Source organism: Psychroserpens sp. AS72 (genome assembly GCF_038900375.1).
GTDB lineage: Bacteria > Bacteroidota > Bacteroidia > Flavobacteriales > Flavobacteriaceae > Psychroserpens.
Genome location: NZ_JBBMRC010000003.1, coordinates 519,043 through 576,713, shown reverse-complemented (window position 1 = coordinate 576,713; position 57,671 = coordinate 519,043). Strand labels below are relative to the sequence as shown.

49 protein-coding genes (2 of these 49 only partly in view) are annotated in these 57,671 nt (G+C 32.4%); 12 read left to right on the top strand and 37 right to left on the bottom strand.

Annotated elements, in window-relative coordinates:
* Positions 1-29, bottom strand: the beginning of a protein-coding gene (gene tpx, locus WNY78_RS08735; RefSeq protein WP_342872815.1) for a thiol peroxidase. 472 nt of this gene lie to the left of the window's left edge; the window shows 29 of its 501 coding nt (coding positions 1-29); it begins with the start codon at positions 27-29; its stop codon lies off the left edge, out of view.
* A 260-nt stretch (positions 30-289) separates the two neighbouring features.
* Between tpx and WNY78_RS08730 the strand changes: the two genes are divergently transcribed.
* Entirely contained in the window at positions 290-2,014 is a 1,725-nt protein-coding gene (locus WNY78_RS08730) for a hypothetical protein (RefSeq protein WP_342872814.1), read from the top strand.
* A 49-nt stretch (positions 2,015-2,063) separates the two neighbouring features.
* On the opposite strand, the gene pheT is transcribed toward WNY78_RS08730, so the two are convergent.
* Complete coding sequence (pheT, locus tag WNY78_RS08725) at positions 2,064-4,493, bottom strand: phenylalanine--tRNA ligase subunit beta (RefSeq protein WP_342872813.1); 2,430 nt, start codon at positions 4,491-4,493, stop codon at positions 2,064-2,066.
* 214 nt (positions 4,494-4,707) lie between these two features.
* Here pheT and WNY78_RS08720 point away from each other — a divergent pair, with 214 nt between their 5' ends.
* On the top strand, positions 4,708-5,922 hold the full coding sequence (locus tag WNY78_RS08720; protein WP_342872812.1) for a TlpA disulfide reductase family protein: 1,215 nt from the start codon (positions 4,708-4,710) through the stop codon (positions 5,920-5,922).
* Between the two features lie 8 nt (positions 5,923-5,930).
* Here WNY78_RS08720 and WNY78_RS08715 read toward each other — a convergent pair whose 3' ends face one another.
* From WNY78_RS08715 to recG, 5 genes are all read right to left on the bottom strand, one after another.
* Complete coding sequence (locus tag WNY78_RS08715; protein WP_342872811.1) at positions 5,931-6,539, bottom strand: MarC family protein; 609 nt, start codon at positions 6,537-6,539, stop codon at positions 5,931-5,933.
* Between the two features lie 74 nt (positions 6,540-6,613).
* Complete coding sequence (locus WNY78_RS08710; RefSeq protein ID WP_342872810.1) at positions 6,614-7,090, bottom strand: hypothetical protein; 477 nt, start codon at positions 7,088-7,090, stop codon at positions 6,614-6,616.
* 100 nt (positions 7,091-7,190) lie between these two features.
* Positions 7,191-7,559 carry a hypothetical protein gene (locus WNY78_RS08705; protein WP_342872809.1) on the bottom strand — a complete coding sequence of 123 codons (369 nt, stop codon included), beginning with the start codon at positions 7,557-7,559 and terminating at the stop codon, positions 7,191-7,193.
* A 102-nt stretch (positions 7,560-7,661) separates the two neighbouring features.
* Positions 7,662-8,243, bottom strand: coding sequence for a tRNA-(ms[2]io[6]A)-hydroxylase (locus WNY78_RS08700; protein ID WP_342872838.1), 582 nt, complete (start codon positions 8,241-8,243; stop codon positions 7,662-7,664).
* A gap of 54 nt (positions 8,244-8,297) precedes the next feature.
* Entirely contained in the window at positions 8,298-10,436 is a 2,139-nt protein-coding gene (gene recG, locus WNY78_RS08695) for an ATP-dependent DNA helicase RecG (RefSeq protein WP_342872808.1), read from the bottom strand.
* Between the two features lie 187 nt (positions 10,437-10,623).
* On the opposite strand from recG, the gene WNY78_RS08690 reads away from it, so the two are divergent.
* Genes WNY78_RS08690 through WNY78_RS08680 form a run of 3 tightly spaced genes read left to right on the top strand, consistent with a single transcriptional unit; the run spans position 10,624 to position 14,469 of the window.
* On the top strand, positions 10,624-12,621 hold the full coding sequence (locus tag WNY78_RS08690) for a M1 family metallopeptidase (RefSeq protein WP_342872807.1): 1,998 nt from the start codon (positions 10,624-10,626) through the stop codon (positions 12,619-12,621).
* On the top strand, positions 12,618-13,529 hold the full coding sequence (locus WNY78_RS08685; RefSeq protein ID WP_342872806.1) for a patatin-like phospholipase family protein: 912 nt from the start codon (positions 12,618-12,620) through the stop codon (positions 13,527-13,529). Before WNY78_RS08690 ends, WNY78_RS08685 begins: the two co-directional genes overlap by 4 nt.
* A 43-nt stretch (positions 13,530-13,572) precedes the next feature.
* Positions 13,573-14,469: a patatin-like phospholipase family protein gene (locus tag WNY78_RS08680; protein WP_342872805.1), complete on the top strand. Its 897-nt coding sequence runs from the start codon at positions 13,573-13,575 to the stop codon at positions 14,467-14,469.
* A gap of 7 nt (positions 14,470-14,476) precedes the next feature.
* On the opposite strand, the gene WNY78_RS08675 is transcribed toward WNY78_RS08680, so the two are convergent.
* Together WNY78_RS08675 and WNY78_RS08670 are read right to left on the bottom strand one after the other, a co-directional pair.
* Positions 14,477-14,995, bottom strand: coding sequence for a hypothetical protein (locus WNY78_RS08675; protein WP_342872804.1), 519 nt, complete (start codon positions 14,993-14,995; stop codon positions 14,477-14,479).
* A 28-nt stretch (positions 14,996-15,023) separates the two neighbouring features.
* Complete coding sequence (locus tag WNY78_RS08670; RefSeq protein ID WP_342872803.1) at positions 15,024-16,577, bottom strand: FMN-binding glutamate synthase family protein; 1,554 nt, start codon at positions 16,575-16,577, stop codon at positions 15,024-15,026.
* A 72-nt stretch (positions 16,578-16,649) separates the two neighbouring features.
* Between WNY78_RS08670 and WNY78_RS08665 the strand changes: the two genes are divergently transcribed.
* Positions 16,650-18,218: a hypothetical protein gene (locus WNY78_RS08665; RefSeq protein WP_342872802.1), complete on the top strand. Its 1,569-nt coding sequence runs from the start codon at positions 16,650-16,652 to the stop codon at positions 18,216-18,218.
* Here WNY78_RS08665 and WNY78_RS08660 read toward each other — a convergent pair whose 3' ends face one another.
* Positions 18,219-19,496 (bottom strand): M20 family metallopeptidase, encoded by a 1,278-nt coding sequence (locus tag WNY78_RS08660; protein ID WP_342872801.1) that lies wholly within the window; start codon positions 19,494-19,496, stop codon positions 18,219-18,221.
* Positions 19,497-19,640: 144 nt separating this feature from the next.
* On the opposite strand from WNY78_RS08660, the gene WNY78_RS08655 reads away from it, so the two are divergent.
* A complete protein-coding gene (locus tag WNY78_RS08655; protein ID WP_342872800.1) occupies positions 19,641-21,962 on the top strand; it encodes a UvrD-helicase domain-containing protein in 2,322 nt (773 codons plus the stop codon).
* A gap of 107 nt (positions 21,963-22,069) precedes the next feature.
* Here the strand turns inward: WNY78_RS08655 and WNY78_RS08650 are convergent, their stop codons facing one another.
* From WNY78_RS08650 to WNY78_RS08640, 3 genes are read right to left on the bottom strand one after another with little or no spacing between them, the layout of a single operon-like run.
* A complete protein-coding gene (locus tag WNY78_RS08650) occupies positions 22,070-23,038 on the bottom strand; it encodes a hypothetical protein (RefSeq protein WP_342872799.1) in 969 nt (322 codons plus the stop codon).
* Complete coding sequence (locus WNY78_RS08645; RefSeq protein ID WP_342872798.1) at positions 23,035-23,997, bottom strand: hypothetical protein; 963 nt, start codon at positions 23,995-23,997, stop codon at positions 23,035-23,037. Before WNY78_RS08645 ends, WNY78_RS08650 begins: the two co-directional genes overlap by 4 nt.
* A 39-nt stretch (positions 23,998-24,036) precedes the next feature.
* Positions 24,037-24,903 carry an alpha/beta hydrolase gene (locus WNY78_RS08640; RefSeq protein ID WP_342872797.1) on the bottom strand — a complete coding sequence of 289 codons (867 nt, stop codon included), beginning with the start codon at positions 24,901-24,903 and terminating at the stop codon, positions 24,037-24,039.
* A gap of 173 nt (positions 24,904-25,076) precedes the next feature.
* Between WNY78_RS08640 and WNY78_RS08635 the strand changes: the two genes are divergently transcribed.
* Complete coding sequence (locus WNY78_RS08635; RefSeq protein ID WP_342872796.1) at positions 25,077-25,697, top strand: L-threonylcarbamoyladenylate synthase; 621 nt, start codon at positions 25,077-25,079, stop codon at positions 25,695-25,697.
* A gap of 129 nt (positions 25,698-25,826) precedes the next feature.
* Here WNY78_RS08635 and WNY78_RS08630 read toward each other — a convergent pair whose 3' ends face one another.
* The 3 genes from WNY78_RS08630 to WNY78_RS08620 all read right to left on the bottom strand — a co-directional run bounded on the left by WNY78_RS08630 (position 25,827) and on the right by WNY78_RS08620 (position 28,335).
* Positions 25,827-26,684 carry an OmpA family protein gene (locus tag WNY78_RS08630; RefSeq protein WP_342872795.1) on the bottom strand — a complete coding sequence of 286 codons (858 nt, stop codon included), beginning with the start codon at positions 26,682-26,684 and terminating at the stop codon, positions 25,827-25,829.
* Positions 26,685-26,807: 123 nt separating this feature from the next.
* The gene (locus tag WNY78_RS08625; protein ID WP_342872837.1) at positions 26,808-27,788 is read right to left on the bottom strand and encodes a glycosyltransferase family 2 protein; all 981 of its coding nucleotides are present in this window, start codon (positions 27,786-27,788) and stop codon (positions 26,808-26,810) included.
* A gap of 103 nt (positions 27,789-27,891) precedes the next feature.
* Positions 27,892-28,335 (bottom strand): type I restriction enzyme HsdR N-terminal domain-containing protein, encoded by a 444-nt coding sequence (locus WNY78_RS08620; RefSeq protein WP_342872836.1) that lies wholly within the window; start codon positions 28,333-28,335, stop codon positions 27,892-27,894.
* A gap of 104 nt (positions 28,336-28,439) precedes the next feature.
* Between WNY78_RS08620 and holA the strand changes: the two genes are divergently transcribed.
* Positions 28,440-29,447 carry a DNA polymerase III subunit delta gene (holA, locus tag WNY78_RS08615; protein WP_342872794.1) on the top strand — a complete coding sequence of 336 codons (1,008 nt, stop codon included), beginning with the start codon at positions 28,440-28,442 and terminating at the stop codon, positions 29,445-29,447.
* 119 nt (positions 29,448-29,566) lie between these two features.
* Positions 29,567-30,127 carry a type 1 glutamine amidotransferase domain-containing protein gene (locus WNY78_RS08610; RefSeq protein WP_342872793.1) on the top strand — a complete coding sequence of 187 codons (561 nt, stop codon included), beginning with the start codon at positions 29,567-29,569 and terminating at the stop codon, positions 30,125-30,127.
* Between the two features lie 102 nt (positions 30,128-30,229).
* On the opposite strand, the gene WNY78_RS08605 is transcribed toward WNY78_RS08610, so the two are convergent.
* The 3 genes from WNY78_RS08605 to WNY78_RS08595 form a co-directional block, all read right to left on the bottom strand.
* Complete coding sequence (locus WNY78_RS08605) at positions 30,230-31,069, bottom strand: alpha/beta hydrolase-fold protein (protein ID WP_342872792.1); 840 nt, start codon at positions 31,067-31,069, stop codon at positions 30,230-30,232.
* A gap of 234 nt (positions 31,070-31,303) precedes the next feature.
* On the bottom strand, positions 31,304-31,549 hold the full coding sequence (locus WNY78_RS08600; protein WP_342872791.1) for a hypothetical protein: 246 nt from the start codon (positions 31,547-31,549) through the stop codon (positions 31,304-31,306).
* 106 nt (positions 31,550-31,655) lie between these two features.
* Positions 31,656-31,880, bottom strand: coding sequence for a hypothetical protein (locus WNY78_RS08595; protein WP_342872790.1), 225 nt, complete (start codon positions 31,878-31,880; stop codon positions 31,656-31,658).
* A gap of 258 nt (positions 31,881-32,138) precedes the next feature.
* Between WNY78_RS08595 and WNY78_RS08590 the strand changes: the two genes are divergently transcribed.
* On the top strand, positions 32,139-32,498 hold the full coding sequence (locus WNY78_RS08590; protein WP_342872789.1) for a diacylglycerol kinase family protein: 360 nt from the start codon (positions 32,139-32,141) through the stop codon (positions 32,496-32,498).
* Positions 32,499-32,521: 23 nt separating this feature from the next.
* On the opposite strand, the gene WNY78_RS08585 is transcribed toward WNY78_RS08590, so the two are convergent.
* The 14 genes from WNY78_RS08585 to WNY78_RS08520 all read right to left on the bottom strand — a co-directional run bounded on the left by WNY78_RS08585 (position 32,522) and on the right by WNY78_RS08520 (position 51,426).
* Positions 32,522-32,992, bottom strand: a complete 471-nt coding sequence (locus tag WNY78_RS08585) for a hypothetical protein (RefSeq protein WP_342872788.1) — start codon at positions 32,990-32,992, stop codon at positions 32,522-32,524.
* Between the two features lie 240 nt (positions 32,993-33,232).
* Positions 33,233-34,681: a hypothetical protein gene (locus WNY78_RS08580; protein WP_342872787.1), complete on the bottom strand. Its 1,449-nt coding sequence runs from the start codon at positions 34,679-34,681 to the stop codon at positions 33,233-33,235.
* Between the two features lie 5 nt (positions 34,682-34,686).
* A complete protein-coding gene (locus WNY78_RS08575; protein ID WP_342872786.1) occupies positions 34,687-35,877 on the bottom strand; it encodes a hypothetical protein in 1,191 nt (396 codons plus the stop codon).
* A 382-nt stretch (positions 35,878-36,259) separates the two neighbouring features.
* Positions 36,260-36,631 carry a DoxX family protein gene (locus WNY78_RS08570; protein WP_342872785.1) on the bottom strand — a complete coding sequence of 124 codons (372 nt, stop codon included), beginning with the start codon at positions 36,629-36,631 and terminating at the stop codon, positions 36,260-36,262.
* A 17-nt stretch (positions 36,632-36,648) separates the two neighbouring features.
* Complete coding sequence (locus WNY78_RS08565) at positions 36,649-38,253, bottom strand: class I SAM-dependent methyltransferase (RefSeq protein ID WP_342872784.1); 1,605 nt, start codon at positions 38,251-38,253, stop codon at positions 36,649-36,651.
* 142 nt (positions 38,254-38,395) lie between these two features.
* Positions 38,396-39,208, bottom strand: coding sequence for a polyphosphate kinase 2 (gene ppk2, locus WNY78_RS08560; RefSeq protein WP_342872783.1), 813 nt, complete (start codon positions 39,206-39,208; stop codon positions 38,396-38,398).
* A gap of 12 nt (positions 39,209-39,220) precedes the next feature.
* Positions 39,221-40,075, bottom strand: a complete 855-nt coding sequence (gene ppk2, locus WNY78_RS08555; RefSeq protein ID WP_342872782.1) for a polyphosphate kinase 2 — start codon at positions 40,073-40,075, stop codon at positions 39,221-39,223.
* Between the two features lie 132 nt (positions 40,076-40,207).
* A complete protein-coding gene (locus WNY78_RS08550; RefSeq protein ID WP_342872781.1) occupies positions 40,208-42,619 on the bottom strand; it encodes a thiamine pyrophosphate-dependent enzyme in 2,412 nt (803 codons plus the stop codon).
* A 183-nt stretch (positions 42,620-42,802) separates the two neighbouring features.
* Positions 42,803-45,640, bottom strand: a complete 2,838-nt coding sequence (locus tag WNY78_RS08545; RefSeq protein WP_342872780.1) for a metalloprotease — start codon at positions 45,638-45,640, stop codon at positions 42,803-42,805.
* Positions 45,637-46,899: a hypothetical protein gene (locus tag WNY78_RS08540; protein ID WP_342872779.1), complete on the bottom strand. Its 1,263-nt coding sequence runs from the start codon at positions 46,897-46,899 to the stop codon at positions 45,637-45,639. The genes WNY78_RS08545 and WNY78_RS08540 overlap by 4 nt, the downstream gene beginning before the upstream one ends.
* A gap of 35 nt (positions 46,900-46,934) precedes the next feature.
* Positions 46,935-47,621 (bottom strand): TIGR00730 family Rossman fold protein, encoded by a 687-nt coding sequence (locus WNY78_RS08535; RefSeq protein ID WP_342872778.1) that lies wholly within the window; start codon positions 47,619-47,621, stop codon positions 46,935-46,937.
* A gap of 156 nt (positions 47,622-47,777) precedes the next feature.
* Positions 47,778-47,945, bottom strand: a complete 168-nt coding sequence (locus WNY78_RS08530) for a lmo0937 family membrane protein (RefSeq protein WP_152611504.1) — start codon at positions 47,943-47,945, stop codon at positions 47,778-47,780.
* Between the two features lie 126 nt (positions 47,946-48,071).
* Positions 48,072-50,903 (bottom strand): excinuclease ABC subunit UvrA, encoded by a 2,832-nt coding sequence (uvrA, locus tag WNY78_RS08525; protein WP_342872777.1) that lies wholly within the window; start codon positions 50,901-50,903, stop codon positions 48,072-48,074.
* Between the two features lie 172 nt (positions 50,904-51,075).
* Complete coding sequence (locus tag WNY78_RS08520; protein WP_342872776.1) at positions 51,076-51,426, bottom strand: hypothetical protein; 351 nt, start codon at positions 51,424-51,426, stop codon at positions 51,076-51,078.
* Positions 51,427-51,618: 192 nt separating this feature from the next.
* Between WNY78_RS08520 and WNY78_RS08515 the strand changes: the two genes are divergently transcribed.
* A complete protein-coding gene (locus WNY78_RS08515) occupies positions 51,619-52,146 on the top strand; it encodes a hypothetical protein (protein WP_342872775.1) in 528 nt (175 codons plus the stop codon).
* 632 nt (positions 52,147-52,778) lie between these two features.
* Here WNY78_RS08515 and WNY78_RS08510 read toward each other — a convergent pair.
* The 4 genes from WNY78_RS08510 to WNY78_RS08495 all read right to left on the bottom strand — a co-directional run.
* Complete coding sequence (locus WNY78_RS08510) at positions 52,779-53,153, bottom strand: hypothetical protein (RefSeq protein WP_342872774.1); 375 nt, start codon at positions 53,151-53,153, stop codon at positions 52,779-52,781.
* Positions 53,154-53,205: 52 nt separating this feature from the next.
* Complete coding sequence (locus WNY78_RS08505) at positions 53,206-53,988, bottom strand: hypothetical protein (protein ID WP_342872773.1); 783 nt, start codon at positions 53,986-53,988, stop codon at positions 53,206-53,208.
* Between the two features lie 113 nt (positions 53,989-54,101).
* A complete protein-coding gene (locus tag WNY78_RS08500; RefSeq protein WP_342872772.1) occupies positions 54,102-57,359 on the bottom strand; it encodes a PDZ domain-containing protein in 3,258 nt (1,085 codons plus the stop codon).
* A gap of 82 nt (positions 57,360-57,441) precedes the next feature.
* Positions 57,442-57,671 carry the 3' portion of a T9SS type A sorting domain-containing protein gene (locus WNY78_RS08495; protein ID WP_342872771.1) on the bottom strand. Its footprint extends 1,033 nt past the window's final position, so the window shows 230 of its 1,263 coding nt (coding positions 1,034-1,263); its start codon lies off the right edge, out of view; the stop codon is at positions 57,442-57,444.

Below are 57,671 nucleotides of genomic sequence, written 5' to 3'. Positions count from 1 at the left end.
GGGTTTCCACCTAATGTTACTTTTGCCATAGTTTGTAGTTTTAATGAATGTTAAAATTAAGGATTATTTGAATGTTAAAAGCAAGGTCTGTATAATATTTTGCAATAGTTTAACAGATATACATTTCTAAGCTTTAACTATGTGTCAAGCTACTTTTTAAAATTAGCTTCTAGTTCATTTTTAGATTTTTACAAACTAATTTTTGAGAATTTACCCATTACTAGGTATTTTATGATAAAATAATTTATTAGTATTTTGTAATTGCTATTAATTATCAAATCAACCAATTATGAAAAATTTTATTCGCTTTTATTTCCTATTTATTTTAATAACTGTTTTGTTTTCTTGTTCAGATGATAATGATAATCAAGATATCATTCAAGACAATGGATTAACAATAATGAGACATGTTGAATCTGCCACTTCAAATTCAATTGCTCCTAAAACCACTTATGTTGATAACGCTACTAACAATCAGTTAACCAGTTATTTTAAGCACGACAGCTCAGGGAATATTGAAAAATTGACTCATATAGTAAGTGATGATGGGTCTGGAATTTCTACAATTATTGAATTTGACGGAGCAGGAACGATTCATTCTTTGTATCAACAAAATGGCCTAACAGGTCAAATTTTTAATAAGGTTTTTATAGAAACTGAAGAAGGTGTTACATATTATGGAGGAGAAGATGGTGTAAGTCAACTAATAGGGAGCAACCAAATGAATAACGTTGGGAATTTTCTCAACAGTCAAGATGATTTGTTGTTTTCTCAAGCTATTAATCAGAATATCGAAACTCTAGAGCATTTTGCTTATGTTTTTAATAATGATAATAACAATAGATCAAGTTTGAATTTGTTGGTTTTTGTAATAGTTATGGCTGGTATTGCGATACTTTATACTGCAGAATCCATAGAGCAAGGTGGGCAATTTATACCTAAAGATACTGATGGTATGGTGCAGTGTGATATGTTTGGAGATTGCTCTGATGATAATCGATCATCAAATGATGGAGATATTTCTTGCTCAATTCCTTATTCAGATTTTGTTTGTTCCGAAGTTGTAGAACTCGACGAGAATCAATGTGATATTTCTCAATTAGAAGTCATTATTGGTGTTGATCCAGAAAATCTTTTAGTTGCAATTGTTAATGGAGATTCTGCCGATTATGATTTTTATTGGTCTACAGGTGAAATGAGTACAGAATTAATAAGTCATTCAATTACAGTACCAGAAGATGGCAATTATTACGTAATGGTGATTGATGATTATGGATGCGTTGCATTTGGGTCAGCTACTGTTGGTTTAGAATATGAAAATCTCATTGTTGGTTCTTGGCGAGCAAATTCTGTTCTTTTCAATGGAGGAGAAATTTTTAATCCGGATTGTGTTGAAAAAGTAGTTTTTACATCAACTAATTTTTCATCTCAAGATTTAGGTAATTGTGATGAAGCTCAGTCTGCAGGAGGTAATTATAATATTACTGTAAATACTATAAATTTAAACTTTACAGAAGGGGATTTTAGTGGTAATGTTTCTCAACAAATTTTAGAGCTCACAGAAATGAGTATGGTTGTCGCTGAAGGAAACAATTATGTTTATTCATATGAAAGAATGCCTATTGATATTTTTGGTTCTTGGAATTTAGAAGAGATGTCTAATTGTGTAAGTACTGGAGATGGAGGATCTTCTTCAGATAATTACACAGGATCTATAATATTGAATGAGGACTATACAGTAACTGCCGAAGATGATTCTGGTGGAAACTATGTTACAAATAATTTTACTTTTGAAAACAATATTTTAATTATTAGTACTGTGTATCACGATTATTTTTCACCACCATGTGGAGGAGTGGACTTTAAAATTGCAAATTATACCGCTCAATATACTTATGACCCATTAACAGATTCTTTTGATGGATATTTTGTAAGTAGTCAAGAAGAGGTAGCAGGTGCTGATTGTATTGAAAACGGAAATAACTGCTCAGGAACTGGGAATTTAACTCGTTAAATAAAGTAATAACAAAAAGCCTTTTCAAAATGAAAAGGCTTTTTGTTATTTATCTCAACTCTGCGCCAAGCTGCTTTTCAAAATTAGCTTGAAGCTTATTCATTATTTTGTCAATTTGCTTATCAGTTAGCGTTTTGTGTTCATCTTGGATCATGAAACTCACTGCGTAACTTTTCTTTCCCTTCGGAAGATTTTTACCTTGATACACATCAAAAAGATCAACATCTTTAAGTAGTTGCTTTTCGGTTTGCATCGCAATTTTATCAATGTCTTCAAAAGTAACATCATCATTTAAAAGTAATGCGAAATCTCGACGCACTTCAGGATATTTAGGAATGTCTTTATATTTGATTTCGTTATGTTTTGCCAAATCAATCACATTATCCCAATTGAAATCGGCATAAAGAACTTCTTGTGAAATTCCGAAGTGTTTCAAAACCTTTTTATTAACAATCCCAAAATCTACAAGTTTTTTCTTACCAATAGATAAAGTAATGCCTTCACTAAACACATCATTTTTTATAGGAGACACTTTATGTTGCGACAATCCTAAACGCTCTAGTGTACTGTTTACAATACCTTTTAAGTAAAAGAAATCACTTTTTTGAGAAGGAGCATTCCAACGTAAATTAGATTTGTTTCCTGTTAAAAACATAGAGAGATGCTTGTATTCTTCTCGACCTTCATTGTAACTATGATAGGTTTTTCCAAATTCAAACAGTTTTAAATCATCTCGCTTTCTATTGATGTTATAACTCACAGCTTCCAATCCAGAAAACAGTAAACTTTGGCGCATTACACTCAAATCATTACTCAACGGATTGAGCATTTCTACATTGTGCTCTTCCTTTAATTGCTCACTTAAAGCAATATATTTTGGAGTCGTAAGCGAATTTGATAATATTTCAAAAAAGCCTTGAGAAGCTAATTGGTTACCAATTACGTTTTGAAGTTTATAATCTTCAAATTTAGAGGTATTAGAAATAGAAGCGTTTAACTTTTCTGTAGTAGCAATATTATTGTAACCATAGACACGTAAAATTTCTTCTATGACGTCAGCTTCACGTTGAACATCATTGCGATATGCAGGAACAGTAAGGCCTAAACCAGTTTCTGTGACATTATTAACTTTAATGTCTAATGATGATAAAATACGTTTTATAGTTTCCTTCGGAATTTCTTCACCAATCAATTTGGCTGTATTATCAAAACTTAAACGCACTTGAAAGTCTTCTATTTTCTTAGGATAAGAATCCATCAAATCACTAGAAATTTCTCCACCAGCAATATCAATGATTAGTAAAGCAGCACGTTTTAAAGCGTAATCTGTAATATTAGGATCGATACCTCGTTCAAATCTAAAAGATGCATCTGTATTTAAAGCGTGACGTTTTGCCGTTTTTCTGACACTCACTGGGTTAAAATAAGCACTCTCTAAGAAAATACTTGTTGTGTTTTCTGAAACTCCTGAATGCGCTCCACCAAAAACACCAGCAATACACATTGGTTTTTCGGCATCGCAAATCATAAGGTCATCTGCACTTAATTCACGTTCTACATCATCTAAAGTTGTAAATTTTGTGCCTTCAGGTAATGTTTTTACTATCACTTTATTTCCAGAAATTTTTGCAGCATCAAAAGCGTGCAAAGGTTGACCTAATTCATGTAAGACATAATTAGTAATATCAACAATATTATTTTTTGGCGTTAAACCAATAGCTTTAAGTCTGTTTTGAATCCAAGCTGGAGAGTCTTCTACTTTAATGCCAGAAATGGTAATCCCACAATAACGAGGTGCTAAATTGTAATCTTCAACTTCTACACCTATTTTTAAAGATCTGCGCTCAACATGAAAAGAACTTACAGATGGAGTGATCAATTCCGTATTAATATCATCTGTTTGTAATAATCCAGCTTTTAAATCACGAGCCACACCAAAATGACTCATGGCATCAGCTCTGTTTGGCGTCAAACCAATTTCAAATACGTCATCATTTTCAATATCAAAAATATCGGCAGCAAGTGCTCCAACTTCTAACTTTTCATCAAGAACCATGATGCCATCATGAGATTTTCCAAGACCTAATTCATCTTCGGCACAAATCATTCCGTGACTTTCTTCACCTCTAATTTTACCTTTCTTGATTTTCCAAGCTTCGCCAGTTTCAGTATATAAAGTTGTTCCAATTGTGGCAACAGGAACTTTTTGACCAGCTGCAACATTTGGTGCTCCACAAACAATTTGAAGCGTTTCATCTGTACCAATATTTACAGTGGTTATTTTTAATCTGTCTGCATTAGGATGTTGAATACACGTTAAAACTTCGCCCACAACAATACCTTCTAATCCTCCTTTTACAGATTGGTAGCTGTCTATTCCTTCAATCTCTAAACCTAAATCAGTAAGTAATTCGCCAGTTTTTTCAGCAGGCCAATCCGTTTTTAAAAATTGTTTTAGCCAGTTATATGATATTTTCATTGTCTTAATTTGTCAATTGCCAAAGATAATAATACTAATAGTTTACAGATGATTTTTTGTTAAAAAATAGCCGAAATCTCCTTTTTTTCTTCGGTTCAAATAACTATCGGGATAAAAATTCAAAAAAGGTGGTGATATTGAGTACTTTGCTAGGGTTTATTTGTAAGTAGTTTATATTTGCTGAGACTATTTGTTTTTAATACTATAGCCTAATATGCGAAAATTACTCCTTTTACCATTTTTAATAATCATTTTTGGTTGTAACTTTAATCGCCCAGATGCTCTGTCAGAAGGTGTTTGGAGAGCAGAATTACAATTAACCGAAACAGATGTTTTACCATTTAATTTTGAAGTTACATCTCGAGAATCCATAAAAATATTCAATGCAGATGAAGTCATAATGGTATCAGATATTGAATATTCTCAAGATACAATTGTCATAAAAACCCCAGTATTTGAAGGTTACATAGAAGCAGTTATAAAAAACGGAACCTTAAAAGGTAACTTTATAAAAGAAAGCTTAGATCGTGTGGTTCCTTTTTCTGCGGAAATAGGAAAAGAAACACGTTTCGACTTAAAAACAGAAACACCTAGCCAAAATGTTACTGGGAATTGGGAGACTGTGTTTAGTCCAAATTTCGAAGAAGATAGATATATTGCTAAAGGCGTTTTTGAGCAAAAAGGTCATATTGTTACAGGTACTTTTAGAACAACCACTGGAGATTATCGCTATTTAGAAGGTGTTATGGATGGCAATACCATGAAGCTTTCAACTTTTGATGGTGCACACGCATTTTTGTTTACTGCGGAAGTCAATGACAACTTAATGAACGGAATGTTCTACTCAGGAAACCATTGGGAAGAACCGTTTACAGCCAAACGAAATGAAAACTATGAGCTACCAAGTGCTAATGAATTAACTTTTTTAAAAGAAGGTTATGATGCATTAGAATTTACATTTCCAGACGCAAACGGTAAGCAAATTTCTTTATCAGATAATCAATTTAAAAATAAAGTTGTTGTTGTGCAAATTATGGGAACCTGGTGTCCTAACTGTTTGGATGAGAGTAAATACTATTCAGAATTTTATAATAATAATGCAGAAAAAGATATCGAGTTTGTGGCTTTAGCATTTGAATACGCTAAATCTGAAGAAAAAGCGTTTGCAAGTATTAATCGATTAAAAGACGATATCGGAATTCAATATCCAATCCTATTAGCACAATATGGTTCGTCTAGTAAATCGGAAGCTCAAGAGAAATTGCCTATGCTAAATCACGTTTTATCCTATCCAACCTCAATTTTTATTGATAAAAAAGGAAAGGTTAGAAAAATACACACTGGATTTAATGGTCCAGCAACAGGTGAGAAGTTTGTGGAATTTCAAGATGAGTTTACTGAGTTTATAGATAAGTTGTTGGTAGAGTAATCCAGTTATTAAGTAAAGAAAAAATCTTTAACTCCACTCAGTATGCTTTGAATCGCATAAGATGCTAAAATTAATCCCATAATTTTACTAATTACAGTAATACCATACTCTCCAATTCTTTTTTGAACAAAGTTTGCAGCTAATAGTAATAAGCATGTAATAACAACCACAACTAAAACTAAGATAACTGTAAGTGCTTGTTGTTGGATTGAGTAAAGGTGGTTGTCAGTCATTAAAACAACAGCCATTATTGCTCCAGGAGATGCAATAGATGGTATGGCTACAGGGAATATGGTAACATGTTTGTAGTCTTTGATAGAATGTTTCTCTGTTTCAGGTTTGCCATCTCCAAAAATCATCGTTAATGCAAATAGAAAAAGAATAACACCTCCAGAAATCTGAAAGGCATCGAGTGAAACTTGCATGCCTTCAAGTATTAGTTGTCCTATAACAATGAAAAATAATAAAATGAAAAAAGCAATTACAGAGGCTCTGATGGCTATTTTGATTTTATGTTTTTTATCAAATTGTTTTGTCGCTTCCAGATATACAGGAACTGTACCAATAGGGTCAATAACTGCAATTAAAAAAAATATTGTGGTAACAATTTCAATCATAGATATTCAATAAAATAAATTAAGCCTCAATATAATATATCAAGGCTTAATTGGGTAGTTTTAAGTAAGAAAAATTATTTTAAATGTGTCTGAATTAGATGTTCCCATTTCCGAATAACTTCTAACTCACCATTTAGTTGAAAATCATCAGTTTGATTATAAATTTCAATGTTTTGTTCGTGTTTTGCATTGCTCTTAGGGTTCAAAATCAATTGTAGCCTTACAATACTATCTTTCTTGTCTGAATTGTTCGCTTTTTTTGAATTTAAAATTCCGCAGCTTTTAATCTTATTAAGATCTATACGTTGTGTGATTTCTTTTTTAGAATTCTGTTTGTAAAAAAACAAGTTATTGTTGTTTTTGTCTAAACCTATTGCGAAATTTTTAAATACCTCAAATTCTGTCAAAGTGCTATTATGTTGATTCGCTATGGCTTTTAAAGCTTTTAAAAGCTTGCGTTCTTTCTTTTTTTGTTGTTGCTGTATTAGTACAACTGGTGTTGTGACCAACAGCACTAATACTGTTGATGTAAGTGTTATTCCTAAACTCATTTTAAAAAATATAAGGTTATTGTATGTAATGTTGGCATTGTATGTAAACAATGCTTAAGAAATTGTGTCATAAAAATGACAGTTTATTAAATAAAATGGATTACCAGAAGGTGTGAAAAGGAAAAATAATATCTGTAGTAAAATAACTCAGATTTAGATGTCTTGCGTATTGATGAAACCTGTTTAGCTCAATGATAGTTTGGTGCTTACTTATGTTTGCTTTTGTATCAGCATCAGTCAGTTTTTTTAAGCATGTAGGTGAAAACGTATTTAGATTACGAGTTAAGATTCTTTCAAAAGAATCATTGGCATGTATGTAATCAACAGGTGTTACAGAAGAATCATCTGTGTCGCTTTGTGAGACCTCAAAATGAGTTTCAGTAGTTAAGCTTACATCAGTATTTGGGTATGCTGCAAAAAAGCATAATCCCAAGACTAATGTTAGTATTGATGTAAGTTTAATTTTCATACTACAAAATTACTGATTTTTTTAATCTGAAAGACGTTCCGAAGAAAAATGAAGCCTAATGCTTTCTTAAAATAAATATGATGATTGAAGACTTTTTAATTCTTATCCATGTATAGACTCAGATTTTCCATAGCTTTTTATAACCTCACCTTCAAATGCTACAAGTTCTTGCCATCGCTTATCAACGTCAATATCTTTACCATATTTTCTTGCAAAACCAATAAATGTGGTGTAATGTCCAGCTTCACTTACCATTAAATCATAGTAAAATTGAGATAATTCAGGGTCCTTAATACGTTGGGATAATAATTTAAAACGTTCACAGCTACGAGCTTCAATCATTGCAGAAAACAGTAAACGATCCACCATACTTTGTAAACGACTTCCGCCTTTATTCATAAACTTGTAGAGTTCATTGACGTAGCTGTCTTTTCGCTCTCTTCCTAAGGTGTAGCCTCGTTTTTTTATTATCTCATGAACCATTTGAAAATGCTCCAATTCTTCTTTAGCGAGTTCCAGTAAATCGGTTACCAAATCTGGATATTGAGAGTTGTGTGTAATAATCGTAATCGCATTAGTGCATGCCTTTTGCTCACACCAAGCGTGATCTGTTAGGATTTCTTCAATATTGTCTTCTGCAAGTTTAGCCCAACGAGGATCGGTTTCTAATTTGAGATGAAGCATGCTCATATTTCTAAATTTTAGGTTGGTAAAGATAGAAAATCTAAATTCAAGTTTCTAGCTTATATAATTCCAAATATTCTTGTATTTACTGATCTCGCGATACGCATTTAAGATTGTTTTATGTTCTGGTTGTGATAAAGAAGGATCGCTACCAAGAACCTGTTTTGCATAAAATCGAGCACTTTGCAAAATATCTTTATCCAAAATAATATTTGCGATTTTTAAATTTAAAACACCACTTTGTTGAGTTCCCATGATGTCTCCTGGACCTCTTAGTTTTAAATCTACTTCAGCAATTTCAAAGCCATCACTAGTTTTTGTCATCGTTTCTATACGTACTTTGCTATCCTGACTCAATTTATGACTTGTCATTAAAATGCAAAAACTTTGTTCTGCACCACGACCAACACGACCTCTTAATTGATGCAATTGTGATAAACCAAAACGTTCTGCACTTTCAATAATCATCACAGACGCGTTTGGTACGTTAACTCCAACTTCAATCACAGTGGTAGCAACCATAATTTGTGTTTCACCTTTAACAAAGCGCTGCATTTCAAAATCTTTATCTGTATGTTTCATTTTACCATGAACAATAGAAATTTGATATTTAGGCTGCGGAAATTCTCTAATCACACTTTCATAGCCATCCATTAAATCCTTGTAATCCATGTGTTCACTTTCTTGAATCAATGGATACACAATATAAACCTGTCTGCCTTTTTCAATTTCATCACGCATAAATCTCAAAACTTTAAGTCGATTTGAATCATAGCGATGAACCGTTTTTATGGCTTGTCTTCCTGGAGGTAATTCGTCAATAACTGAGATGTCTAAATCACCATAAACCGACATCGCTAAAGTGCGCGGAATAGGTGTCGCAGTCATCACCAAAACATGTGGCGGAATGATCTGCGTTTCGTTCTCATTTGATGAAGTAGAGGATGGTCCTTTTTTCCATAATTTAGAGCGTTGAGCAACTCCAAAACGGTGTTGCTCATCGATAATGGCAAGCCCTAAATTTTTGAATTTGACCTTATCTTCAAGCAATGCATGTGTTCCAATTAAGATTTGTAAATCGCCATTTTCCAGAGATTCGTGAATGTTTCGACGTTGTGAAGTAGTACTTGAGCCTGTAAGTAGTTCTATTCTGATATTCAATTTGTTAGCTAACTCACTTAATCCTTGATAGTGTTGTACTGACAAAATAGCAGTTGGAGCCATTAAGCAGGCTTGAAAACCATTGTCAAGTGCCATAAGCATTGACATGAACGCAACTATTGTTTTTCCAGAACCAACATCGCCTTGTAATAGTCGGTTCATCTGTGCATTGCTACCTAAATCTTGTCTAATTTCTTTGAGAACGCGTTTTTGAGCGTTGGTTAATTCAAACGGTAAATGGTCGTTATAGAACGAATTAAAATACGTGCCAACAGATGTAAACGGAACACCTTTTATTTTCGATTTATGAATGAGATTCTTCAAAATTAATTGCAACTGAATGTAGAATAATTCTTCAAATTTCAACCTGAATTCTGCACGAGCTAAAAGCTCATTATTTTTAGGAAAATGAACGTTAAAAAGCGCATCACTTTTTGAGAGTAATTTAAGTTCAGAAATAATACTTTCTGGTAGTGTTTCAACAAAGCGTCCATTGGTCTCTAGAAACAAATTTTGCATGATGGTATTCATGACTTTATTTGTCACACCCTTATTTGATAATTTTTCTGTAGACGGATAAACAGCTTGCATCGTTGAACTTATTTTCTGTTCGTGCACCTTTAAAAGTTCAAATTCTGGATGTGGCATGCTAAAGACACCATTAAACCAGTTCACTTTTCCGAAGATAACATAAGGAGTATTGGGTTTTAAGCTCTCACGAATCCATTTTTGACCACGAAACCAAACCAATTCCATGCGACCAGTATCATCTTGAAATGTAGCAACCAATCGTTTGCCTCTTTTTTGAGCTACTTCTTTAAAACCTGTGATATTTCCAATGATTTGAACTTCAGCGCTGTTGCGTTGTAATTGGTTGATTTTGTAATATTTAGTACGATCTAAATAACGGTTTGGGAATAGGTTAATCAAATCCTGATACGTATGGATTCCCAACTCGCTTCGCAGTAAATCTGCACGATTAGGTCCAACACCTTTGAGGTAATCTATAGGAGTTTGAAGTTTAGAACTCATAATTGCGAATTTACCAAATTCCCATGAAAGTTGTAGCCTCTTAAATGCTTGATTATGGAGTGAACTTTGGTTTAATTATGGATAATCACTAATGTCATTCAGAGCAAAGCGAAGAATCTCATAGATTTGAGCTTTATTAATGTTTACAAAAACCGTATTTTGGTCTCATCTTTGATAAAACCTAGTTATGAAGCAATTAGTTAAACTTATAATTTTCTTGTTTTTCTTCGGAAATGTAACTGCACAGCAAACGGATTATGTGGATTTTTTGTCTATCAAAGCTGATTTGCATTTTGATCCAGATAGAAGCATGGTTAGTGGGTCAGTGGTTTATAAGTTTAAGATTTTAAAAGAAATAGACTCGGTCTTTATTGATGCGGGAAATAGGATTGATCATTATGAAATTCATAATAGCAATTTTAAAGCTCGTCATACCTACGCTGATAATCGCTTAGTATTAAATTTTGCAAATCACTTGGTAAAAGATTCAATTTATGAATTTAAATTAATTTATTTTTCCTATCCAAGAAAAGCTCTCTATTTCGTTAATGACCAAATCTGGACACAAGGTCAAGGAAAATACACCAGCAATTGGCTCCCAAGCATAGACGATGTAAACGATAAAATTGAATTTGATTTATCAATTACCTGTAAAAACGGTTATGAAGTTTTAGCAAATGGAAAGCTCTTAAACAAAGAGGTTGGTGAAGAATACTCCAAATGGCATTACGACATGCAACAACCAATGTCCAGTTACCTAGTCGCGCTTACCATAGGTAAATACAATAAAAAAACAGAAACTTCAAAAAGCGGAATCCCTTTAGAATACTACTATTATCCAGAAGATTCTCTAAAAGTAGAACCAACCTATCGCTACTCAAAGCAAATGTTTGATTTTTTGGAAGAAGAAATCGGATTTCCATATCCTTGGCAAAACTATAAGCAAGTGCCTGTAAAAGACTTTTTGTATTCTGGGATGGAAAATACAAGTCTCACGATTTTCTCAGATAGTTTTGTTGTTGATTCAATTGGTTTTAATGACAAAAACTATATCACTGTAAATGCGCACGAGTTAGCGCATCAATGGTTTGGAGATTTGGTGACAGCGACTTCTGGTGAGCATCATTGGTTACAAGAAGGGTTTGCAACCTATTATGCGTTACTTGCTGAGCGCGCTGTTTTTGGAGATGATCATTATTATTGGCAATTGTTTGAAAACGCTCAAGAATTGATTGCACAGGAAAAGGCTGGACAAAGCACGTCATTATTGGATCCAAAATCTAGTAGTACGACATTTTATAAAAAAGGCGCTTGGGCTTTGCATGTGCTGAGGGAGCAGGTTGGAGATTCTGTTTTTAAAGATGCTGTGAAAACATATTTAAACAAGCATCAATTCGGAAATGTAACAACTAGTAATTTTATGTCTGAAGTAGAGAAATCGAGTCAGCAAGACTTATCTGTCTTTGTTAATGATTGGTTGACTGAAATAACGCTTCCAGAAGATGCAATGGTGAAAAGTCTTAAAAAATCTGCTTTTATGAGAGAATACTTAGCTGTTGATTGTAATGAGTATTCTCAAAAATGCAAGGATTATTTGGTCTCTAATATTTCCGATAAGGCAAAAATAAAAGTAGTGAGTCAAATTTCAGAATATATCGAGTCTGAAGCTTTTAGCAATAATTTGGAAGTACGACAAGCTATTGCTCAGTATGTGAGTGAGATTCCGAAGGAATTGAAAACAGACTACGAATCGCTTTTAAATGATAAATCATATATTACTATTGAGGCTGCTTTATATAATTTATGGGTGAATTTCCCAGAAGAACGCATCAAATACTTACAGAAAACCAAAGATATCAAAGGTTTTAACGATTATAATGTGAGATGTCTGTGGTTAGTACTACATTTAAATACTATTGAATTTCAGCCAGATAAAAAGCAAGATGTTCTCAATGAGTTAATTAGTTATAGTTTGCCTGAGCGTCATTTTGAATTACGAATGAAAGCGTTTAGTTATTTGAAACTCATTGGTGGCTTTGAAGCTGAATCTATAAAAAGCCTTCTTGAAGCTACGAAACATCATAACTGGCGATTTTCTAAATATGCAAAAAATGTAATTGAAGAATTGGAAAAAGAAATCACATTTAAACAATTAATTGAAAAACTTAAAAACGAGCAGAATTGAGAGCTTTAGTTATATCTGGAGGAGGAAGTAAAGGTGCGTTTGCAGGAGGTGTAGCACAATATCTTATTGAGAATAAAAAACTTAATTACGATATTTTTATTGGTACTTCGACAGGTAGTTTGTTGGTGTCTCATCTAGCTCTTAAGAATATTGATAAAATTAAGCATGTCTATACCAATGTAACACAATCATCTATTTTTAGTGTGTGTCCATTTATTATTAAAAGAAAAAAAGGGATTGAGACTATTGGGATTCATCATTTTAATGTCTTAAGAAGTATTCTAAAAGGAGGTAAAACCTTTGGTGAAAGTTTTAATTTAAAAAAACTAATCAAGGAAACCATTACAAAGGAAGAATTTGGTGTTTTAAAGCAAAGTGCTATAGATGTTGTGGTAACGGTTTCAAATTTATCTTTAAATCAAGTGGAATATAAATCGATAAAAGACTTTGATTATGATGAGTTTTGTGAGTGGATTTGGGTGTCTTGTAATTATACGCCATTTATGTCATTAGCAAAAAAGAACGGTTGTGAATATGCAGATGGAGGTTTGGGTTCTATGGTGCCTATTGAGGAAGCTATTAAACGAGGAGCAACTGTTGTTGACGCTATTATTTTGCAAACTGAAGTTTCACAACTTAATAGGATGCCTTCTTTAAATGCGTTTTCATTATTGACAAATATGTTTGCTTTTATGTTGGATCGGATTGAAGCCAGTAATATTAGAATTGGTAAATTCGTGGCATCCAATGAAGACGCTATTATTAATTTTTATTACACACCAACTGTTCTTACGACTAATTCATTGATATTTGAAAAAGAAAAAATGACGAAATGGTGGAGTAGAGGATTTAGCTTTGCTAAATTTAAAGATGAAGAAGTTAGTCAGTTAAATACCACATCAGAATGATAATACGTATAGATTTAATGATTAAAATAGAAAACATAAACATTTGAGAGCTTTAGTCATTTCTGGAGGAGGAAGTAAAGGTGCATTTGCAGGAGGTGTTGCGCAATACTTGATGGAAGATCAAGGTCGTGAATACGATATGTTTTTAGGAACTTCAACAGGTAGTTTGTTGGTGAATCATTTGGCATTGGGAGATATTGGAAAACTGTACGATGTTTTTACAAATGTCCAACAGCACGATATTTTTAGTGTGAGTCCGTTTGTGCAGCGTAAAAAAGGTGATCGTGAATTTGTGTCTATAGATTTTGTGAATTCATTATGGCAGTTTATTAGGCGTAAACGTACGTTTGGAGAGAGTAAAGCGCTTAGAAAACACATAAAGCGCAATTTCACTAAAGAAGAATATGACAGAATTAAGCAAACAAAGGAGGATGTTGTAGTGACGGTTTCTAATTTGTCAATGAATCGCGTAGAATACAAGTCTATTAAGGATTGCTCGTATGAAGAGTATTGTAACTGGATTTGGATTTCTTGTAATTATATTCCGTTTATGTCATTGGCAAAAGTTAATGGTTATGAATATGCAGATGGTGGTTTAGGTTGTGTAATTCCTATTCGTGAAGCAATTTTACGTGGTGCAACAGAGATTGATGCTATAGTTTTGGAGGCAGAACAATTGCAGCACTCAAAAGTTTTGGGTAAAAACCCGTTTTCTTTAATGCTTAACTTATTTGGTCACTTGTTGGATCAAGTAGAGAAAAATGACATTGTAATTGGTAAACTCGCAGCTAAAAACAGAGGTGTAAAACTCAATTTGTATTATACACCTGTGAGTTTAACTGAGAATTCATTAATCTTTAGTAAACGACTAATGACAAAATGGTGGGAACAAGGTTATAGATATGCTAAAAGTAAGCATGAGGATGAACCTGTAGTTTAATTTTTTGTTACCAAAGTTCAGAAACTTCTTCCTTAATAAAAGACAACGCAGCATCACTAGGTGCTCTTTTTCCTGCCATATCTGTTAAAATAGTTTCACGAAGCTTATCTGCAGAATCAACTTTATCTGATAAATTTGCTTTTCTAATCATTTGAATCGTCGCATTTTTTGCAGTAGAAGCGATGCTCCAACATTTATCTGTAACATAGATTTGTTGTGCTAAATTATGATCAAACTCTTGTTCAATATTTGCTATGAGTAAAGTTTCATAATCTTCTTTATTCGAAGACGTTGGAGTGACTCTAATTAGTAGTTTTGAAGGTTTAATTCTTTCTAGATATAAGGATAAGCGTTCGTAAGCTTGTAGTCGTAGAGGTAAGCTATCTTTTTGCAACTCTTTTTTAATCATAAATTCACGACGGTTGTTCTCGTTTTCTATATGCTCTTTAAAAAACAAAAAAGCAATTGCTCCTGTGACTAAAGCAGGAATGCAGTATAATAAAAGTCCTAAAATATCAAGATCCATAGTTGGGTTTTGTGTTTAAAATGTAAACTTAATAATTTCCTCCTAAATGCATGCAATTTTTTAAATCTTGCATTGATGTGAAAGGAACTTTTGTTTTATGGTATTGGTAGGTGCTAGATAATTCTTTTGATAAATTATGATCGTCTACGTTGACCTCAATATCATCCATTGTAAATTGACAAGGATGCTCATAGCCTGCGGCATGAGTAATTTCAATAAATTCTTTTCTAAAGGTTTTAAAATATTGCGCAAGTCTTACAGATTTTAAAGTTGGATCAATACCGTTTTGTAGCCATTTGTTTTGTGTTGCAACTCCACTTGGGCATTTGTTGGTATGGCAAACTTGTGCTTGTATACAACCAATACTCATCATCGCTTCACGCGCTACATTAATGACATCTGCTCCCATTGCAAAAGCCATTGCGGCTTTAGCAGGAAAACCTAATTTACCACTACCAATAAATACGATTTGTTCAGATAAACCTTTGTCTTTAAATAATTTATATAAATCGCCAAAACCGTAAACCCAAGGTAATGACACATGATCTGCAAAACTTGGAGGCGCAGCTCCTGTACCACCTTCACCACCATCAACAGTAATGAAATCTGGACCTTTTCCTGTAGCTTTCATGATATCGGCAAGTTCTTCCCATTGTTCTAATTTTCCAATGGCAGCTTTAATACCAACAGGTAAGCCAGTAGCTTCAGCGATTTTTTCAATAAATTCAACCATTTCAGGTACATTACTAAAAGCTTTGTGGTTTGGAGGAGAAAGTACGTCTTTGCCAATTTCAACACCTCTAATATTAGCTATTTCAGAAGTAATTTTAGCACCTGGTAAAACACCACCTTTTCCTGGTTTAGCTCCTTGAGAAAGCTTGACTTCAATAGCACGTATAAACGGGTTGTCTTCAACAAGTTTAATCATTTTCTCCATTGAAAAACCACCATCATCTGCACGAACACCAAAGTATCCTGTACCAAAATGAAACACAACATCACCACCATGGCTATGGTAAGGTGATAATCCGCCTTCTCCAGTATTATGATAAGCATGAGCCATTTTCACACCTTTATTCATAGATTCAACAGCTTTAGCGGATAATGACCCAAAACTCATTGCAGAAACATTAATAACAGATGCTGGACGATATGGTTTTTTACGTTTATGAAATGCTCCCATCACTTTAGCGCAAGGCAAAAAACAATGATCAATACTATTTGGGTGATTACTATCAATTTGATAAGGCATCATTGCATTGTTAATAAATATGTGTTGATGCGCATAAATATCTCTATCTGTTCCAAAACCTTCGTAGTTGTTTTCGTTTTTTGAAGACGCGTAAACCCAACCACGTTCAATACGGTTAAAGGGTAATTCTTCTCTGTTATTGGCTACAAAATATTGACGAATCTCAGGACCAATGCTTTCAAACAAATATCTAATATGGCCTACAAGAGGGAAATTGTGTTGTATAGTATGTGTTTTTTGGATCATGTCTCGAATAGCTACAATAGCCAATACGATGAGAATCCACATCCACCAAGAGATTGATGTGATAACGTTAATTAAAGTATCCATTACGGTAAAAGAGGTGTTTAAAGTTGTTTAAATTTCAGTGACATAAAAGTAATGAATCTTTATCTTTATAAAATGACATCTAAAAGAAAAAAAATTGGTTTAATTTTTATAGGAGTGTTTATTTTGGCGCTCGCAGGTCTCTTCTATGCTAAACATTTGGTGACTACTAAATTTGAGGAGATGGTTGAGAACTTGCCTAACCATATTGATTTACAATATGATACTAAAGATTTTGATATTGTCTCCGGAAATTTTAAACTAGAAAAATTGTTATTAACTATAAAAGGTAAGGTGACCAATGATATAAATGCGCAAATAGCCTTAGAGTCCTTTAGTATTAAAGATTTGAGTTATTGGGAGTTGTATAGTAATGATGCGATAAATATAGAATCAATAAGAGTAGTAGATCCAAAAATCACCTATTATCATAATAAAAATGTTGAAGGACAGAGTTATAATGATGTTTTAAAAGAGAATTTTAATAAATCATTTAGTTTTAAAAAAATTAATATAGACAATGCAAGAGTAGAGGTGTTTGATATGGAGAATGATTCTATCTTATTTTCTTCTGAAAATTTAAACTTTGAATCATCGTCTATTGTATCAAATTCAATAGAAAACTCAAACTTACCATTTACTTTTGATGGCTTTTTGCTTACTTCAGAAAACACAAAATATAAACTCAATGACTTTGATAATTTATTTGTAAAATCAATTGCTATTAATTCTAAAAATTCTAAACTTTCAGAAGTTAAATTACAAACTAAATATGCTAAACAAGAATTATCAAAACATCTAAAAACTGAACGTGATCATTTTGATTTAAATGTTGCTTCCGTAGAAATAAAAAATCAGAAATTGATAACTAAAAAAGATTCAACAATGAGTTTCGTAGCGAGTAACTTGATTTTCAATAATTTAAATTTTGATATCTATAGAGATAAGTTGGTAAATGATGATTTGGAGCATAAGCTGCTGTATAGTAAAATGTTAAGACAGCTTACTTTTGGTTTAGATTTAAAAGAAATCACAATCCATAACGGACTAATAACTTATGAAGAGAAAGTCAAATCAGATAAAAAAGCTGGTAAACTAGACTTTACAAATTTAGAAGCAAAGATTTCTAATGTGTCAAATATGAACGAAGAAGGAGAACAAACTACAATTGATATTACTTCTAATTTCATGGGAAATACGCCTTTAAAAGTTAATTGGAATTTTGATGTTAAAGATGTAAACGATGCATTTGTTTTTAAAGCTGATTTAGGGATGCTAAAAGCTGAAAGCCTTAACCAATTTATGCAACCCAATTTAAATATAAAATTAGAAGGCGAACTTGCCAAAACTTATTTTACCATCGACGGAACTGCAAATACTTCAATCGTAAATCTAAAAACTAATTACGACCAATTTGATGTCATTATTTTAAGAGAAGACGGAAAAGAGAAAAACAAATTTCTGTCTGGATTAGTAAATTTATTTATTTCAAAAAACAGTAACGACGAATCTAACGATTTCAGAGCAAGCGATACTGTAACACTTGAACGTGATAAAACAAAATCTATCTTCAATTTTGTTTGGAAAAACGCACAGTCTGGTTTATTATCTGCAATGGCAGGTGATGGTAAGAAAGAGAAATAATTACTCGTTCATATAGTCTAAAGTTAATTGGGTAAATGCTTTTACGCCAAGTAACATACCACTTTCGTCAATCATAAAATCAGGCGTATGGTGTGGAAATGCACCTTTAGATTCTTCACTAGGTGTCATGCCACCTAAAAAGAAATAAATACCAGGAACGACTTCTTGAAAATATGAAAAATCTTCACCTCCTGTAGTGGCTTTCATAAGTTGTACATTTTGTGTGCCTGCTACTTTTTGTAAAGAGGGTAGCATTTGATCTGTTAATTCTGGATCATTAAAAGTGATAGAAGTTTGATTTCTAAAAGTTATAGTCGCTTCTCCACCATAGGCTTTTGCAATGGTTTCTGTCATTTCTTTCATACGACGTTCAATCATTTCACGCATAGCTGGATCTAGGGTTCTCACTGTGCCAATGAGTTCTGCAGATTCTGGAATGATATTAAAACGCGTTCCTGCTGTTATTTTTCCAACAGTAATTACTGCTGCTTCATCTGTTAATTTAGCTTCTCTACTAATAATCGTCTGTAAACCATCTATAATTTTTGCTGAAATTAATATAGGATCAACTCCAGACCAAGGCTGTGAACCATGCGTTTGTTTTCCTTTAACGTTGATAACAAAGCGTTCTACAGAAGCCATAATGCCACCTTTTTTATATTTTATAACTCCTACAGGAGTTCCTGCATTGATATGTAAACCAAAAATAACATCTACTTTAGGGTTTTCTAGAACTCCTTCTTTAATCATTAGTTTTGCACCACCTTCTTCTCCAGGAGGAGGACCTTCTTCTGCAGGTTGAAAAATAAACTTAACAGTCCCTTTTATTTTGTCTTTATGTTTTGATAATACTTCTGCAACTCCCATTAAGATTGCGGTATGCGTATCATGACCACAAGCGTGCATAACACCTGTTTCGGTTCCTAAAAATTCAGTTATAACTGTACTTTTAAATGGTAAGTTGTTACGCTCTGTAACAGGTAGCGCATCAATATCTGCACGTAAAGCCACAACTTTTCCTGGTTGATCTCCTTTCAAGACACCTACAACACCAGTTATAGCTATACCAGTTTCAACCTCAAGACCTAAAGATTTTAGATGTACAGCAATTTTTTCGGCTGTTTTAAATTCTTGATTAGATAATTCTGGGTTTTCATGAAAATGACGTCGCCATTCTATGACTTTAGATTCTATATCTATAATATCTTGTTCAAGATCATTTTGTGAAAATGCAGTTAAATTTCCGAAGAAAAGAGCTAAAATAAAGAGGTATCGCATGTTAAAGATATTTTGATTATGCTTAAAGATATTCAAAAAAAAGTAAAGTCGGTTTTAAGCATGAATTGTTTATAATTATTTATAAAATTGGTTCATAAAAACAGGGCTTTTGGTTAATTTCACGGTTGATAAAAAATGTAGAATTTGGAGAAGTATTTAAGTCAGTTAAACGAAGCGCAATATGAGCCAACGGTTCAAGTAGATGGACCAATGATAATCATTGCAGGTGCAGGATCAGGTAAAACTCGTGTACTCACGTATCGTATAGCATATTTGATGAGTAAAGGTGTGGATTCGTTTAATATTTTGGCATTAACGTTTACTAATAAGGCTGCCAAAGAAATGAAAGGCAGAATTGCAGATATTGTAGGTGATGGTGAAGCTAAAAACTTGTGGATGGGAACATTTCACTCGGTTTTTGCTAAAATATTACGATTTGAAGGGCATCATTTAGGCTTCCCAAGTAATTTTACCATTTATGATACACAGGATTCACAAAAACTATTAGGCTCCATTATTAAAGAAATGGGCTTAGATAAAGATTTGTATAAAACAAAGCAGGTTTACAGTCGGATTTCATCTTATAAAAATAATTTAGTTACCGTAAAAGCATACTTTAAAAATTCAGATTTAATTGAAGCAGATACTGCAGCAAGACGACCTAGAATGGGAGAAATCTACAAGAATTATGTAGACCGTTGTTTTAAAGCTGGAGCCATGGATTTTGATGATTTACTCTTGCGTACAAATGAGTTGCTTACTCGTTTTCCTAATGTATTAGCGCAATATCAAAACAAGTTTAGATACATTTTGGTGGATGAGTATCAGGATACGAATCATTCACAATATTTAATTGTAAGAGCCTTATCTGATCGTTTTCAAAATATATGTGTTGTTGGTGATGATGCGCAGAGTATTTACGCCTTTCGTGGTGCCAATATCAATAACATCTTGAATTTTCAAAAAGATTATGATGATGTAAAAGTCTATAGATTAGAACAAAATTACCGCTCAACCAAAAATATCGTCGGTGCAGCAAACTCCGTAATAGAACATAATAAAACCAAACTAGATAAAGTCGTCTGGACTGCCAATGTAGAAGGAGAAAAAGTTAAAGTACACAGATCACTTACAGATGGTGATGAAGGTCGATACGTTGCAAGTACTATTTGGGAAAACAAAATGAATCACCAATTGCCTAATAGTGATTTTGCGGTTTTGTATAGAACAAATGCGCAATCTAGAGCCATTGAAGATGCACTTCGTAAACGTGATATTCCATATCGTATTTATGGCGGATTATCATTTTACCAACGTAAAGAGATTAAGGATGTTACTGCTTATTTGCGACTTATTTTAAATCCTGCAGATGAAGAGGCTTTAAAACGAGTCATTAATTATCCTGCTCGAGGTATCGGACAAACCACTATTGATCGTTTGGTTGTTGCTGCAAATGGCTTCGGAAAGACGATTTTTGAAGTCCTTCAACATATTGATCAAATTGATATAAATATTAACAAAGGCACTAAAAATAAGCTGAAAGATTTTGTCACACTTATTGAAAGTTTTCAGGTGATGAACCAAACAGCAAACGCTTTTGAATTGACTGAACATGTTACAAAAACTACAGGATTAATTAGAGAAGTCAATAAAGATGGTACACCAGAAGGTCAGGTGCGATTAGAAAATGTTGAAGAACTTTTAAATGGTATCAAAGATTTTGTTGAAGGTCAAATTGAAATTGCAGATGCAGGAGATTCTCTAGCAGAATTTCTAGAAGATGTTGCATTAGCGACAGATTTAGATGGAGACAAAGGTGATCCAAATCATGTAGCCATGATGACGATTCACTTAGCTAAAGGGCTGGAGTTTCCTTATGTTTTTATCGTAGGTATGGAAGAAGATTTATTCCCAAGTGCTATGAGTATGAATACACGAAGTGAGCTAGAGGAGGAACGACGATTGTTTTATGTGGCTTTGACAAGAGCAGAAAAGCAAGCGTATTTAACCTATACGTTGTCTCGCTATCGTTGGGGAAAATTGATTGATGCAGAACCTAGCCGATTTATTGAAGAGATAGACGATCAATTTGTCGATATTATTACACCAATAAATGATCCTCGTCAAAACCCAATGTTGAGTGCAGATATTTTTGGAGATATAGAGCCTGATCAAATTAGATTTAAAAAACCAATTATCAGACGTAAATCAGATGCAAAGAAACCACCAAAATTTGTTGCACCTAAAAACTTAAAACCTGTTTCTAAATCTAGCGCACCAGATAAAGCTAATCTTTTTGATGGTAATTTGGTCGTTGGTAATTTTGTTGAGCATGGTCGCTTCGGAAAAGGAGAAGTTTTAAAAATAGAAGGTAAAGGTGCAGATACTAAGGCTGAAATTAATTTTGAAGTTGGAGGTGTTAAGAAATTGTTACTTAGGTTCGCTAAGTTGGATGTGCTTGGGTAATTTTTTTCTTCGGAAATTTTAACCTTTAGAAGGTTTTCGCGTCATTTTAATTCTTACAAAGTTGATTAAGTATACTGAAAAATTTTTATTTCAGAAATAGAACCAAACTACTTCACCATAAACACCGAATTAATATTTCCTTTCCCATCATATTCTTTAATAGGATTGTCAGGATCTAGGATCCAATTTCCGTCGATAATAAATTTATAATAATGTTTTCCAGCAGGTAAGGGTAAACGTAGTTTCCAGTAGTTGTTATCTGCTTTTTCCATTTTGATGTCGTGCTCGTTCCAGTCGTTGAACGAGCCGGCTAAAATCACTCGATTGGCATCGTTATAGCCTTTAAGTAAAAAAGTAACGTACTTGCCAACGTTAATTAAGGAGTTGTAATGACCAAACTCATTGAGTACTTTTGATGGGTTAGAAGGATCTACAATCCAATTGCCATCAACAATAAATTTGTACTCGTATTCTCCTGGTTTAATGTCTAGTTTTAATTCCCATCCATTTTCAATTTTATACATTCTTAAATCGTGCTCATTCCATCTATTAAAAGAACCAGCAACAATAACTTTTTGAGCATGATCATAGCCTCTTAATCTAAAACTCACATTTCCATTTGTACTAGGTTCTGCAGTATTAGTATCCATTTTTAAGTTATAGACGTTGAGGTTGCTCCTTTTTATGTTAGATAATTTAATATTTGGGTCTAATTCTGATGGTTCTGCCCAATATTCATTATTGACAATGAATTTAAACTCCCAAGTAAACTCATCTCTAAAATCATTGATGTGCTTTCTAAGTTCATAAGTGTTGTCATTCACTTTCTTCATTTTCCAGTCATATTTTGACCAATTGTTAAACTCTCCAGCAACTACAACATTATCTATATTTAAATCTTCAAACTTGACGTAGTCGTCTGAATTGTCTTTAGTAAATTCTTCATAATCATACTTACTAAATGTAAATACGACATAATTACCTTCAAACCGATAGCCTTTGTCATTTTGAGCAAAAGAAGTCCAAGTTGCAAAAGCAATGAGTAAAATAATGATATATTTGATTATGGTTTTCACTGTTTATTTAATGGGAACTCTACAAAGTAAAGCTTTTCTTTTTTATAATTAATAATGGTTCGTTGTTGTCTAAAAAACTCATAACCCAAAATACCGTCTAGTGAAGTGCCAAAGGCTTCATTCATTTGATTGAGATTTGTGAGCAATGTAGTCATGGGTGCAAAATAAATTTTATCACTTAATTTAACACGATACAATTTTCCTGCCATAACTTCAATTTGTCTACCACTTGCTCCAATGAGCATTAAACGGTTAGATGGGAAGAAGTATTTTAAAACTTTTTTACTCGTTCTTTTATTGAGTTGGTTGTATTCTGCAGCAGTGTCTAATCCAAATTTTAATACCTGATCATCAATAGAAGCTTCTATAACAATAGTATGTTTTCTTAGTTTGAAATGTACTGTATCAATAATTTTTTCTAGATATGGTCTTGAGTCTAATTTTTTTCCTTCGGAATTTACTCGAGACAACGTAATTTGATTTAGATACATATCAATAAAGACTTCGTAGTCTTTTAAAATATCATAACCTATAATGCCTAAAAGGTGAATTTTTTTGCTCGTTTCAATATGTGATAAATCTATAACATCAGAATATTTATCTTCAATAGTTATGTCTTTTATAATAAATTCTCTCAAACGCTTTTCTAAGGGATTATCAATAATATCAATAACACCAGAGGTTTCTTTTGATTTACTAGAGAATGATTTATTGGCTTTAAAATGGGCTTTGTTGAGAATGAGTGTTTCTGATCCTGTGTCTATAATGAAATTGCCTTTTTGATCTAAAAGTTCTGCTTCAATAATGATTAGGTTATCAATAAGTTTAAATGGAATTCTCGTAGTGTGATCACTTAAAATTTCGGCTTTAGGAAACGTAATAGGTCCTGGATTTATTTTTGAAAATCCATGTGAATACGCAATAATTGCAAAAAAGAATAATGTAATGAGATTCCGCATACTTAATAGACTACAAAATCAAACGAATGTTACATTGTTTTACTCTAAATGTGTTTGTGTAAATGCTTTAACTTTTGTCCAAGTATCTAACAATTCTAGACCAATCCACCCATGTCCAGCATTAGGATAGAGTGTGAATTGGTGTGTGACACCCAATTCTGTTAATCTTGTGTCCATGTCTACACCTTGACTTGTTGGGATTAGTGGATCTTGGCCACCATAAAACAATATTGTTGGAGGTGATGCAGCTGTTGCTTGATGATACGGACTTATCTCTTCTAAATATGGAATTGAGGTGTCAAGTCCGAAAGTGTCAATGATTTCCTGCAATAATGGATCTTCATTATCTAAATATGCAGGATCTGTGAAATTTGTAGGTCCTACGACACTTGCTACCATTTGGACATCATTTTCGGTATCAAAAGCATAACTCCAAAGCATAGATAAATGTGCTCCAGCACTTGTACCTAAAAATCCAATATCATTAGAAATCACATAATCGTTTTGATTTGTTTTGAGTAAATTCACAATGCTTGTGATGTCATCTATTTGCATTGGATAGGGTTGATTGTCAGGATCTGCTAATCTGTAATTTATATTTACAATCGCTATATTTGGTAAATCTTCAAGCATGATATCTTTAAAGGTGTCCATATCTGATTTATCGCCAGATGTCCATCCTCCTCCATGAACTAAAATCATGACTTTGGTGTCTAAAGTTCGGTTTGCAGGTAAATAGATATCAAAAACTTGTTCAGGATCACTTCCATAAGACACATTTAGCTCTTGACGAAATTCTAAAGGAGTTCCACCTTGTGGGTCGTCTGTTGCAGTATCGTCACTTGAGCATGAGTATATTCCGAAGGAGATAAAAAGTAATAGAAAAGTGAGTTTTAGAGTTTTCATGTGTTCGTTTATATTTTATTAAATGGTCTCACATGCAGTTCGCTAATAACCCTTTGTTAGGTTAAATAAAGTTTTTAGCTGTTAGCATCAATTGTTTGTTGTTATTTTGAACATGCTCGTGTCATGTGTAAATAATTAATTACTTTGTAAACGTAATTGTAAGATACAATATTATGGCACAACTGATAAGAATTTATGAAGAAAATCCTAACCCTAAGGAGATTAGAAAAGTTGTTGATGTTTTAAAACGTGGCGGATTAATAATTTATCCAACAGATACGGTTTATGGTTTAGGTTGTGATATTACCAATATAAAGGCTTTAGAGAAAATAGCTAGAATTAAAGGTGTGAAATTAGAGAAATCTAATTTCTCATTTATTTGTGAAGACTTGAGTAATCTTAGTGATTATGTGAAACAGATTGATACCACAACTTTTAAAATATTAAAACGTGCACTTCCTGGACCTTATACATTTATTCTTCCAGGATCTAAGAATTTGCCAAACCCTTTTAAAAAGCGAAAAACGGTCGGAATTCGTGTGCCAGATAATGCTATCACTTTAGAAATTGTTAAACAATTGGGTAATCCTTTAGTGTCAACATCTATTCGTGATGAAGATTTTGTTGTAGAATATACTACTGATCCAGAACTCATTCTTGAAAAATGGGATAATCTCGTTGATATCGTTATTGATGCTGGTTATGGTGGTAATGAAGCCTCTACAGTCATTGATTTATCTGAAGACGAACCTAAAGTGATTAGGGAAGGTAAAGGGAGTTTGGAGATTTTTTAAGACCTCTCGGAAAGGTGTAAAGGCTCATATTCAATATGTTTTTGTCACACTATAAGTGCTACGTTTTCGTCTAAAACAAAAAAAAGCCCAATCTTTCGATTGAGCTTTTCTACTATTTCAATTTCTGAATTATTTACCTTCAGAAAGATTTTTCATTTCTTCTTCAACCATTTGGTAGAATTGGTCAATTTTAGGAAGTACAACAATACGAGTACGTCTGTTTTTTGCTTTATTATCTGCAGTATCATTTTCAACTAAAGGCACGTAAGAACTACGACCAGCAGCGATTAATTGCTGAGGATTTACATTAAGTTCTTCTAAAACTCTAACAACAGATGTTGCACGTTTCACACTTAAATCCCAGTTGTCAATTAACACACCTTTGCTGTATGGTACATTATCTGTGTGAGATTCTACCATAGCTTCAAAGTCAGGCTTGCTGTTGATGACTTTAGCAACTTTAGCTAACACATCTTTAGCTCTTGTAGTTACATTGTAACTTCCAGATTGGAATAATAATTTATCTGCAATAGAGATAAACACTACTCCTTTTTCAACATTCACTTCAATGTCTGGATCGTTGATACCAACGGCTCTCTTTAAGCTAGATACAATTGCTAAGGTTACACTATCCTTTTTAGTCAAAGCATCTTGTAATCTTGTAATTTTTAAATCTCTTTCTTTTAAGCTTTCTAACGATTTTTCAAGGTTATCAGCACCTTTTTGAGTCAAGGTTGTTAAATTACCTTTAGTATCAATTAAATCTTGGTTAGACTTACGTAAGTCTGCCAATTGGTCTTTCATTGTTTCTACGCGTGCCATAGCAGCAGCTCTATCAGATAGACAGCTGTTTAATTTTACGGTAGCAGAGTTTAATAAATCTTGCGTTTCTTTTTGTTTTGTTTCTAGTGCCATAAATTCTTTCTTAGACACACATGAAGTCAAAATCAACATTCCTGCAACACTTAATAGCATTAATTTTTTCATAATAGTTTTTAAAAAATTAGTTATAAATTTTTAGTTGTTCATTTCTTAGAACATACCAAAATTATACAAAAGAAAACAGCTATAGATAGTCTTTAACTAAATTTTTAACACTTTTATGAACAATTAGTAACTACGACGTTTTCGTATATAATACGACCAAACAATTGAAGTGATTTTGTAGTTCATTTTTTTCTTCGGAAGTTGCTTTCGTTCTCTTAAAAGCCTAGGTAAATTGGCATAAAAACTGAAATGTGCCTTCAATACAGCAATAAAATGAGCAAACTTTAAACTTAATAAGAATTTTAAACCAGCAATGCCGTCGAGGATGAGTCGCATGATAATAATTCCGAAGAGAAAACCATCAGTATTTTTAGTAAGTGTGAATAAACTGTTTCTGAAATTGAGATAGGTTTTTTTAGGATTGATAGCATTTAGAGTTGCGCCTCCAACATGATAAACCGTTGAAGTGCCTACATATGTTGTATTGAAACCTGAATTACAAGCTCGCCAACATAAATCTATTTCTTCAAAGTGAGCAAAATAGCTTTCGTCAAAACCTTGAAGTTTATTAAAAACCGATTTCCGAATAAAAAAACATGCACCAGAAGCCCAAAAAATTGAGGTGGTATCATTATACTGACCTTCATCTTTTTCAATCGTGTCAAAAATGCGACCTCTACAATATGCGTAACCGTACTTATCTATAAATCCACCTCCAGCTCCAGCATATTCAAAATGCGATTTGTTTTTATAATCTAATATTTTTGGTTGAATAATGTCTGTACTTGTATTAATTTCAAACTCGTGAATAATAGGAGTAAGCCAGTTTGGAGTGACTTCAATATCACTATTTAATAAGCATAATACATCTGCATCCACATGTTTTAGTGCATCGTTATATCCTTTTGCGTAGCCACCATTTACAGTGTTTTTGATAATTTTTACCTTTGGAAATGTTCTAGATACATAATCGATAGAACTATCAGTAGACGCATTATCTGCCACATAAATATCTGCTCCTTGAGAATATTTCGTAACAGATGGTAAGAATTTTTCTAGTAATTCTTTACCGTTCCAGTTGAGTATGACGATTGCTAGTTTCAGTGTTTAGTAATCAGTATTTAGTAAAAAGTAATTAGTATTAAACTTCAAATTCTAGATGTTTTAACAAACTTAATGTATTTCGCTTTGCGACTTTGCGATAAAATTAAGTATAACAAGGCACATCTGTTAAAAACTCATAACGTTCCTTTTCAAAATCCATCATACAATAATAATGATTAATTCCGTTAGTCACCATTAAATACGTAGCGTTTAGCGCTAAGTTGTATCGTGCAATTTGATCAAATGTGGTCTGGTCAATTTTTATTTTATGAGATTTACATTCTACGATGAGATGAATACTACCATCTGGATTAAAAACAACAATGTCGTAGCGTTTTGTTAATCCGTTCACCTTAAGTTCCTTTTCTACGTTGATTAAAGATTTGGGATAATTTTTATATTCAATTAAATACTGAACACAATGTTGACGTACCCATTCTTCAGGTTGTAAAACGATGAATTTTTTACGAATGGCATCAAAAATAGAAACTTTATTTTCGTTACTTTTGAAACGGAATTTAAACTTAGGAAAATTTAATTCTTGCATAGATGCAAACTGGAATTTTTTCAAAGTTAACTCACAAAAACCAAATACCAAATCCCAAGCCTTATTTTTGGGATTAGAGTTTAAAAAATCACAATTTTTAGAAGTTGGACGACGTAAAGCAAATTGTAGCAGATATTAAGAAAGGAACCATTAAACCCATTTATTTTTTAATGGGAGAGGAACCTTATTATATTGACGCGATTTCAGATTATATTGAAAAAAATGTCCTTGCTGAAGAAGAGAAAGGCTTTAACCAAATGGTCTTGTATGGTCGTGATGTGACCATAGATGATATTGTTGGTAATGCAAAACGTTACCCAATGATGGCTGAGCGACAAGTAGTGATTGTAAAAGAAGCTCAAGATTTATCTCGTACTATTGAAAAACTAGCAGATTATGCTTTAAATCCTCAACCTTCTACGGTTTTGGTAATGAATTATAAGTATAAAAAGATAGATAAGCGTAAAGCTCTTTATAAAGCAATCAAAAAGAAAGAAGGCGTTGTTTTTGAAAGCAAGAAAATGTATGAGAATCAGGTTGCAGACTGGATTCGTCGTGTGTTGGCTGGACAAAATTATACCATTTCTCCAAAAGCATCACAAATGCTTGTTGAGTTTTTAGGTACAGACTTAAGTAAAATTAATAACGAACTAGAGAAACTCAAAATTGTATTACCTGAAGGCACGCAAATTTCCGCAGAACATATTGAGCAACATATTGGAATCAGTAAAGATTATAATAATTTTGAATTACGTAAAGCTATTGGAGCAGGAGATTCTCTAAAAGCGTTTAAAATAGTTAAATATTTTGCCGACAATCCAAAGGATAACCCAATGGTAATGACGGTTTCACTTCTGTTTAGTTTCTTTTCACAACTCTTGCATTATCATGGTTTAAATGATAAAAACCCAAGAAATGTGGCATCTGCATTAAAAATCAACCCTTATTTTGTGAACGAGTATGTGACTGCTGCGCGTAATTACCCAATGCGAAAAGTGAGTCAAGTAATTTCTACGTTGCGTGAATTTGATGTGCGTAGCAAAGGAGTGAATTCTAACTCTGTGCCTCAAGGTGATTTACTCAAAGAACTAATGGTTCGGATTTTCACTTAGTCTTTAACACCTCTTAACATAAATTATTAAACCTTCGTTAAACCATTGTTTTTATTGAGTTTTTTGTTTTTTGGATGTTATATTTGAGTAATCGAATATTAACAATTAAAACCAAAACAATGGAAAACTTAAATAGAAAGACCGTTGCAATTTTAGCAACTAATGGATTTGAAGAAAGTGAATTAAGAGAACCAATGAATGCTTTAAAAAAGGCTGGAGCAGATGTACATATTGTATCTGAAAAGTCAGGAAAAATTAAAGCTTGGGCAGATGGAAATTGGAGTAACGAATATAATGTCGATAAAACTTTAGATGAAGTTTCCCAATTACAATATAACGCACTTGTTTTACCAGGTGGAGTTATCAATCCAGATAAGTTAAGGCGAAATGAAAAAGCAGTAAGTTTTACTAAATCATTTTTTGAGAATCATAAACCTGTAGCAGCAATTTGTCATGCACCCTGGATTTTAGCCGAAGCAGATGTTTTGAAAGGTAGAAAAGTAACCTCTTTTAACTCTATAAAAAAAGACATAGTTAATGCAGGAGCAAATTGGGTAGATGAAGAAGTCGTTGTAGACCAAGGATTAGTAACTAGTAGAAATCCGGATGATTTACCAGCATTTTGCTCTAAATTGGTAGAAGAAGTTTATGAAGGTAAGCATGAAGAGCAGACTGCATAACAGTAATTTAAAAAAGTTAGTTGATTATTAAAACAACTTTTATTTAAAAAAGCGCAATATCAAAATTTTTGGTATTGCGCTTTTTGATTTTCTATTTATGTTTTATTTGGAGTTTAAAGCCCAAATCAGTGCTTTTTCTTTTGTTGCTCGAAAAATAGTGTTGTGTTGTTCGTTTGGCTCATCAGAGTAAGTCCAATTTAATTGAGCTGGAGCACTTTGTTTTAGTGTTTTCTCTAAGTTTTTTGTATGTAGTGAAATATCATGAGCATCTGATCCTGCAAACCAATATTTGATGTGTTTGTCTGGGAATTTAGATAAATAAGTACTAGCGTTCTTTTCTAGATAATGATCGTTCCACCAAATAGAAGGGTCCATCGCAATATAGAAATCAAAACTTTCTGGTGCGATTAAAAATGTTTCTGTTACAAAAAGACCAGCTAGTGATTCGCCAATAATTCCTTTTCTAGATGTGGTTCTATAATTTTTATTAATCTCTGGCATGAGTTCATCAGTGATAAAACTTCTGAAATTTTTTGCTCCATCTGTTAACGGACAATACTCTTCATCTGCTTTTACTTCGGAAGCACCAGAAAGATCGCGACCTCTTTCGGTGTTTTCAATTCCGACGAGTATAAAGGGAGGAATAGATTTGCTCTCAATAAGTTTGGCTAATGTATTTGCTATATGCGGAAAATCTTCTTTGATACCACCATCTGGCATATACAATACAGGAAAAGCAGTTGTACTAGTTTTATAATTTGGAGGTGTCCAAACGTTGATGACTCGTGTTTCGTTAACAGCTTGAGATACTAGATTGAAATTATCATGTTCTGGAATGGGATCGTTGTATTGTGGTGTCTTGCCACAATTAAGCAAGATTATAGATAGTGTGATTAAAAAGAAAACTTTTGAGTAAGTAAGTTGTTTTGAAATTGATTTCATAGTGATGATAGTTTTAATTTCTGAAATATAAAAAATTAAAAATTTCCTAGCAATTAATTGTCTTTCAGGTGGCTACTGTAGAGTTGGTCTCTTTTATTCTATTTTAATTATTTTACTCTTATAAATGAAATCTTCTTCAATATCAAATTTTGATTCTTGTAGGTAAGCGTTTCCATCAGTTTGAGTGATTTTAACAATTAAATCTGGTGTTGGTTTATTTTTAGGTCTAGAATTCTAAAATGCACTATTTCCTTCTAAAAAAATAAGACGATAGCTACAGTCATCAATCCATTCAATTTTTAGTTTGACTTCTTTTTGTCCGTATGTTTCAGTCTGAATAGAGTCATTTCTTTCAATTTCAGCTTTAATAATACCATTTTCAACATTTTGAAATTTACCAGTTTTGAAGTTTTCGCAATTGTCTTGCGAGTACATGGTAGTTACCATTAATGTGAATATACAAAGGATTAGTTTTTTCATTAGTATGTTTTAAATGGCTTAAATGATTTTGTTGAGTTGTGTTGTGAAGCCAATTTCCGAAGTTCTTATTTTGAAAAATTATGAGATTTCTATCGAGAAATTGGATTTACTCTATGATTTCATAGTCGATGCTTAATTTTCGTAAAGCTCTTAAAGCAGAAGCAGAGTTTTTATCTTCTACTTCAATATCTACTGCGTCTCCTTCTATGAGTATATCCATAAGTTCGTTTGCTAAACCGTTGTTCATATGCATTGAAATCTCTGCTATACATTGAGCTATAGCTCTTCTATCTGGTCTTTGAGCGTCACAAGACACTAAGTTTAATTTCATAGTTATCGTTTATGTAGTAATCTTAATATTTATTTTTATGATTCGCTTTTTCTCAGACTGTTGTTCAATAGTTATGACTAAAGTGAGCAACGTTGGTTGGAACTAAGTTAGTAAAAGAAAACGACCCAGAGTAATCTTTGTTGTTATTGCACGTTTACTTTATTTTTTTAGAATGTGAATAGGATGATTTAACAATTTACTATATATTGACTGGCGATTAATTATATATTTTATAAAGAAAAATAAAATAGTGCTTTTATGAAAGATTTTATTGTAGGACGACTTAAAAGCCTAAAATTTGCGATTAAAGGTTGTTTTTTGCTAATTACAACTGAACACAGCGTTATGGTACAAACAAGTTTGTTTTCTATAATGGTGATATTAGGGTTTTATTTTGATATTTCAAAACAAGATTGGATCAATCAAACTCTTGCAATAGCTTTAGTCTTAGGAATAGAAGGATTAAATACAGCTGTTGAAAAAATGGCAGATTTTATACATCCAGATTATCATAAACGTATTGGTTTTATAAAAGATATTGCTGCAGGTGCAGTTACTTTTGCTGCTCTTGGAGCAATGACTATATTTTTAATTATCTATTTGCCTTACTTTTTGTAATTTATTACCTCATTAAAATAATATTAAAGATCTTCCAAAATCTGCTTATAATCATACTGCAAATCCTCATGTAAATTCAAAATCTTTTTCGTGATTGCTTCTATGTTGCGATCATATAAATTAGTCAAGGTCGTATTGCGGTTTATAGAAGGAGACATATGTTTTAGTTTCTTGCAAAAGTAGAGGAGTAGTTCAACTTCAGTTTCTTTGTTGAGAGAATATCTAATGTACTTTTTTGTGTTGCGTAGAATTTTGCGGACACTTTTTTTGATATAGAAATAACTATTGGTATTCATTATTTCAAACTGTTCATCAATTTCTGCTTTTACAGTTTCTATGTAGCCTTCTTCACTATCAGCTTCAAATAATAAATAGGTGAGGAGTTCTTTGTTTTCCTTTTTAAAACGAGAGAGACGCAAACAAAGCTCAGCCAATTCCTGATTAGTCTTGTGTTTGAGCTCTTTTCTTATGGTAACTACAGATACTGCTTTCATGTGTTCGTTATTATTGTTTTTTTAAGGTCACATGCTGTTCGCTATTAACTATTTTCTTGGTTGGAAAAGTTTTGAACATGCTCGTTTTATATAAATCTAAAATTAATCAATTGAGGCACATTTCCGAAGAAAAAATATTTAAAACCAAAAAAGCTAGTTAGAATAAAACCTAACTAGCTTTTTTTTATGTCTTCGGAAATTTTAAAACTTCCAACAAAAAGTCATTTGTTTTGAGTATCACTACCAAGTCATTTTATTAAACCAATAGCGATCTCTGTATTGTGTGATGTAATATACTATTGCGTAATCTTTTACTTCTCTAACCGTATGTGGTAGTATGTTTGGAACCGTAGATGTACCATGATCAAAAGGAATCACAGTTGGTCTATTAAACGTTTCTCTTTGATCTACAAAAAATGAACTCATTGTAATATGATTATCGTTGTTTGAAAACACACGCAATCCGTTTTCTAAAACCAATGTTGAAAAAGAACCTTTTTCTTTAGCTTCATTCTTATATTGTTTAGAATTAAATAAAGGTGTAAACCCTTTTAAAGTGCCTTTAGTATTAAAATTCACAATAACGCTCGAGCCATAAGTGTAAAGGTAATCTAGATCTGTAGTTAAAGTATTTCCGTTTTTTCTAAACTCACTATCGTACAAATATTTTTCTCCAATCATGTAAATGTCATCACCTTTAACAGTAACGTCTACAACTTCTAGACTTTTTAAATCTGAAGCGTCTAATGTGTCACTCCATTCATGAATCCCAATTAAGGTATGAGTACCTAAATCATATAAAAATGCACCATCATTATCGTTACCTTCTTTGCTGTTTATTTTAATGACTGTTTTTTTACCATTCCAGAAAAATCCGGTTAGCATTGGTGAACCATTAACATTAATAAGTTTCATGTTCATAGGCATAAAACCGTCTTGAGAAAAATCTATCGTTACAACACTATTACCATTAAAAGTTAATAGTTTAGTACTACGACTCTTTTTGTAAGCGTCAATAGTTTTACTCATTAAAACAGTTCCAGAGTTTTGTAAAAAGATATCTTCGTCATAAGATCTATCACTTTCATACTCTAATGTTTGACTCTGTTCCCACAATAAGTTTAATTGCATGTCATAGACCCAAATCATCACTTTTTCTTGTGTTTTCTTTTCAAAAGGCATATTGGCAACAATGGCAAACTTAGTGTTGTCTGGTGATATAGTAATAGTGTAAAATCCAGATTTTGAGTATTTCTCGATAGGGAATGAGGCAATCACTTTATGATCACTCACGCTCATACTTTCATTACTGTAAATTTGAGCATTAAGATTATGTTTAGCAGATTTTTTATCCATGACTGTAGATAAAAACACCAACTGACCATCAATTTCAATAACTTCTTGTAAATCTGATGCACGCAAACCTAATTTTGGTAAATTAAAGGTCATTGTTTCTCCAGCCTTCATTTCTTGATCGTACTTTGTTAATACCATTGCTTTGGTATTATCCATCATCACATTATCTAAATGATGCAACGTTGTGAAACCGTAAGCTGAAGGAAAGTGGATGTTATAAATATCCTTTTCACTTTCTTTAGTGAAAAATGAGCTATGCTCTGTATTAAATACTTGTGCAAAACCAACACTTATTGTGAAGCAAGCAATTAAAGTAATGAGTATTTTTTTCATGGCTCTTATAATTTGTAAACTTGCTCTTCAAGTTTAGTAAAAGCGTTCTTTTCATCGTAACTTAAATCTAAGTTGATACGTTGCTCTTGAAAACTAGCTAAAGTTGCTTCGGCTTGCGCTTTATCTTTTAAACTAATATCTACTTGCATCAAATTATAGAAAATCATGATGGCAATATCTTTATTCATTAAAGCCTTTTTATCATTATAATCCACTTTCGCCAATTCAGATGTCCAGATGTCTCTTACAGCCATAAGTTCTGAAGTTGCACGTTCTCTGGTTTCAGCAGAGGCGTCTTTTTTCATTTTTCTAAATGCAGAAATCGCTTTTATTTTAGCGTTCTCTAAGATGTCATATTCTCTTTTTTTATTCTTCGGAAATTCTATAGTAACAGAAGATGCTACCGGAATAAACCCAAACTCCTCATTGATATAAGTACCAATGTTAGTCATGATTTTTTTAACGTTATTCTTCTCATAACGATCTAAATTAATCGTATTACTATTAGAAGATGTCAAAAACTGAAACTCATCGTCAAAAGTTTTCTCATCAATAATAGTTGCACCTTTCATAACTTTAAGGTTTGTTGGTTGTGCGTAGAATGTTTGTCCGCCATTATCCTGAAAAGCCATTTTAGTAATGTTAATGACTATTAAAAGATCGCTTCCTTTTTCATAACCTAATAGCTCTACATTATCTGCCAATACTTGATTGTCAAAAATAAGGTGATCGTCTAAATTTGGTTGAATATATACAGGTTCTCTAGGAGCAACGTATGTTGGTTTTGAAGGCACTTTAAGTGCAGGTTTTTTACCTTGATCTGTTAAGGCTAAACGCTCAAGAAGAGACAAATCTTTAAAATCTGCCATTTCTTTATCGTAGCGTGCTTCAGCTTTTTTTACTTCATCATCATGTCCAGCTAAACGCTCTTCAAACTCTGCTTCACTATCTTTAACAACTTGAGCATAATTTGCTTTTTCAACTTCAAACTCTGCTAGAGATTGTGTGTTAAGCTCTTCTACAGTAAGTGTGTAAGGTGTTTCAACAATGGCTTTGTAAGTTTTTATAGATTCATCTAATGGGTTATTAGGTGTTCTAAGATTAAAATAACTAATTTTTTCAGACATAGTTCGCTGAGCAAAACTAGATACAGAGATCGCTAAACATGCGAAAACTAAAAGGTAACTTTTTTTCATTTGATTTAATTTTATATAGATAATCGTTCGGTTTACTTATAACCTAAAATTGACCTAAGATTTAATTTTCAGAATCCTAAGAAAAGTTAAGGTTTGAAATTTAAAATTATTAAGATATCGAGATATTGTAATAATTTTAGACGATAAAATTGCATTTTCTTAGGGTTTCTAAAAGATTTGATGAATTTTTTCCAATTATTGTCATAATTTATCAAATTAACTCGTTAGTTTTTCAAATTTATAACTGCAAATTGAATTAAAATACATTCAAACTGAAAACAAACATTAGGTCAATTTTAGGTTCAAAGCAAACAGCGTGCGAAAATACAATAATTAAGCCACAATTTTGCGTGTGGCTTATTTCCGTAGAAAAATAACAATTTTAGGACTTATCAATAGACAGTTTTCCTGGTCCTGCTAAAAAGATGACAACAAATGCTATGCAAAATAATAAGGCATGTTCTTTTGTGCCCAAATCATCTTTTGCATGTACTACAAAAGCTGCGACAAGCATAGTAATTGCTGCTGGGATTGCTGCCAATTTTGTTTTAAAACCAATGATAATTAAAATAGGAGCTACGACTTCTCCAATAAGGCATAAAATTAGTGATGGCAATCCGCCAATACCTAAAGGGTCTGGGAATTCTGCAGCATTTGATAGTTTGTTTAGTTTGGGAATTCCGTGGGTTAACATGAAACCACCAAATCCTAATCGAAGTATTAAAAGTGCTAAATCTGTGAAGTTTTTTTTCATTCTATATTTAAGTTTAGTTAGTTGCCTTTTAAAAGATTTACACTTACTGTGGCCAATTCATTATTTGGGAATTTAGAAAAATAGTGCTCATCTGGATGCAAACCAGCTTCACTAGCAACGGCATTAAATACATCAACCTCTAAAATATATTGATCGCTGTAACCATGAGTGGCATCATAAGCTGTAGCTGCTGTTTTACCAATATTTTGAGCTACAAGCTCTGGTTTTACTGTATGTAATTCTATCATTAATAATCCAAAACGTTCTACATAAGGTTTCCATTTTGTGAGGTGTTCTAACAATGAGTCTTCAACTACATTATTTGATAAGCGTTTTCCAAGACTCACATAAGCTCCAGAAGATTTACTGATTCTTTGCGTTTCAGTTTTTGGTGCTTCCCAAATACGATTGTGATCTAAAAATGTACGTACATTGAGTAAATCACCAAGTTCTATATTATAATCTTCTTTTAAATCTTGTGCTAAAATATCTGGTCTTCCAATATCTCCCCAAATGACTTTTGCCCAAATATCTGCTTTGATTAAATTGGCTCTTGTGACTTTTAATGCAGCCTGATTAAAATCTGCTCCTACCAATAATAATGGATGCTCGTCAAGCATTTTACCACGTAATGTTTGATGTTCTATGACATCAAAAATATGCTGAATAAACGCACCATTACCACAACCCATATCCAAAATCCCTTTAGGTTGTTCGTCAATAGGTTTGTTAAATAATTTAATGATAACTTGATCGATGACCTTAAAATACGTTGAATGTGCTCCACCACTTCCCCAAACATTCATTTCTCGGTGTACATGTTTCTCAGTGTCTTCTGGTGACTCAGTTTTAAGAATTTTTGCATTTCCGAAGATTAAATCATCCAAATACAGAAAAGTTGGTAAATATGAAACTGTCACACCATATGCACTCGCACGTTTGGCGAAAAACAAACCTTCATCTGTGAATTGATATGTGTTTTTTTTCTTTTTGAACCATCCTAAATGTGCAAAGAAATCTAAGATTTTTTTAAAACTCTCTGGATTTTTGTGATATTCTTCGGCAGTGAAAGAGGCTTCCATAAAATATTTATGAAACAAACCATTAACACCTAAAAGCACAATAATTGGTCCAACAATAGCACCTTCAATATGTTTTAATAATTGGTATTCTATAGAATTGTCTTCGGAAATATCTAGTCCGAAATTTTGTTCATAGGCTTTAAACACTTTTTCTAAAGCACTAAACGCATCTGAACCAATATTCTCATTAGGAAACTCAACAGAATAGTTGAGCAGATTTACAGCTTGCTCATACAAAGGCGTCAACTCAAAAGCACGTTTACTATTTGAGTTTATAGCATAGGATATTTGATCTGTTTTGTTATCTAGATGTTGTGTGAGCCAACCTTGAGAACTCAATACTCGTAAGGCAACATTGAGATAGCCTTCATTAGCTTTAAACGTATTGGTCAACGTTTTCAAATCAACAGTTTCATGTTCTAAAAGAAAATCTAAAACTCCTTTTTTGTGCAATGCATACGCAGAAGTTGAAGTCGCTATACCATCTAAATGCCTAAAAATAGTACCTCTTAGATGTTCTTTATCTTGTTTTGAAAGCATAGATTGGTATGTTTCCTATAAAGATAAAAAAATCTGTCACTTGTATGATAGGTTTTTTTACATCCTATTGTAATTAAAATAATTTGGCAAATCAAGATCACTCAAAATACTGTACATTATTTATGAATTAATGTATAGATAGTTATTGATTTACGATTGAGCGTAGTGTTTTGTGACGAATAGTCTCTTTGTCTTTTATTTCATAAGGGATGTTTTTTAAGATGTACTCAAAAGCATTTATTCTTGCACTAGTTTTTTTATTGGCTTTAATTACTTTCCATGGAGAATGCACTTGAGTTTTTTCAAACATAGCTTCTTTATAGGTAGTATATTCATCCCAAAGCACTAATGCTTTTTTGTCTACTTCACTGAATTTCCACTTTTTAATGGGAGAATTTATGATGTCTTTAAATCGTCTTTCTTGTTCATTTTTTGTGATAGAAAAGTAAAGTTTAATTAAATGTATTCCAGATTCTTGGATCATCTTTTCAAACTCGTTTACTTGGTTCATGAAAATTTCATAGTCTTTTTTAGTGCAAAAATTATTTACAGGCTCTACAATAGCTCTATTATACCAACTTCTATCAAAAAACACAATTTCACCATTATTGGGTAAACGGTTAATATAACGTTGAAAGTACCATTGACCCATTTCTGTTTCATTGGGTTTAGGTAATGCTACAACTTTTATTTCTCTTGGAGGTAAATGTTGAATGATTCGTCGTATTGCACCACCTTTACCTGCAGCATCACGACCTTCAAAGAGTATTAAAACTTTTTTGTTGTTTTTGTTAATCCATTGTTGCATGATTAACATTTCTTCTTGTAGCTTTTCTAGACGCTTCTCATATTTGACATCTCGAATAGCTTTTTTTGCGTCTAATCGTTTTTGACGTAATAGAACCTCGATGCCTTTTTTTGAATTTATTATCGATAAGTTTTTATCTGTTATCATAATGATAATTTTTTATTTGTCTAAGTGAACAGTATTTCTAAAATAGCGTTGTACAATATTTGGGTCTGGTAAAATAGATTTGCAATTAAGGCCTTTATTATCATAATCAAAAAGACTTAATACGTATTTAATACTTTCTAATCTAGCGCGTTTTTTGTCATTAGAATTAATGACAACCCAAGGTGAAAATGAGTTATGAGTTCTTGAGAACATTTTATCTTTGTAGTTGGTAAATTCGTCCCAAAGTTCTTGCCCTTTTTGATCAACTGGGCTAAATTTCCATTTTTTAAGTGGGTTTTTTAAGCGTTTTTCAAAACGTAGTTGTTGTTCTTCTTTAGAAACTGAAAACCAAAATTTAATTATGAGTGTATCTGATTCATACAGCATGTTTTCAAACTCGGGAACCTGAATCATAAAACGTTTGTATTGTTGTTTGCTGCAAAATCCCATTACAGGTTCTACAACTGCTCTATTGTACCAACTTCTATCAAAGAAAACAATCTCTCCTGCATTTGGGAGTTCTTTTATATACCTATTAAAATACCATTGATTTTTTTCAACTTCTGTAGGTTTGTTTAAAGCTACAACACGCATGGCTCGTGGGTTGAGATGCTCTTTGAAACGTTTTATAGTACCACCTTTACCTGATGCATCTCTTCCTTCAAAAATAATAGCTATTTTTTTATTCTCTTTTTGTACCCAACGTTGAAAATCAACAAGTTCGGCTTGTAATGTTATTAACTCTTTTTCATAATCATATTTATCAAGAATTGATTGATAACTAGGATTTGATTCTTTTTCAGTATTTAAATAATTTAAAAGAGCAGTATTGGTTTTAAGTGAATTGATAACCTCTTCTGTAATCATAAAATATATCTTTTGTGTAAGCTTGAAATTAATAAAAATTTAATAATTAATTTATGACTAATATCAGTTAGCATGATACTAAATAAAAAAACCTTCCGTTTCTGGAAGGTTTTTTATTTATAAATGCTTTGACTATCGCAATTTTGGAAAATCACTAGGACTCACTTCATGCATGACCTCGTAAACGGCTTCAAAAATATCTTCAGAAGATGGTTTTGAAAAATAATCACCATCGGTTCCATAAGCAGGACGATGTGCTTTTGCAGTTAATGTTTTAGGCGCACTGTCTAAATACTCAAAACCGTTTTGAGTGTTTAAAATTTCGTTTAAAATATAAGCAGATGCTCCACCAGGAACGTCTTCATCAATAATCATCAAACGATTTGTTTTTGCAACACTTTTTACAATATCATGGTTAAGATCAAAAGGTAATAACGATTGTACGTCAATAACCTCTGCATCTATACCAACCTCGAGTAAATCTTTAGCGGTTTGCGCAACTATTCTTAATGTAGATCCGTAAGATACTAACGTAATGTCTGTACCTTCTTTAACTGTTTCTACGACACCTAAAGGTGTTTTGAATTTGCCAATATTATTAGGCATTTTTTCTTTTAAACGGTATCCATTTAAACATTCTATAATAAGAGCAGGTTCATCACATTCTAAAAGCGTATTGTAAAATCCTGCAGCTTTGGTCATATTTCTTGGTACAAGTACATGGATACCTCTAACAAGGTTAATAATACCACCTAATTGCGATCCAGAATGCCAAATACCTTCTAATCTGTGACCTCTTGTTCTAATTATTAAAGGTGCTTTTTGCTTGCCTTTGGTTCTATATTGAAGTGTCGCTAAATCATCACTCATGATTTGCAACGCATAGAGTATGTAATCTAAATATTGAATTTCAGCAATTGGTCGTAAACCACGCATTGCCATACCAATACCTTGACCTAAAATTGTAGCTTCTCTAATACCAACATCTGCTACACGAAGTTCTCCATACTTTTCTTGAAGCCCTTCTAAACCTTGATTTACATCACCAATATTTCCAGAATCTTCTCCAAAAATTAAGGTTTCTGGATAGTTGCCAAATATAAAATCAAAATTATCTCTAATTATTAATCTTGCATCCACTAACTCAGCATTATCATTATAGGTTGGCTGAACTTCTTTAGAATGTAAAGCAGACCATTTTGAAGCACTGTGTAAATGAGAGCTGTATTTTGGTTGTATTTCTTCTATATATTTGTTAATCCAATTTTGAAGTGCTGTTTTTTCAACAGACTCTTCACCAACAAGGTATCGTAATGTTTTTCTACAAGCAGACAATACATCTTTTCGTCCTGGTTCTTGAATTTCAGTTAAGTCATTAATGGTTTTTGTAATAAAAACACGATTAGAACTTTTTTGAGAAGCATCTGTTATTAGTGCTACTGCTTGTGCTTTTTCTTCTAAAATTGGTTTTAAAAAGGCATTCCATGCTGCTTTTTTACCTTGTCTTACGTCTCTTTTTACATTTTTATGAATGACATCTAACTCATCTTCTGTTGCTATATTATTAGCAATCATCCATAATTTCATTTGAGCAATACAATCATGTTCTTTCTCCCAATCTAAACGCTCTTTACTTTTATAACGTTCATGACTACCAGAAGTAGAGTGACCTTGTGGTTGCGTTAATTCTATAACATGAATTAATACAGGCACATGCTCTTCACGAGCAATACGTTCTGCTTTTTGATACGTTTCAATTAAAGCGGTATAATCCCAGCCTTTAACTTTTAAAATTTCGTAACCTTTATTATGCTCATCTCTTTGAAAACCTTTTAGTATTTCTGAAATGTTTTCCTTTGTCGTTTGGTGCTTTGCATGAACAGATATGCCATATTCATCATCCCAAACACTTATAACCATTGGTACTTGTAATACTCCAGCTGCATTTATCGTTTCAAAAAACAACCCTTCACTTGTACTTGCATTTCCAATCGTTCCCCAAGCAATCTCATTACCTTCTACCGAAAATTTTGTAGTATCAATACCTTTTACATTTCGGTAAATTTTTGAGGCTTGTGCCAATCCTAAAAGTCTTGGCATTTGGCCAGCAGTAGGAGAGATGTCTGCACTAGAGTTTTTTTGCTCAGTAAGGTTTTTCCAGTCACCATCTTCATTAAGACTATGGGTTCCAAAATGTCCACCCATTTGTCGTCCTGCACTCATTGGATCAGCTTCTATTGACGTGTGAGCATATAAACCAGCAAAAAATTGTTGAATGGATAATTTACCAATAGACATCATTAAGGTTTGGTCACGATAATAGCCTGATCTAAAATCTCCATTCTTGAACACTTTTGCCCAAGCCAATTGAGGCACTTCTTTACCGTCACCAAAAATTCCAAACTTAGCCTTTCCTGTAAGTACTTCTCGACGACCTAAAAGACTACATTCTCTACTTGTAATAGCGATTTTGTAATCTTCCAAAATTTCATCTTTGAAATCCTGAAAAGTTATTTCAGAAGGTGCTTTAGTTTGTGTTGACATAAGTGTGAATTATTAGATACAAATTTAGCTAAAATTTGCTAATGTTACAACCTTGTAGATTGTTATAATATTAAGAATATGATAAAAAAAAACCATATTTTAGGTATAATTAGCAATTATTTACAAATATTAACAGTTCTGTTAAGAATTTTTTAGCAATTTACAAAAGTTGAAATGAGTATTTTAATACCATTTTCTTCTAAAAAGACCTAATAATGCTTGAGGATCTAATGTGAATTTTATTCTAATTTTCTGGTCGTAATTAGGTTGGCCAATTTCCCAACCAAGATTAGAATAAATAGGGAAGTAAAGTTCAAAATAATCGGTGACTAAATCTAGTTTGATTCCTGAGTCATAAACAAAAGCAGGATTGAGTCCTTTGTTTTTTACAAGACCTAGATCTCCATAGGCTTCGATATATTTCCATATTGTAGAACTTACATTAGCTGTTGTCATCCATTGATTTGCAAATGGTGTTTTTAATTTTGATTTAAAGCCACCTTCGGCTATTATGATTTGTTGGCTAAATACTCCTGAAGCTTCAGAGCGACCTAAATAATTATAGTCAAATAGATAATCTGTTGGTCTATCTAGCGCAAAGCTAAAATAGTCTGAATTTGGATCTGTTTTATTGTATAAAAATGTTCCTGCAAATAAGCGTAAGTTAAACTGTCTATTGCTTTCTGATAGTTTTCTATATTCATAATTTATAGAAACTTTTCCGAATTTATCAGCAAATTGAACATCATAATACCATTTGTTGAAATTGACTAATCCAGGATTTGAGCTCACATAACGTAAATTTAGCACGCTATAATCTGGATCTAATAAGTCTTCAATAATGGCATTTTCTCCCACTTCTCTAGAAATATCAAGATAACGAAGGTTTAAATATTTTGATTTATCAGATCTGAAATCGTCGTTATCTCTAAAAAACAATGAAACACTTGGTGTAAATATCTTTACAAAAGAATCTTCTGCAAAAGAATTGTACTTGGCGTTCATTCCGTAGGTTAATCTATAGAGATCAAAATCCTCAATATGATGTGTATAATACAAGGAACCACTTCCAGTTAATGACTTTGATTTTGTAGCGTATTGAGGTGAGAACTTATAATTTAAACGTTTTCTTAAAACTGTTTTATTATAAAATTTTGCGCCTAGTGTTAATCCGTCATAAATATTATTAAACTCAACTAAAGGCATTAGAAATAGCTGATTATAATTTGGGTCTTCAATATCTTTAAAAAGTCTAAACTGAAACGGTTTGTTGTTAAAAGGAAACCCTTTTAATGACTTATAATTATCTCTTAAATTGAACTCTGGTATGGCATTATCATAATTTAAAGCTAACTTTTCTGTACTATTTCTAGGTAGTGTTATCGTACTATCACCTTTTATGTTATCAATCCAGGATTTAGAAATAATAGAATCGTTTTTAAAGGTAAACAACGAAATAGGCATTGCGTTATCACGTTTATTTCTAATTGTAAATTTGATTGAATCTTCAGATTTTTCTAGGTCTCTAATTTTAAAATCTATCTTTTTTCTGGAGTCTATATAGTCTGTAAAAAACCAATTTAAATCTTTTGATGTTTTAGATTTGATAAGGTTTTCAAAATTTGTAGAGCTAGTAATTTTAAGTTGATTATTTTTTAAATAGTCATAAATTGTAGTTTCTACAATATTAGAATTTACATAATTATCTAAATAGCGTAAACCAATTCCTGCTTTGTATTTACCAGCGATATTAGCGTTATATTTTAGTAAAGAATCTTTTGAGGTTGTTAAAGCTTGGTCTCGATTATTCCTCACCATTTGCATGAAGAATAAATTGAATTGATCGTTGTATTTTAAATCTGAAGCATGAAATGAACGGATTCCCCAAAAATTTGCCAAAGTCCCTAAAAGTTTAGTGTCAGGATAATAGGTTTCAACATATTTCATTAAGAAATAGATTTGAATTCCGTCTCTTAGCCAATAATCTTTTCTTGGATTTACTAGCAGTGTATTCTCTAAATATTTATTAAGCGCTGTTTTTAATAATTTTAATTCATATTGAAAATTATCAGGAAACGGACGAATAAAATCTGGCAATTGATTTAAGCCATATAAAGGATCTTTTTTATAATCATCCTTTGTAATTAGAAGGCGTTCGTGAGGATATTCTCCAAGGTTTTCAGTAATAAAACGTGTAATTTTATCTGTGATGATAGCTTTTTCTTCAGAAGGAATGCCTTCACTAGATAAATTTGAAAAAATAGTAAAATCGTCGGTTTGAACAAATTTAAAATCTGAAAATTTCTTGAGTATCAAATGTGTGTTAACACGATCTTTTCCGTGTAAAAAAAACGTTTGTTTATCAAGAGTTTGTTTAATGTCCAAAGTGTTAAGTTCTGATATCAATTGGTAATTGATAGGGAATTCAATTTGAAGTTTGAGATCTGCTTTTGGGATATACAAATCATCTAAATTTTTATTGCTATAATAGTTCCATTCACCATTATAAACAACAGGAGTAATGTACCAATATTTTAAATTAAAATCTTTGTTTGGGCTAATCCCATAACCTGTAAAATTATCATCTGGTAAAACCAAATTATAGCTTAATGATATATCATAAGATTGATTTGGTAATAAAGGTGTTTGAAGTTTTACAGAGATCACATCAGGAAACTCTTCTAGGTTTTCAAAATGTAATGAGTTTTCACTTTGATCTTTAATGTTAGTAATTATAGTATAACCACGCTGTTTACTTTTTGCAAAATGAAACTTATTATTAAACTCTTCAGTAAATCGTGTTGCTAACGGTGTTTTTTTAGTGGAATAGGAGTTATTCCAATCATTAAGATATATAGTTGATAGCGTATCATTACTTTCGTTTTGATACACGATCCGTTCTTTTATTTGTATGGTTTTAGTAGTCACATCAATAGATGCAGCAAGGTCTATGCTATTTTGACAAATAACAATGCTGCTCCAAAAAAAGAAGGCAATACTTAAAAAAGAATTTAGTCTCAATGGTTCACTACAAATTTTAATGGTTTAAACTGAAATTTTGAACTTGTAATATAATAGATGCCATTGCTAATACGTGATGCATCTATGGATATTAACGTATTATTAACGTCAACAGTTTTTACCACTTGACCTAGACTATTAAAGATGTATAATTCTAGCTCATTTTGTAGTCTCAAATCTACTTGTATTTTCAAGGTATTATCAATGACGTTAGATCCTAAAATTGTTATCATTTCTGATGTGTTAAATTCAGGAATACTTAAGGATTGATTGGTTTGTAATTCTAATGTAACGGGAAGGTGATCGCTAAAATTGTGTAAAGCATCTCGAGTAGCGAACGAAAAATCTGTACCAGAACAATCAAATGAATTGATAGATTGATTGTAACAATCTGTGTTTTCATTATTTCCGTAAACATCATAGCTTCCAGCAATAAAAGATAGATTTGGGTTAGTTGTCATGTTTTCCGAAGTCATAATAAAATCAAATCGGTCATCAAAACCTCCAGTGGTACCACCAAGTCCTGTTTGTGTACGTGTAGATTGAGTCATAACATCCACATAATTAGAGTTGTTGTGCCAACTCCCAATACGATCTGCAGGATCAATTAATACGATGCTATTAGTTGGATCAATTAGCTTTTGAAATGCAGGCTCTGAGTTTGTATACACGTTAAAATCTCCAGCGAGTACAATATTACTACCTGTAGGAAGCGTATCTATATAATTAAATAAATCTTCAACCATTGCTAATCTGGATTGTTGATTTGATGTTCCGCTAGATGCTTTTAGGTGACAAACAAAAAAATCAATTATGATTGGTGTTGTGACTTGTTCTACAGAATTTATTTTTAATTGATAATGGTTAAAATCCCTAAAAAGTGTTGTTACAACATTTTGACTTTCTAAAATAAATTTAGTACTGTCAAAATATATAAATTGCTGTAAATCATTTTGATTGCCAATGTTATCATCTGATGTATTGAGCGTAAACGTTGCACTTTGGTAATCAGGATTTATATTTTGAAGTGTACTCAAAATAGTCATCGCTCCAGAGATATTATTGAGTTCACAAACCATAAAAATATCTGGTCTGTAATCCTCTAAAATAAATTCCAAATCGTTAATTCTATTGGGTACAGCATTTTCCAAAGGGAAATTGAGCACATTGTAAAACATGAGTTTGAAATCTGCTTGCCCAAAGGCAGACGAGATAGAAAGAACACATGTAAAAACAAATAAAAGTAATTTCTTAATCATAGCTTTAATCGTAAAATTTAGATTGAAAACCGATTTTAGAAATTAGGACTCAAGCCATAATCTTTATAGAAATTATCCAATATTGTAATCACTTCATCTGTACTGTCAACTAAGTGAATTAAATCTAAATCTTTAGCGCTGATATTACCAGCTTCTAATAATGTCGTTTTAACCCATTCCATTAATCCACCCCAAAAATCAATACCAACTAGTACAATTGGGAATTTTTCAATTTTATTAGTTTGAATAAGTGTCATAGCTTCAAAAAGTTCATCTAAAGTTCCAAAACCTCCAGGCATTACAACAAAACCTTGAGAATATTTTACGAACATAACTTTACGAACAAAGAAGTAATCAAAATCTAAACTCTTATCATTATCAATGTATGGATTATCATGTTGTTCAAATGGTAAATCGATATTTAAACCTACAGAAGTTCCTCCAGCAATATGTGCACCTTTATTTCCTGCTTCCATAATTCCTGGTCCACCACCTGTGATAACACCATAACCATGGTCAACAATTTTAGAAGCCATTTCTTCTGCTAACTTATAGTATTTATGATCTGGTTTAGTTCTTGCAGATCCAAAAATAGAAACGCAAGGTCCAATCTTACTTAACTTTTCATAGCCATTAACAAATTCTCCCATGATTTTAAAAATCGCCCAAGAGTCATTTGTTTTAATCTCATTCCAACGTTTAGTATTTTGTTCTGTTCTCATATGTATTTAATGTGTTAGTATCATGTCAAAGTCGCAAATTTAAGCGAAATGAGATAAAAATCGGTATGAAATAGAGTTTTAGTTGGGTGATTTATAAACAAAAAAGAGCAATCCAAATCAATGAATTACTCTTTGTATAAATTTACAAGTTTAAACCTATAAAGGTTTACGTCCTGATATGATATTATATAGAATTACAATAACCGCAATTACTAATAATATGTGAATTAAACTGTTTGATCCTATTCCAGGAATGATGCCTAATAATCCTAATAACCAAGCGATTATACAAATTACTGCTACGAGCCATAAAATACTTTTCATAATTGATAGTTTTAATGTTATACTCGAATTTACACTAAAGTTGTTTGTAATAAAAATTATGAAAGCGATAGAATTAACATCTTGATTGATAAAGGACGGATTCGTTTTTTTCTTCGGAAATGAGCCTTATTCCAACTCTTTTTTAAGAAATTTAGCAGTATAGCTCTTTTTATCTTTTATAATCTGTTCTGGTGTACCTTTAGCTACAACTTCTCCACCACCTTGACCACCTTCGTAACCAATATCAATAATGTAATCACATAGTTTTACGACATCTAAATTATGTTCAATAATCAAAACAGTATTGCCTTTGTCTACTAATTCATTAAGCACAAGCATTAATACTCTAATGTCTTCAAAATGCAAGCCAGTTGTAGGTTCGTCAAGAATATAAAATGTATTTCCTGTATCTCGTTTACTTAATTCTGTAGCCAGTTTAATACGTTGAGCTTCTCCACCAGAAAGCGTTGTACTTTGTTGACCAAGTGTTATATAACCTAATCCTACATCAACAATTGTTTTTAGTTTTCTGTGAATTTTAGGGATGTGTTCAAAGAAATCTACAGCCTCATTCATAGTCATATCTAAAACATCACTAATAGATTTTCCTTTGTATCTAATTTCTAAGGTTTCTCTGTTAAAACGTTTTCCTTGACACGTTTCACATTCTACGTAAACGTCTGGGAGGAAATTCATTTCTATCACTCTTAAACCACCACCTTGACATGTTTCACAGCGACCACCTTTCACATTAAAACTGAAACGTCCAGGTTTATAACCTCTAATCATCGCTTCTGGGATTTTAGCAAATAAACTACGAATCTCATCAAACGTTTTTGTGTATGTCGCTGGATTACTTCGTGGAGTTCTTCCAATTGGAGATTGGTTAATATCAATAACTTTATCACAATGTTCTAAGCCTTTAATGCTTTTATAAGGCATTGGTTTTTTAACACCATTAAAATAATAAGCATTCATAATTGGATACAACGTTTCATTAATAAGTGTTGATTTTCCACTACCTGAAACACCAGTAATACCTATCATTTTTCCTAACGGAAGCTCAATAGACACATTCTTTAAGTTATTACCTGTACAATTTTTTAAAACAATTTTTTTACCATTTCCTTTTCTGCGTTCCTTCGGAACAGCAATTTCTCTCTTCCCATTGAGATAATCGGCAGTTAATGTGTCATGTGTCAATAATTCCGCAGGAGTCCCAATACTAATAATTTCTCCTCCAAATTTTCCAGCTTTCGGACCAATATCAATCACATAGTCTGCACGTTCAATCATATCTTTGTCGTGCTCTACAACAATAACAGAGTTTCCAATATCACGAAGAGATATCAAAGAATTTATAAGTTTTTCATTATCACGTTGGTGTAAACCAATACTAGGTTCATCTAAAATATAAAGTACACCAACTAACTGAGAGCCAATTTGCGTGGCTAAACGAATACGTTGTGCTTCTCCACCAGATAAAGATTTTGAGCTTCGGTTTAATGATAAATAATCTAAACCAACATCTAATAAAAAATTGATTCTTGATTTAATTTCTTTAATAACTTCTTCACCAATTTGTAATTGCGTTTTACTTAAATGTTGGTTTAAATCTTTAAACCAAGCAGCAAGATCAACTATATCTTTGTTAGCTAATTCTGCAATATTAAGACCATTGACTTTGAAGTATAATGATTCTTTTCTAAGTCGAGATCCTTCACACGTAGGACATTCAACCTTATCCATATAATCTTTTGCCCAACGTTTTAATGAGGTTGTTTCTGCATTTTTATATTGACTTTCAATAAAATTAGCAACACCTTCAAAATCGATTTTATAATCTCTCGTGACTCCTAAAGTTTTACTTTCTACGGAAAATTTATCGTTTCCACCATACATTATCATTTGTTTAGCTTCCGAAGGAATACTTTTATAAGAATCATTTAAACTAAAATCAAAACGTTGCGCAATGGTTTCAAACTGTTTAAAAATCCAACTATTTTTTTGTGGACCATGAGGAGCTAAAGCACCTGCTTTTATAGAAATTGTATCGTCTGGAACAATTTTGTTTTCATTCACTTGGTACAAGGTTCCAATCCCATTACAGGTTTGGCAAGCACCTTTTGGAGAATTAAACGAGAAGTTGTTAGGTTCTGGGTTTGGATATGAAATTCCAGAAGATGGACACATTAAATTCCGACTAAAATAACGTGCTTCATTTGTCTCATGATCAAGAACCATGAGTACATCGTCACCATGATACATTGCCGTATTTATGGTTTCGGCTAAACGTTTATCATTATCATCTGTATCGTCAATTTTTAATCTATCAATGACAATTTCAATATCATGCATTTTATAACGATCTAGCTTCATGCCTTTAACTAAATCTTTTACTTCTCCATCTGCTCTTACTTTTACAAAGCCTTGTTTTGCGATTTGCTCAAATAATTCGCGATAATGACCTTTACGAGAACGAACTACAGGTGAGAGGATGTTGATTTTCTTTCCTATATAACTCTTTTTTATTAAGTCTTTGATTTGGTTATCGCTATAACTCACCATTTTCTCACCAGTATTATAACTGTAAGCATCACTTGCACGAGCGTATAGTAATCTTAGAAAATCATAAATTTCGGTAATTGTCCCAACTGTTGAACGTGGTGATTTACTAGTTGTTTTTTGCTCTATGGCAATAACAGGTGAGAGACCATCAATTTTATCTACATCTGGACGTTCTAATCCGCCAAGAAATTGTCTCGCATACGCAGAGAATGTTTCGATATATCGACGTTGACCTTCAGCATAAATCGTATCAAATGCTAATGATGATTTTCCACTACCAGATAAACCTGTAATCACTACAAGTTTTTCTCGTGGTATGGTAACATCAATATTTTTTAGGTTATGAACTCTCGCGCCTTGAACCTCAATTGCATCATCAAATTTGGTCATAAATGTATTGGAATGTGTGTTTTAATAGCAAAAGTGCAAAGGTACAGATTTTGTGATTAATTTCTTAGGTAGAACTATTGTTTGATTTTGTAAAAGATATTTTAATAAACGGGTTGAAAAATAAAAATGTGTCGCGTTAACGACACATTTTTAATATTGAGTTTTTATACAATTATTTAGCTAAGGATAATTCTCCAGCATCTATTGATTTAGCATAATTAGCTTTAACATCAGTTAAATAGCCAAAAAATTTGCTGTTGTCCTTTTTCTTCAAAACCACATATGTATCACCATTTTTATTGGTGTTTACTTCAGTAATAACTACAGTATCTCCATATACACTTTTATATCCCGAAATTTTACCTCGCTTTTTTAAAATGTTCGTTTTAGGAAAAAATACATAATTGAATGTTTGCGCATAGGGTTCATTTATTTTTAAGACATCACCAACTTTAGGTAAATCTTGTGAAAAAGATATACTAAAGCATCCTAAAAAAAAGAGTGTAAAGATTAGTTTTTTCATAATTTCAGTTTTTATAGTTGACAATAATTTAAAATAAATAAAATTTTCAAATTTTGAAATGTTTTTAAAAATAATTAACACAAAATGTATATAGGTTTTTAATCATTTTTTTGAGTAATAATTACTCAAGGTTTCAAGTTGTTTTCTAAATTTATATTAATTTTAGTTTTCAAAATAAACTTACATAGAATAATGGAAATATTAGGAATAGGATCAAGAATAAACCATAACGAATTTGGAAAAGGTGTCGTAACAAACGTCACATCAAAACATTATTGGGTCACCTTTATGGATAACGGATTAGAAACCATTGAGATTGATAGCGATTTTGAAGTTATAGAAGCTTGCGAAGATGAAGTAGATACAATTAGCTTTGCAGAAGTAGAAAGCAGTCTTGTTCATATTTTAAAAAAATGGAGTGATGCTTCGGAAATCGTCAACATTTCAGATAAATGGAAAGGTGGAAAACTCATCATGGAACCAGGTGACACTAATTTACAAGGTAAAGAAATGTCTATTGATAGCTTTTTTCATAAAATTACGATGGTAAGAGATCGCTTGCGTGTGATGGAACAAAAAATCAACTCAAGCAAAAACCTCGATGAACAAGAGAAAATAGATTTACAACAATACATTACTCGTAGCTACGGAAGTTTAACGAGTTTTAATGTGTTGTTTAAAATGAAGTCACAGCAGTTTGTTGGACAGAAGAGTAAGTAGTTATCTTTATTAGTTTTCAGTCTCAGTCTCAGTCTCAGTCTCAGTCTCAGTTTTCAGTCGATAAATTCAACCATAATTGAAATAAAGAACAACTTTTATTATTTATAATTATGAGTAAGCAAACAAGAGTAAGCACAGCAGAGTGATCAACTATTCTAAGAAATAGTGAGCTTCAATTAGATTAAATATTGAATACACTAGGAAACCATTCCAAAATTTAATTAGTTATCCTAGAAACTCTAAAAGAAAAAGCGAACGTCACTTGTGATTTCCTAAGAATGGTTTTGATTTTTTGGTTTGTTTTACATCAAGGCAAAATGAACATAATAATTTTACAACAAGAACGATTTCATTTTTATAATCGCCTATGTTTATTCTATTGATCTCATGATATGCTTCGCAATTTGCATCAAGGCAAAATGAATGTAATTAAAAAAATATCACCTATTCTTTTTTTCATTGCCGAAAAAAGAACCAAAAAAGTCTAGCCTTAATTTTAAAACTTACCTATCTATTTCTCGAAAGCTAAACAAAAAGAAACTCAACTTCGCTACTCGCGAAGTCTTAAACAGCTTTTTGTTTTTAACGCTTTACTTCGTCGGATAGGTGCCAAGTTTTAAACTTAGGGTATTTTAGTCTGATTTAGAGAAATACGCTTTTCTTATCAATACCACATAAACAATCAAAGGCACTAACAAACAAATAACTACAGAAGCCACAGTGTAATCCATACCAATAGGATTAAAACCTCTTAGAAAGTCTGCAGACTTATCAAACAACGTATTGGAGAATTCTGAAAAGTCTTTAATGAAAAGCAATACAAGAAATACTATTGACGAAAACCCAATTTTAAAATAGTGCTTTCCTTTGATTTTATCAATTAAAAATAGCCATGTCATTGGGATAATAATAAACCAAATAATAATATTAATTTCTTTATAACTAAAACCTGTGATTTTTGATAGAAACATTAGGAATTCGTAAGTCTGTTCAAAAATCTTTTTCATTGAATTTAATTCGATATACCAAATCTATCTGTGAATCTATGTGTATTAGTTTTTACTGCAAACTGTCAACTGATGACTGTTCACTAGTTTTTATATCCTCAATCTCCAAACCAAAAGCCAGCAACTTATGAAACGTTGGTAATTCTGCTCCAGTATCAGTCGTTTTCCAATCGCTCCATGACGCTTCTAATCCGTTAATTGGTAAAATATCAACCCACATTTGGTAGCTTTTAGGTTTTCCATTCTCATCAAAATGCCATAAGTATGAATCTCCAGGAGTAGAGCCACCATTGGTGTAAGTTATTAATAATGCGTTTTCATTGTCTTCAGTTTTTACGAGTCTGCGTTCTACACCTTCATCAAAAACCTTGTAAGGTGCAACTAACCAAAAGGTATCGTTATTGAAATAATCAACAGCTTTTTGGATATAATCTTGTTTTTCTTTTCCTTCATATTTAATTTCTAAATGATCAGCAGACTGGTCAGAAAAGTAAACATGAGATTTACTAAGGTCTGTTAAATCTAGATTAACTTTGACATTTTTCCAATAGACTTCACAGGTGTTTTCAGTTTTAAACCATTTGTAATGATGATGTTTTTTAAATGTGAATTCTATATAATCTGTGGCTTTGTAGGCATCATGATTTAATACGTTAAGCATTTTAGTTGCGAGTTGATCTGCAGCTTGTCCTTGTTCTCCAGTTGGTAAATCTTCATTGTATTTAAAGTACATAAAAGCAAAGAATAGAAGTGAAGGCAATGTGAAAAAGATGATGACTCCTCCAACAATTTTCAGTATTTTTTTTGGTTTAGATTTAGATATTTTTTTTGACACAGATAGTAACTATTTTAATTTCTCGTGGCGAAGTTAATATTAATCTTTAGTAGATGGATAAGAGGACAAGCCTATTTGTTAGTAAATAGGCTTGAGTCTTTGTATTACAATAATTAATTGTCTTTTTTATAACCTTCGGGACGTTTAGATCTCACAGGAGCAGCAGGTTCTGGCATTAATTCAAACTCTTTAATCTGGAGTTGTTTCAAGGCTTCTTCAACAGCACGTTCTAATTGCGGATCTTGACCTTGACTCACTAATTTAGGATGTTGTATCACTTCAATATCTGGAGCAACACCTTCTCCTTCTACTGCCCAATTTCCGTTGACATCATAAAAACCACCACGAGGTGCAACCATGCGTCCACCATCTATAAAAGGAGGCGTATCCCAAGTACCAACCAATCCACCCCAAGTTCTTGTACCAACGATAAGTCCTAAATTTGCTTCTTTGAACATGTATGGTAATAAATCACCACCAGAGCCAGCACGTTCATTTATGATCATGACTTTTGGACCCCAAATTCCTGCCATTGGTGTTGTCCAAGGACGATTGGTTTTCGTTTTGCTATTAAAATAACCCAAGAGCTTACGATTCATAATATCAATCATATAATCTGCAGCAGATCCACCACCATTATTACGTTCATCTATGATAGCTCCTTTTTTATCTTGTTGTGAAAAATAATAGCGATTAAAAGACGTGAAACCTGGATTTCCAGTATTAGGTACATAAACGTAAGCGAGTTTTCCATTTGATAATTTATCAACTTTACGACGATTACTTTCAACCCAATCTAAATATCTTAAACTACGCTCACTTGAAACAGGCTTGATTAAAACTGTTTGAGCACCAGTCATTGATGGTTTACTACTGACAGTGATATTAATTTCCCGACCAGCAGTTTGCTCTAATAATTGATACGGATTTACTTCCGAAGTTAGTGTAGTTCCGTTTATTGCAAGCAAGTAATCACCTTCATTAATGGTAATTCCAGGTTGTGATAAAGGTGCTTTGGTTTCTGGATTCCAGCGTTCTCCATTATAGATTTTTTTGATTTGATAAGATCCATTATGTAACACAATATCTGCACCCAATAAACCAACGGGAACGTAATCCACATTAGGTAAATCACCACCACGAACGTAAGAATGACCAATGGCAACCTCACCACTCATAATATCCACAACATAGTTTAAATCGGTTCTGTGACGTACATGATCAATCCAAGGCGAATACCATGCATACACATCATCCCAAGGTGCTCCATGAACATTGTCAACATATAAAAAGTCACGCATATAACGCCAACCTTCTTTAAAAATTTGTTTGTATTCTTCTTTTGGATCAATTTTTATTTTGAGGTTTGTATCGATTTTTCCATCTGAGAAATTAGCTTTTCCTTTGGTTGCTACAATTGCCCATTGTCCGTTTTTATTAATAAGCGTACTATTTCTATCTTCGGAAATGAGCATTTGCTGGACACCTTCGTCAAAAATAGAAGCTTCATCTTTTTCGGTATCAAAATCATGAATTTTTACACCATTTCCATCATCTTGAGCTTCAGCAACAAACACATGACCTTTAGGCGCTTTTGCTAAATCTACATAATTACCATCTGGTAAATTTAAAGCAACAGCACGATCAAATAATCCTTTAGTATCAATTTTTACAGTGATAGCAGCATCTTTGGTCTTGTCTTCTTTCTCTTTATTATCCTTGTCTTTCTTTTCGTCTTTTTGCTCTTCTAATGCTTCTTCATCAGTTTTGATGTGATTTGGTGCTTTGTCTTCCGCAGATAAAACAATAGCATACAAACTTCGTGTCGTTTCGGGATCGTATGAACTCATGTCTAGCCAACCTGTTGCTAATCCGTAATTGGTGCTCGCCAAAGTATATAGATATTTACCAGAAGCATCCCAAACAGGACTAATAGCATCTGCCAAAGGATCAGTAATTGGGATGATTTTTTTAGAATCAATGTTATATGCGTAAATCGATTTGAAACTACTATTATTTTGTTTTGCATACGCAATCCATTTACTGTCTGGTGACCACTTAGGATTCATGCTACGATTTGGATGTGCATAACCTTCGGTATCTGCAATGACAGCTTTTTTTGTATCTAGGTTAATTACCCAAATATTAAAATCGGTATCTGTGTAAGCGATATGTTTTCCATCTGGTGACCAATCTGGTTGAAAATAGAATGTGTTATTAGGTAACTTAATAGAGGTTTGATTTTGACCATCTTGATCTGCAATAACCATTTGATATTCGCCACTTTTATCTGAGAACCAAGCAATTTTATCACCTTTAGGCGACCAGATTGGTGTACGGTCTGCAATACCAGATGAATTTGTTAAGTTTCTCCATGTCCCATTTTCTTTTGGAACTGTAAAAATATCACCTCTATGTTCAAAGATGGCACGTTTTCCGTTAGGTGAAATATTTGGGTTTGATAATTGTCTGCCAGATACATCTTCCCAACGTGAACGTGAAAAGTTTAAATCTGCTTTGACTTCAATATGTAATGTTTTTGTGGTTCCGTTTTCTGGATTAAGCGTGTGTAATAAACCGCCTTGCTCATAAACAATCATATTGTTACTAGCATCTAAGCTCTTGGTGTCAAATTTTTTATGAAAAGTCATTTGCTTTTCAGTTTTTGTTTTTGGGTCAAAGGACCAAATATTACTTGTATAATCACGCTCTGACAAATAATACACAATACCATTAAGCCAAACAGGTTCTAGGTGACGTTCTTTATCTAATTGAGGAGTGGTTATTAATTCTTTAGTTTTTAAATCTACAATCCAAATTGGCATAGCTTGACCACCACGATAATTTCGCCATTCTGGATCCCAAGATGTAATAGGAGTGTAGGCAATATGTTTTCCATCTGCGGAAATATCGCCATAAGCAGCTCGCGGAATATCTAAAGCCACAGGTAATTCTCCTTTTGGAGACACTGTGAAAAACTTGTTGGTTTGTGTTGGTCGTCCTTCTCTATTTGATCGAAAAAGTATGTTGCCTTCTGGTGTCCAACCTTGGACAACATCTGCTGCAGAATGATAGGTTAATCGTTTTGGTTCTCCACCTTCCGAAGACATAATAAATACATCTACATTACCATCATATTGTGCAGTAAATGCAATCCATTTACCGTCATTAGAAAAATGCGGACTCGATTCATAACCAATGTCGCTGGTGAGTCTGATTGCTGTTCCGCCATTTGTGGATGCTTTCCAAAGATCGTTGGCATAGACAAAAACGACGTCGTTGTTGTGGATGGTTGGTTGTCTTAAGAGTTTGGTTTGAGCTGATGCTGTGATTGCAAATACACTCAAGAAGGCGAGGATTAATCGTTTCATATTGTGATTAGATTTTTTTTGTACCTAAAGATACAAAATTGATGAAACGATTTTTTGTTGCAATTGTTAAAATGGTAAACAGTTATTCTTTTATAATTAAGAAATTATGTTTTTCCGTTTTAGAATGTAATTGAATAATATAGTGTCCTGAATTTAAAAACTCTAAGTTAATTGGTGTTAAAGTTTCAAAATTTGTTTGATGTACTTGTCGTCCAGTTATATCATAAACCTTCAAGACATTAAAAGCTGTCAAGCAATCAATAGTTATTGAGTTATCAACTGGATTTGGATAAAATGTAAAGTTTGATTTTT

Coding starts and splice junctions, on each gene's coding strand:
- WNY78_RS08510 (WP_342872774.1), bottom strand. CDS start 53,153: ATGAAAAAGATTTTTGAACAGACTTACGAATTCCTAATGTTTCTATCA.
- WNY78_RS08665 (WP_342872802.1), top strand. CDS start 16,650: ATGACATCTAAAAGAAAAAAAATTGGTTTAATTTTTATAGGAGTGTTT.
- WNY78_RS08715 (WP_342872811.1), bottom strand. CDS start 6,539: ATGATTGAAATTGTTACCACAATATTTTTTTTAATTGCAGTTATTGAC.
- WNY78_RS08550 (WP_342872781.1), bottom strand. CDS start 42,619: ATGTCAACACAAACTAAAGCACCTTCTGAAATAACTTTTCAGGATTTC.
- WNY78_RS08570 (WP_342872785.1), bottom strand. CDS start 36,631: ATGAAAAAAAACTTCACAGATTTAGCACTTTTAATACTTCGATTAGGA.
- WNY78_RS08700 (WP_342872838.1), bottom strand. CDS start 8,243: ATGCTTCATCTCAAATTAGAAACCGATCCTCGTTGGGCTAAACTTGCA.
- WNY78_RS08540 (WP_342872779.1), bottom strand. CDS start 46,899: ATGATTAAGAAATTACTTTTATTTGTTTTTACATGTGTTCTTTCTATC.
- ppk2 (WP_342872783.1), bottom strand. CDS start 39,208: ATGATAACAGATAAAAACTTATCGATAATAAATTCAAAAAAAGGCATC.
- WNY78_RS08610 (WP_342872793.1), top strand. CDS start 29,567: ATGGAAAACTTAAATAGAAAGACCGTTGCAATTTTAGCAACTAATGGA.
- WNY78_RS08630 (WP_342872795.1), bottom strand. CDS start 26,684: ATGAAAAAATTAATGCTATTAAGTGTTGCAGGAATGTTGATTTTGACT.
- WNY78_RS08660 (WP_342872801.1), bottom strand. CDS start 19,496: ATGCGATACCTCTTTATTTTAGCTCTTTTCTTCGGAAATTTAACTGCA.
- WNY78_RS08710 (WP_342872810.1), bottom strand. CDS start 7,090: ATGAGTTTAGGAATAACACTTACATCAACAGTATTAGTGCTGTTGGTC.
- WNY78_RS08720 (WP_342872812.1), top strand. CDS start 4,708: ATGCGAAAATTACTCCTTTTACCATTTTTAATAATCATTTTTGGTTGT.
- WNY78_RS08590 (WP_342872789.1), top strand. CDS start 32,139: ATGAAAGATTTTATTGTAGGACGACTTAAAAGCCTAAAATTTGCGATT.
- WNY78_RS08605 (WP_342872792.1), bottom strand. CDS start 31,069: ATGAAATCAATTTCAAAACAACTTACTTACTCAAAAGTTTTCTTTTTA.
- WNY78_RS08600 (WP_342872791.1), bottom strand. CDS start 31,549: ATGAAAAAACTAATCCTTTGTATATTCACATTAATGGTAACTACCATG.
- uvrA (WP_342872777.1), bottom strand. CDS start 50,903: ATGACCAAATTTGATGATGCAATTGAGGTTCAAGGCGCGAGAGTTCAT.
- WNY78_RS08565 (WP_342872784.1), bottom strand. CDS start 38,253: ATGCTTTCAAAACAAGATAAAGAACATCTAAGAGGTACTATTTTTAGG.
- WNY78_RS08515 (WP_342872775.1), top strand. CDS start 51,619: ATGGAAATATTAGGAATAGGATCAAGAATAAACCATAACGAATTTGGA.
- WNY78_RS08580 (WP_342872787.1), bottom strand. CDS start 34,681: ATGAAAAAAATACTCATTACTTTAATTGCTTGCTTCACAATAAGTGTT.
- WNY78_RS08520 (WP_342872776.1), bottom strand. CDS start 51,426: ATGAAAAAACTAATCTTTACACTCTTTTTTTTAGGATGCTTTAGTATA.
- WNY78_RS08645 (WP_342872798.1), bottom strand. CDS start 23,997: ATGCGGAATCTCATTACATTATTCTTTTTTGCAATTATTGCGTATTCA.
- WNY78_RS08690 (WP_342872807.1), top strand. CDS start 10,624: ATGAAGCAATTAGTTAAACTTATAATTTTCTTGTTTTTCTTCGGAAAT.
- WNY78_RS08500 (WP_342872772.1), bottom strand. CDS start 57,359: ATGAAACGATTAATCCTCGCCTTCTTGAGTGTATTTGCAATCACAGCA.
- WNY78_RS08530 (WP_152611504.1), bottom strand. CDS start 47,945: ATGAAAAGTATTTTATGGCTCGTAGCAGTAATTTGTATAATCGCTTGG.
- WNY78_RS08640 (WP_342872797.1), bottom strand. CDS start 24,903: ATGAAAACTCTAAAACTCACTTTTCTATTACTTTTTATCTCCTTCGGA.
- WNY78_RS08585 (WP_342872788.1), bottom strand. CDS start 32,992: ATGAAAGCAGTATCTGTAGTTACCATAAGAAAAGAGCTCAAACACAAG.
- ppk2 (WP_342872782.1), bottom strand. CDS start 40,075: ATGATTACAGAAGAGGTTATCAATTCACTTAAAACCAATACTGCTCTT.
- WNY78_RS08535 (WP_342872778.1), bottom strand. CDS start 47,621: ATGAGAACAGAACAAAATACTAAACGTTGGAATGAGATTAAAACAAAT.
- WNY78_RS08730 (WP_342872814.1), top strand. CDS start 290: ATGAAAAATTTTATTCGCTTTTATTTCCTATTTATTTTAATAACTGTT.
- WNY78_RS08620 (WP_342872836.1), bottom strand. CDS start 28,335: ATGCAAGAATTAAATTTTCCTAAGTTTAAATTCCGTTTCAAAAGTAAC.
- pheT (WP_342872813.1), bottom strand. CDS start 4,493: ATGAAAATATCATATAACTGGCTAAAACAATTTTTAAAAACGGATTGG.
- WNY78_RS08675 (WP_342872804.1), bottom strand. CDS start 14,995: ATGGATCTTGATATTTTAGGACTTTTATTATACTGCATTCCTGCTTTA.
- WNY78_RS08670 (WP_342872803.1), bottom strand. CDS start 16,577: ATGGATACTTTAATTAACGTTATCACATCAATCTCTTGGTGGATGTGG.
- WNY78_RS08705 (WP_342872809.1), bottom strand. CDS start 7,559: ATGAAAATTAAACTTACATCAATACTAACATTAGTCTTGGGATTATGC.
- WNY78_RS08595 (WP_342872790.1), bottom strand. CDS start 31,880: ATGAAATTAAACTTAGTGTCTTGTGACGCTCAAAGACCAGATAGAAGA.
- recG (WP_342872808.1), bottom strand. CDS start 10,436: ATGAGTTCTAAACTTCAAACTCCTATAGATTACCTCAAAGGTGTTGGA.
- WNY78_RS08635 (WP_342872796.1), top strand. CDS start 25,077: ATGGCACAACTGATAAGAATTTATGAAGAAAATCCTAACCCTAAGGAG.
- WNY78_RS08575 (WP_342872786.1), bottom strand. CDS start 35,877: ATGAAAAAAAGTTACCTTTTAGTTTTCGCATGTTTAGCGATCTCTGTA.